This window comes from Halosimplex aquaticum (assembly GCF_028747785.1).
Taxonomy (GTDB): Archaea; Halobacteriota; Halobacteria; order Halobacteriales; family Haloarculaceae; genus Halosimplex; species Halosimplex aquaticum.
Genome location: NZ_CP118158.1, coordinates 1,293,467 through 1,348,310, shown reverse-complemented (window position 1 = coordinate 1,348,310; position 54,844 = coordinate 1,293,467). Strand labels below are relative to the sequence as shown.

The 54,844-nt window shown below is 68.2% G+C and carries 57 protein-coding genes, 1 tRNA gene and 2 pseudogenes (2 of these 60 cut by a window edge); 29 read left to right on the top strand and 31 right to left on the bottom strand.

All coding sequences use genetic code 11. The annotated features are described in order from the left end of the window. A protein-coding gene (locus PSC72_RS06720) for a hypothetical protein (protein WP_274325119.1) crosses the window boundary here: on the bottom strand, positions 1-478 show its 5' portion. The gene continues 89 nt to the left of window position 1, outside the view; 478 of the gene's 567 nt are visible here — the first part of the coding sequence; the start codon lies at positions 476-478; its stop codon lies off the left edge, out of view. 157 nt (positions 479-635) lie between these two features. On the opposite strand from PSC72_RS06720, the gene PSC72_RS06715 reads away from it, so the two are divergent. Beyond that, positions 636-1,565 carry a mechanosensitive ion channel family protein gene (locus PSC72_RS06715; RefSeq protein WP_274325118.1) on the top strand — a complete coding sequence of 310 codons (930 nt, stop codon included), beginning with the start codon at positions 636-638 and terminating at the stop codon, positions 1,563-1,565. A gap of 9 nt (positions 1,566-1,574) precedes the next feature. Here PSC72_RS06715 and PSC72_RS06710 read toward each other — a convergent pair whose 3' ends face one another. Continuing rightward, positions 1,575-2,669: a YihY/virulence factor BrkB family protein gene (locus PSC72_RS06710; RefSeq protein ID WP_274325117.1), complete on the bottom strand. Its 1,095-nt coding sequence runs from the start codon at positions 2,667-2,669 to the stop codon at positions 1,575-1,577. Positions 2,670-2,809: 140 nt separating this feature from the next. On the opposite strand from PSC72_RS06710, the gene PSC72_RS06705 reads away from it, so the two are divergent. Then, positions 2,810-4,315 carry a replication factor C large subunit gene (locus PSC72_RS06705; protein WP_274325116.1) on the top strand — a complete coding sequence of 502 codons (1,506 nt, stop codon included), beginning with the start codon at positions 2,810-2,812 and terminating at the stop codon, positions 4,313-4,315. Here PSC72_RS06705 and PSC72_RS06700 read toward each other — a convergent pair. Beyond that, positions 4,308-4,634, bottom strand: a complete 327-nt coding sequence (locus PSC72_RS06700; protein ID WP_274325115.1) for a hypothetical protein — start codon at positions 4,632-4,634, stop codon at positions 4,308-4,310. The two genes, PSC72_RS06705 and PSC72_RS06700, sit on opposite strands and share 8 nt — an antisense overlap. A 167-nt stretch (positions 4,635-4,801) precedes the next feature. On the opposite strand from PSC72_RS06700, the gene PSC72_RS06695 reads away from it, so the two are divergent. Continuing rightward, positions 4,802-6,166, top strand: a complete 1,365-nt coding sequence (locus PSC72_RS06695; protein WP_274325114.1) for a hypothetical protein — start codon at positions 4,802-4,804, stop codon at positions 6,164-6,166. 27 nt (positions 6,167-6,193) lie between these two features. Here PSC72_RS06695 and PSC72_RS06690 read toward each other — a convergent pair whose 3' ends face one another. Further along, complete coding sequence (locus tag PSC72_RS06690) at positions 6,194-7,060, bottom strand: COX15/CtaA family protein (RefSeq protein ID WP_274325113.1); 867 nt, start codon at positions 7,058-7,060, stop codon at positions 6,194-6,196. Between the two features lie 325 nt (positions 7,061-7,385). On the opposite strand from PSC72_RS06690, the gene PSC72_RS06685 reads away from it, so the two are divergent. Next, a complete protein-coding gene (locus PSC72_RS06685) occupies positions 7,386-9,653 on the top strand; it encodes an NADP-dependent malic enzyme (protein WP_274325112.1) in 2,268 nt (755 codons plus the stop codon). A gap of 132 nt (positions 9,654-9,785) precedes the next feature. Next, positions 9,786-10,139, top strand: a complete 354-nt coding sequence (locus PSC72_RS06680; RefSeq protein WP_274325111.1) for a hypothetical protein — start codon at positions 9,786-9,788, stop codon at positions 10,137-10,139. A gap of 45 nt (positions 10,140-10,184) precedes the next feature. Here PSC72_RS06680 and PSC72_RS06675 read toward each other — a convergent pair whose 3' ends face one another. Continuing rightward, complete coding sequence (locus tag PSC72_RS06675) at positions 10,185-11,165, bottom strand: winged helix-turn-helix domain-containing protein (protein ID WP_274325110.1); 981 nt, start codon at positions 11,163-11,165, stop codon at positions 10,185-10,187. A 59-nt stretch (positions 11,166-11,224) separates the two neighbouring features. After that, positions 11,225-11,887: a ribonuclease H family protein gene (locus PSC72_RS06670; RefSeq protein ID WP_274325109.1), complete on the bottom strand. Its 663-nt coding sequence runs from the start codon at positions 11,885-11,887 to the stop codon at positions 11,225-11,227. Positions 11,888-12,052: 165 nt separating this feature from the next. On the opposite strand from PSC72_RS06670, the gene PSC72_RS06665 reads away from it, so the two are divergent. Beyond that, a complete protein-coding gene (locus PSC72_RS06665) occupies positions 12,053-12,979 on the top strand; it encodes a DMT family transporter (protein WP_274325108.1) in 927 nt (308 codons plus the stop codon). 116 nt (positions 12,980-13,095) lie between these two features. On the opposite strand, the gene PSC72_RS06660 is transcribed toward PSC72_RS06665, so the two are convergent. After that, positions 13,096-13,347: a hypothetical protein gene (locus tag PSC72_RS06660; protein ID WP_274325107.1), complete on the bottom strand. Its 252-nt coding sequence runs from the start codon at positions 13,345-13,347 to the stop codon at positions 13,096-13,098. Positions 13,348-13,592: 245 nt separating this feature from the next. Then, positions 13,593-14,024 carry a hypothetical protein gene (locus tag PSC72_RS06655; protein ID WP_274325106.1) on the bottom strand — a complete coding sequence of 144 codons (432 nt, stop codon included), beginning with the start codon at positions 14,022-14,024 and terminating at the stop codon, positions 13,593-13,595. 188 nt (positions 14,025-14,212) lie between these two features. Here PSC72_RS06655 and PSC72_RS06650 point away from each other — a divergent pair, with 188 nt between their 5' ends. Then, positions 14,213-14,803, top strand: a complete 591-nt coding sequence (locus PSC72_RS06650) for a HalX domain-containing protein (protein ID WP_274325105.1) — start codon at positions 14,213-14,215, stop codon at positions 14,801-14,803. A gap of 222 nt (positions 14,804-15,025) precedes the next feature. Here the strand turns inward: PSC72_RS06650 and PSC72_RS06645 are convergent. The 4 genes from PSC72_RS06645 to PSC72_RS06630 all read right to left on the bottom strand — a co-directional run bounded on the left by PSC72_RS06645 (position 15,026) and on the right by PSC72_RS06630 (position 21,363). Beyond that, positions 15,026-15,160: transfer RNA gene (locus PSC72_RS06645), tRNA-Met, on the bottom strand. Between the two features lie 243 nt (positions 15,161-15,403). Beyond that, entirely contained in the window at positions 15,404-16,810 is a 1,407-nt protein-coding gene (locus tag PSC72_RS06640; RefSeq protein ID WP_274325104.1) for a dihydrolipoyl dehydrogenase family protein, read from the bottom strand. A gap of 136 nt (positions 16,811-16,946) precedes the next feature. Next, complete coding sequence (locus tag PSC72_RS06635; protein ID WP_274325103.1) at positions 16,947-19,394, bottom strand: efflux RND transporter permease subunit; 2,448 nt, start codon at positions 19,392-19,394, stop codon at positions 16,947-16,949. A 4-nt stretch (positions 19,395-19,398) separates the two neighbouring features. Next, positions 19,399-21,363 (bottom strand): COG1361 S-layer family protein, encoded by a 1,965-nt coding sequence (locus tag PSC72_RS06630; RefSeq protein WP_274325102.1) that lies wholly within the window; start codon positions 21,361-21,363, stop codon positions 19,399-19,401. 267 nt (positions 21,364-21,630) lie between these two features. Between PSC72_RS06630 and PSC72_RS06625 the strand changes: the two genes are divergently transcribed. Continuing rightward, complete coding sequence (locus tag PSC72_RS06625) at positions 21,631-21,774, top strand: DUF7331 family protein (protein WP_274325101.1); 144 nt, start codon at positions 21,631-21,633, stop codon at positions 21,772-21,774. Positions 21,775-21,869: 95 nt separating this feature from the next. Next, positions 21,870-22,322, top strand: coding sequence for a DUF302 domain-containing protein (locus PSC72_RS06620; RefSeq protein ID WP_274325100.1), 453 nt, complete (start codon positions 21,870-21,872; stop codon positions 22,320-22,322). Between the two features lie 69 nt (positions 22,323-22,391). Here the strand turns inward: PSC72_RS06620 and PSC72_RS06615 are convergent, their stop codons facing one another. The 4 genes from PSC72_RS06615 to PSC72_RS06600 form a co-directional block, all read right to left on the bottom strand. Further along, entirely contained in the window at positions 22,392-22,709 is a 318-nt protein-coding gene (locus PSC72_RS06615; protein WP_274325099.1) for a hypothetical protein, read from the bottom strand. A 47-nt stretch (positions 22,710-22,756) separates the two neighbouring features. Then, entirely contained in the window at positions 22,757-24,007 is a 1,251-nt protein-coding gene (gene nreA / locus PSC72_RS06610) for a DNA repair protein NreA (RefSeq protein WP_274326151.1), read from the bottom strand. A 105-nt stretch (positions 24,008-24,112) separates the two neighbouring features. Then, positions 24,113-25,045 carry a M48 family metallopeptidase gene (locus PSC72_RS06605; protein ID WP_274325098.1) on the bottom strand — a complete coding sequence of 311 codons (933 nt, stop codon included), beginning with the start codon at positions 25,043-25,045 and terminating at the stop codon, positions 24,113-24,115. A gap of 102 nt (positions 25,046-25,147) precedes the next feature. Then, positions 25,148-26,122, bottom strand: a complete 975-nt coding sequence (locus PSC72_RS06600; RefSeq protein ID WP_274325097.1) for a transcription initiation factor IIB — start codon at positions 26,120-26,122, stop codon at positions 25,148-25,150. A gap of 162 nt (positions 26,123-26,284) precedes the next feature. On the opposite strand from PSC72_RS06600, the gene rnhA reads away from it, so the two are divergent. Both rnhA and PSC72_RS06590 read left to right on the top strand, forming a co-directional pair. Beyond that, the gene (gene rnhA, locus PSC72_RS06595) at positions 26,285-26,878 is read left to right on the top strand and encodes a ribonuclease HI (RefSeq protein WP_274325096.1); all 594 of its coding nucleotides are present in this window, start codon (positions 26,285-26,287) and stop codon (positions 26,876-26,878) included. Positions 26,879-26,882: 4 nt separating this feature from the next. Beyond that, the gene (locus tag PSC72_RS06590) at positions 26,883-27,503 is read left to right on the top strand and encodes a DUF7108 family protein (RefSeq protein WP_274325095.1); all 621 of its coding nucleotides are present in this window, start codon (positions 26,883-26,885) and stop codon (positions 27,501-27,503) included. A gap of 4 nt (positions 27,504-27,507) precedes the next feature. Here PSC72_RS06590 and PSC72_RS06585 read toward each other — a convergent pair whose 3' ends face one another. Beyond that, positions 27,508-27,870 (bottom strand): PadR family transcriptional regulator, encoded by a 363-nt coding sequence (locus tag PSC72_RS06585; protein WP_274325094.1) that lies wholly within the window; start codon positions 27,868-27,870, stop codon positions 27,508-27,510. Positions 27,871-28,104: 234 nt separating this feature from the next. Here PSC72_RS06585 and PSC72_RS06580 point away from each other — a divergent pair, with 234 nt between their 5' ends. The 9 genes and pseudogenes from PSC72_RS06580 to PSC72_RS06540 all read left to right on the top strand — a co-directional run bounded on the left by PSC72_RS06580 (position 28,105) and on the right by PSC72_RS06540 (position 34,052). Beyond that, entirely contained in the window at positions 28,105-28,638 is a 534-nt protein-coding gene (locus PSC72_RS06580) for an inorganic diphosphatase (protein WP_274325093.1), read from the top strand. A gap of 278 nt (positions 28,639-28,916) precedes the next feature. Beyond that, positions 28,917-29,087, top strand: coding sequence for a DUF7331 family protein (locus tag PSC72_RS06575; protein WP_274325092.1), 171 nt, complete (start codon positions 28,917-28,919; stop codon positions 29,085-29,087). 241 nt (positions 29,088-29,328) lie between these two features. Next, complete coding sequence (locus tag PSC72_RS06570) at positions 29,329-29,502, top strand: hypothetical protein (RefSeq protein ID WP_274325091.1); 174 nt, start codon at positions 29,329-29,331, stop codon at positions 29,500-29,502. A gap of 93 nt (positions 29,503-29,595) precedes the next feature. Beyond that, positions 29,596-30,453 (top strand): annotated as a pseudogene (locus PSC72_RS06565) (alkaline phosphatase family protein); the annotation flags it as partial. Between the two features lie 552 nt (positions 30,454-31,005). Continuing rightward, a pseudogene (locus tag PSC72_RS06560) lies at positions 31,006-31,491 on the top strand (alkaline phosphatase family protein); the annotation flags it as partial. 259 nt (positions 31,492-31,750) lie between these two features. Continuing rightward, positions 31,751-32,275, top strand: a complete 525-nt coding sequence (locus tag PSC72_RS06555; RefSeq protein ID WP_274325090.1) for a DoxX family protein — start codon at positions 31,751-31,753, stop codon at positions 32,273-32,275. Between the two features lie 14 nt (positions 32,276-32,289). Next, on the top strand, positions 32,290-32,589 hold the full coding sequence (locus PSC72_RS06550) for a hypothetical protein (RefSeq protein WP_274325089.1): 300 nt from the start codon (positions 32,290-32,292) through the stop codon (positions 32,587-32,589). Between the two features lie 187 nt (positions 32,590-32,776). After that, positions 32,777-33,661: a DUF7139 domain-containing protein gene (locus tag PSC72_RS06545; RefSeq protein ID WP_274325088.1), complete on the top strand. Its 885-nt coding sequence runs from the start codon at positions 32,777-32,779 to the stop codon at positions 33,659-33,661. A 64-nt stretch (positions 33,662-33,725) separates the two neighbouring features. Next, positions 33,726-34,052, top strand: coding sequence for a transcription factor S (locus tag PSC72_RS06540; protein ID WP_274325087.1), 327 nt, complete (start codon positions 33,726-33,728; stop codon positions 34,050-34,052). A gap of 154 nt (positions 34,053-34,206) precedes the next feature. On the opposite strand, the gene PSC72_RS06535 is transcribed toward PSC72_RS06540, so the two are convergent. Together PSC72_RS06535 and PSC72_RS06530 are read right to left on the bottom strand one after the other, a co-directional pair. Next, positions 34,207-34,935, bottom strand: coding sequence for a methyltransferase domain-containing protein (locus PSC72_RS06535; RefSeq protein ID WP_274325086.1), 729 nt, complete (start codon positions 34,933-34,935; stop codon positions 34,207-34,209). Next, entirely contained in the window at positions 34,932-35,324 is a 393-nt protein-coding gene (locus PSC72_RS06530; protein WP_274325085.1) for a nascent polypeptide-associated complex protein, read from the bottom strand. Before PSC72_RS06530 ends, PSC72_RS06535 begins: the two co-directional genes overlap by 4 nt. 152 nt (positions 35,325-35,476) lie before the next feature. Here PSC72_RS06530 and PSC72_RS06525 point away from each other — a divergent pair, with 152 nt between their 5' ends. Beyond that, positions 35,477-35,848 carry a hypothetical protein gene (locus PSC72_RS06525; protein ID WP_274325084.1) on the top strand — a complete coding sequence of 124 codons (372 nt, stop codon included), beginning with the start codon at positions 35,477-35,479 and terminating at the stop codon, positions 35,846-35,848. Positions 35,849-35,942: 94 nt separating this feature from the next. On the opposite strand, the gene PSC72_RS06520 is transcribed toward PSC72_RS06525, so the two are convergent. Both PSC72_RS06520 and PSC72_RS06515 read right to left on the bottom strand, forming a co-directional pair. After that, positions 35,943-37,517 carry a right-handed parallel beta-helix repeat-containing protein gene (locus tag PSC72_RS06520; RefSeq protein ID WP_274325083.1) on the bottom strand — a complete coding sequence of 525 codons (1,575 nt, stop codon included), beginning with the start codon at positions 37,515-37,517 and terminating at the stop codon, positions 35,943-35,945. Between the two features lie 217 nt (positions 37,518-37,734). Further along, positions 37,735-38,208, bottom strand: a complete 474-nt coding sequence (locus PSC72_RS06515; RefSeq protein WP_274325082.1) for a PUA domain-containing protein — start codon at positions 38,206-38,208, stop codon at positions 37,735-37,737. Positions 38,209-38,399: 191 nt separating this feature from the next. On the opposite strand from PSC72_RS06515, the gene PSC72_RS06510 reads away from it, so the two are divergent. Both PSC72_RS06510 and PSC72_RS06505 read left to right on the top strand, forming a co-directional pair. Then, entirely contained in the window at positions 38,400-38,585 is a 186-nt protein-coding gene (locus tag PSC72_RS06510; protein ID WP_274325081.1) for a hypothetical protein, read from the top strand. Positions 38,586-38,728: 143 nt separating this feature from the next. After that, entirely contained in the window at positions 38,729-40,249 is a 1,521-nt protein-coding gene (locus PSC72_RS06505) for an HVO_2922 family protein (protein WP_274325080.1), read from the top strand. 73 nt (positions 40,250-40,322) lie between these two features. Here the strand turns inward: PSC72_RS06505 and PSC72_RS06500 are convergent, their stop codons facing one another. Beyond that, the gene (locus tag PSC72_RS06500; RefSeq protein ID WP_274325079.1) at positions 40,323-40,820 is read right to left on the bottom strand and encodes a LabA-like NYN domain-containing protein; all 498 of its coding nucleotides are present in this window, start codon (positions 40,818-40,820) and stop codon (positions 40,323-40,325) included. 43 nt (positions 40,821-40,863) lie between these two features. Continuing rightward, the gene (locus PSC72_RS06495; RefSeq protein ID WP_274325078.1) at positions 40,864-41,046 is read right to left on the bottom strand and encodes a hypothetical protein; all 183 of its coding nucleotides are present in this window, start codon (positions 41,044-41,046) and stop codon (positions 40,864-40,866) included. Between the two features lie 142 nt (positions 41,047-41,188). Here PSC72_RS06495 and PSC72_RS06490 point away from each other — a divergent pair, with 142 nt between their 5' ends. After that, complete coding sequence (locus tag PSC72_RS06490) at positions 41,189-42,178, top strand: NAD-dependent epimerase/dehydratase family protein (RefSeq protein ID WP_274325077.1); 990 nt, start codon at positions 41,189-41,191, stop codon at positions 42,176-42,178. A 73-nt stretch (positions 42,179-42,251) separates the two neighbouring features. After that, a complete protein-coding gene (locus PSC72_RS06485) occupies positions 42,252-43,310 on the top strand; it encodes an NAD(P)-dependent glycerol-1-phosphate dehydrogenase (RefSeq protein ID WP_274325076.1) in 1,059 nt (352 codons plus the stop codon). Positions 43,311-43,392: 82 nt separating this feature from the next. Here PSC72_RS06485 and PSC72_RS06480 read toward each other — a convergent pair whose 3' ends face one another. From PSC72_RS06480 to PSC72_RS06460, 5 genes are all read right to left on the bottom strand, one after another. Then, positions 43,393-44,988, bottom strand: coding sequence for a hypothetical protein (locus PSC72_RS06480; protein WP_274325075.1), 1,596 nt, complete (start codon positions 44,986-44,988; stop codon positions 43,393-43,395). After that, positions 44,985-45,734 (bottom strand): ABC transporter ATP-binding protein, encoded by a 750-nt coding sequence (locus PSC72_RS06475; RefSeq protein ID WP_274325074.1) that lies wholly within the window; start codon positions 45,732-45,734, stop codon positions 44,985-44,987. The genes PSC72_RS06480 and PSC72_RS06475 overlap by 4 nt, the downstream gene beginning before the upstream one ends. Positions 45,735-45,801: 67 nt before the next feature. Further along, positions 45,802-46,371, bottom strand: coding sequence for an NUDIX domain-containing protein (locus PSC72_RS06470; protein ID WP_274325073.1), 570 nt, complete (start codon positions 46,369-46,371; stop codon positions 45,802-45,804). Between the two features lie 72 nt (positions 46,372-46,443). Continuing rightward, positions 46,444-47,013, bottom strand: coding sequence for an NUDIX hydrolase (locus tag PSC72_RS06465; RefSeq protein ID WP_274325072.1), 570 nt, complete (start codon positions 47,011-47,013; stop codon positions 46,444-46,446). Continuing rightward, complete coding sequence (locus PSC72_RS06460; RefSeq protein WP_274325071.1) at positions 47,010-48,839, bottom strand: S9 family peptidase; 1,830 nt, start codon at positions 48,837-48,839, stop codon at positions 47,010-47,012. Before PSC72_RS06460 ends, PSC72_RS06465 begins: the two co-directional genes overlap by 4 nt. A 198-nt stretch (positions 48,840-49,037) precedes the next feature. On the opposite strand from PSC72_RS06460, the gene PSC72_RS06455 reads away from it, so the two are divergent. Beyond that, complete coding sequence (locus tag PSC72_RS06455; protein ID WP_274325070.1) at positions 49,038-49,406, top strand: hypothetical protein; 369 nt, start codon at positions 49,038-49,040, stop codon at positions 49,404-49,406. A gap of 23 nt (positions 49,407-49,429) precedes the next feature. On the opposite strand, the gene PSC72_RS06450 is transcribed toward PSC72_RS06455, so the two are convergent. Beyond that, positions 49,430-50,161, bottom strand: a complete 732-nt coding sequence (locus tag PSC72_RS06450; protein WP_274325069.1) for a hypothetical protein — start codon at positions 50,159-50,161, stop codon at positions 49,430-49,432. 155 nt (positions 50,162-50,316) lie between these two features. On the opposite strand from PSC72_RS06450, the gene PSC72_RS06445 reads away from it, so the two are divergent. From PSC72_RS06445 to PSC72_RS06435, 3 genes are all read left to right on the top strand, one after another. Further along, positions 50,317-51,375, top strand: a complete 1,059-nt coding sequence (locus tag PSC72_RS06445; protein ID WP_274325068.1) for a glycosyltransferase — start codon at positions 50,317-50,319, stop codon at positions 51,373-51,375. Between the two features lie 45 nt (positions 51,376-51,420). Next, complete coding sequence (locus PSC72_RS06440; RefSeq protein ID WP_274325067.1) at positions 51,421-51,606, top strand: hypothetical protein; 186 nt, start codon at positions 51,421-51,423, stop codon at positions 51,604-51,606. Positions 51,607-51,784: 178 nt separating this feature from the next. Next, a complete protein-coding gene (locus tag PSC72_RS06435) occupies positions 51,785-52,057 on the top strand; it encodes a hypothetical protein (protein WP_274325066.1) in 273 nt (90 codons plus the stop codon). A 13-nt stretch (positions 52,058-52,070) separates the two neighbouring features. Here PSC72_RS06435 and PSC72_RS06430 read toward each other — a convergent pair whose 3' ends face one another. Continuing rightward, positions 52,071-52,757 carry a class I SAM-dependent methyltransferase gene (locus tag PSC72_RS06430; RefSeq protein WP_274325065.1) on the bottom strand — a complete coding sequence of 229 codons (687 nt, stop codon included), beginning with the start codon at positions 52,755-52,757 and terminating at the stop codon, positions 52,071-52,073. 73 nt (positions 52,758-52,830) lie between these two features. Further along, a protein-coding gene (gene folP, locus PSC72_RS06425; protein ID WP_274325064.1) for a dihydropteroate synthase crosses the window boundary here: on the bottom strand, positions 52,831-54,844 show its 3' portion. It continues 563 nt past the right edge of the window; the window shows 2,014 of its 2,577 coding nt (coding positions 564-2,577); its start codon lies off the right edge, out of view; the stop codon is at positions 52,831-52,833.

Sequence of the window (54,844 nt, the reverse complement as noted above, 5' to 3'; positions counted from 1 at the left end):
CGAGGTTCGGACCGGCCGTCGCGTCGCCGACGGTGACGGCGAACACGACGGCGCCGGCGATCGACAGCGGCAGGTATCCCAGCGTGACGGCCGCACCGTTGCGGGCGGCGGTCGTCGGCTCCTCGGCGGTGTTCCAGACCGCCGCGATCCCCGCGGCGACGAGCAGGAGCGGCGGCACGACGAGGAACGCCGTCAGCGCCGTCTCCTCCGCGCCGGCGACGAAGTTCTGGGCGGTCTGGCCGCCCAGCAGCCCCGGGATCTTGACGGTCACGTTGTGCGCGTTGTAGAAGAGCCAGCCGACGAGCTTCCAGGTGACGTTCTCGTCGGTCAGCGCGTTCAGCACGCTCGAACTCAAGGAGTTCTCGATCTCGCTCGCGTGGACGAGATACACCGCGAGGTACCCGACGATCCACGCGGCGATTCCCCCTGCCAGCCCCCTGCCGACGACGCCCTTCGCGTCGGCTGTCGTGTCTACCATGGCCCGTCGGTCCCGGCCCGACGGAAAATGCTTTCTGGGTTCTCGGCGCCGGCGACGCCGGATCGAGCGGAGTGGCCGGGTAGCGGTCCCGGCGGAACGGCCTCGATCGAGCGGTACTCGCCCCATACCTTAGTCCGGTGCGGTCGGGCGTCTGGGCATGCTCGCGCGCGTCGCCCTCCCACCGGCACAGACCGAGACGGGGACTTCGACGCCCACGCCGGGCGTCGGCCCGGACGAACTGTTCGACTTCGCGCCGACGGTCGTCCGGATCGGGTGGTTCGTGCTCGGGGCGGCCCTCGTCCTGATCGTCGGCTGGTACCTCCTCGAACCGGCCGTCAGTCGCGTGGTCCGGCGCCGCAACCGCAACAACCCGACCATCCACGACGCGATCACCCGGTACGTGCGGGTCTTCGTCGTCCTGCTCGCGATCGTCGTCGGGGCCGGGATGGCCGGCCTCGCGAACGTCCTCACGAGTTCCGCCATCGTCGTCGCCGCGGGGACGCTCGCGGTCGGCGTCGCCGCCCAGACCGTCGTCGGGTCGCTCGTCAGCGGCCTCGTCCTCGTGTTCGACCCGGAGTTCAGCGTCGGCAACTACATCGAGTGGGACGACGGCCGGGGGACCGTCGAGGCGATCACGCTCCGGGTCACCCGCGTCGAGAGCCCCGACGGCGCGCTCGTGACCGTTCCCAACACGATCCTCACGGGCCAGCCGATCACCAGACCGTTCGGGAGAGGTCGCTACCGGGTCGTCGAACGGGTCGGCATCGACTACGCCGACGACGTCGACGAGGCGAAAGCGATCCTGGTCGCGACCGCCCGCGACATCGACGCGGTGTCGGCCGATCCCGAACCCGTCGCGTTCGTCGACGAGCTCGCCGACGACGCGGTCGTCCTCCGGACGCACTTCTGGCTCGCGGCCACCGGACAGCCCGAGGTGGCCGACGTGCGGTCGAGGTTCGCGCAAGCAGTCCGGGACCGCTTCGAGGAGGCCGGCATCACGATCAGCCCGGCGCCCCAACAGGAACTCCTGGGCCGGATCGCCGTCGACGAGCGGGCGGCGTCGAGCGAGACCGACGAGTCGGCCTGAGTCCGCGGTTCAGTCGTCCGCCGGCCTCGACGCCGACGCGGCCTCCCGGCTCTCGCGGGTCGCTCGCTCGTCGCTGACGCGCCAGCTGAGCTCGACCGTCCACCGCTGGCCGTCGGCCTCGTCCCGGACGGACTCCACGAGGTGGACCGGGCCGTCGGGCCGCGGAGGCCGGTCCGCGTCGGCCCCGTCGTCGGGGGCGTCGTACCGGGCGGTCAGTCGCTCGTCCAGCCCGCGGAGGTAGGCGTCGAGCTGGTCGCGGTCGAGCGACTGGTCGCGCTTCGTCCGGGCCTTCGCGGCGCCGCGGCCGACGCCGCCGGGCCGGCCGGAGGAGTGCTCGCCAGTCACGGCGTTTATCACCGCACCGACGAGGAGGACCAGCGCCGAGAAGTAGAGGTAGGTGACGACGACGATGACGCCGCCGAAGAAGCTGCTCGACCCGGGGTCGCTGAACGAGAGGTACACCTGGAAGAGCGCCTGGAAGGCGGCCCACCCGACCGCGGCGAAGACCGCGCCGGGCAACACGTCCCAGATCCCCGCGTCCACGTCGGGGAAGACGTAGTACATCGGGAAGAACGCCAGGACGAGACCGCCGAGGAGGACGAGCGGCGAGACGTAGCTGAGTACCGGGATCGCGTCCGCGAACAGCGCGACGGCCGCGCTGACGCCGACGGTCGCCAGCACGGCGACGACCAGCGCGCCGAGCACGACCAGACCGTCGCGGAGCTTGTCGACCAGGGAGTTCTCGGCGGTCGTCTCGTAGATCTCCGAGAAAGCGGTGTCGAGGCCCCGGAAGATCTTGAGCGCCCCCCAGACCAGCACGACGAGGCCGATGACGGACGCCCCGCCGGACCCCGCGTCGCCGGAGAACAGCCCGCTGACCACCTCGGCGATCGGGCCGGGCAGGTACTGCTGAGCCGCGTCGACCACGCGCGCTTCGAGTCCGCCGCCGACGACGTTGAGCACGACGAAGAGGATGAGCAGCAGCGGCGCCAGCGAGACGAAGGCGTTGTACGCCAGCCCGGCCGCCATGAACGTCACGTTCTTGTCGGAGACGTCGCCGTAGACTCGGGTCCCGAACTGCCGAGCGCCTGCGAGCGAGACCATGTCCGCCCGTTGGGGCTTCGACCGGAAAACGGGTCGGCCGGCGGGCGCGTGTCCGCCGCGCGGGCCACGTGCGCTGGGCCGGCGTCGCGGTCCGCGGCGCTCCGAAACCACTAACCCCCTCACACGCCTGGACTCTGCCAATGGACTGGACGGAGAAGTACCGGCCGTCGTCGCTCTCGGAGATCCGCGGGAACGACAAGGCCCGCGACGCCCTGAAGGAGTGGGCCGACACCTGGGAGGACCACCGGGAAGCGGTCGTGCTCCACGGGTCGCCGGGGATCGGCAAGACCTCCGCGGCGCACGCGCTCGCGAACGACATGGGCTGGCCGACCATCGAGCTCAACGCCTCGGACTCGCGCACGAAGGACGTCATCGAGCGGGTCGCCGGCGAGGCGGCGAAGTCGGGCACGCTCACGGCCGGCGAGGCGGGTCGTCGGGTCGTCATCCTCGACGAGGCCGACAACCTCCACGGAAACGTCGACCGCGGCGGCACGGCGGCGATCACCTCGCTGGTCAAGGAGGCCAGCCAGCCGATGATCCTCATCGCCAACGAGTTCTACGACATGTCCAACGGGCTGCGGAACGCCTGCCGGGAGATCGAGTTCCGCGACGTGTCCAAGCGCTCGATCGTCCCCGTCCTCCGGGACCTGTGCCGGAAGGAGGACATCGAGTACGACGACGCGGCGCTCGACCAGATCGCGGAGATGAACAGCGGCGACCTCCGCGGCGCCATCAAGGACCTCCAGGCGATGGCGGAGGGCCGGGACCGCATCGGCGCGGACGACGTGGTCACGGGCGAGCGCGACCGGACGAAGGGCGTCTTCGACTACCTCGACACCGTCATCAAGGAGGCCGGCGCCGAGGAGGCGCTGAAGGCCTCCTACGACGTCGACGAGACGCCGGACGACCTCATCAACTGGATCGAAGACAACATGCCCAAGGACTACGAGGGCGAGGAGCTCGCGGTCGCCTACGACTTCCTGTCGAACGCCGACCGGTGGCTCGGCCGCGTCCGCGCGACCCAGAACTACTCGTTCTGGCGCTACGCGGGCGACAACATGACCGCCGGGGTCGCCGCCGCCCGCCGGGAACCCAAGGGCGGGTGGACCCGCTACGGCCCGCCGAGTTACTGGTCGAAGCTCGGCCGCTCGCGGGGCACTCGCAACACGCGCGACTACATCGCCCAGCAGATCGCCGACGCCGGCGGCGTCAGCATGTCGACCGCTCGCCGGGAGATCCTCCCGCACCTCTCGGTGATGACCCACCACTGCAAGAACCGTGAGCTGACCGTCGCGATGGCCGCGAAGTACGAACTCGAAGCCAAGCACGTCTCCTTCATCACCGGGAGCGGCGAAGACACGAATAAGGTGCAGTCGATCGTCGAAGACGCCGAACGGCTCCGTGAGGAGCGGGCCGTCGAGAATGCCGGCGGCGCGTTCGAGAACGCTCACGCGGGTGACGGGGAGTCCCCGGACACGGGGAGCGAGGAAGCGGACGACGACGAGAGCGAGGCCGCGCAAGCGTCGCTCGGTGGGGGCGACGGTGCGGCCGAGGCGAGCGACGGGGACGCCGAGAACGGTGACACAGACGACGGGGCGGAGCCCGAGGACGACGACGGGCAGTCCGGCCTGACGGACTTCATGTAGCTCGGTCCGTCGACTCACCGTCGGAGACTCGCTTTTCCGTCCGGCCTCGCTCGCGCCACCAGCGATACATGAGGAACAACCCGGCGACCAGACAGACGAGTGCGAGACCGTCGAGCGCGTAGTTCAGCGGTGTCCCGGTCTCGACGATGCCCTCCTGTGTGATCTGGAGAAGGCCGTAGGCGAGCCACGTGAGACAGAGGCCGAGGTACATCGTCAGCCGGGTCCGGTCGATAGCCCCGCGCCGATACCGCACGGCAACGACGCCGAGGAGGAGGACGTACGCGACGACGAGGGCGAGGTTGACGATGTCGGGGACCATCGGTGTCGTGTTGGAACGCTGCCAGTATGTGTCTTGGGATGGGGTCGACGCGGCCGCGCGCCGGAGTCCGCGAAACTGTATCTGGACATCCCCGAGGTCGGGAGTCCGTCCCGAGGCGGACTGGACGGACAGAAGGGATTTACCGCGGCCCATCGACACCGCAGGTAGTGCCCTCCAAGAGAAAATTCACCGACACGATCACCGTCTGCGTCGTACTGACGCTCGTAGTCGGTCCCGTGGCCGCGACCGGCGGTCTGTCCTCGCCGTCAACCGACAAGTCCAGTGTCGGAACAGCATCGACGGACGTGACGGTGACGGACCTGCGGGTCTGGAGCAGCGACCCGTCGCCGTATCCGGATCTGAGTGACGAGCGGCCGCTGCACGAGGCGTTCTCCTCGCGTGCGGACGTCGAGCGGGCCATGGCCGACGGGAGGCTCCACCGGGACCGACGGGTGCCGGTGAACGGGACGCTCGTACTGGAGTTACGGATGCCGGGCATGGCCGACCGCCTCGCGAACGCCAGCGGAACCAACGAGACGATGCGCTTCTTCGACGTGGTCTACGGCGCGGACGACGCCTTCAGGCTGGAGTCCATGACTAGTTCTAGTCTGTCACTGCATACGCTCCCAAGGGTGTTCCGCTTCAATCGGACCAGTTCGACGACCGTCTACAGCGACCGGGACGCCGATACCTACTACGTCGTCGTGGACCCGACGAGCCTTCTTCACGGGTGGGTCAACTTCGAAGGCGGGAGGGAGATTGTCTGGGACACAGACGACGACCCGTGGGCGCCCTCGGGACGTTACAACTTCGCACTGAACGTGACCATCGACGGACGGTCCTCACGATTCATCGGTAACGCGAGTGTCTTCGACCTCGCAGTAGAGGGTGAAAGTTGGCAGACCAAACCCGTCATCGATCTCATCGACGACGACGAGAGGACGGTCTTCGAGTTGCCCAGCGGGTGGAACCGGACGGTGCAGGCACAGTCCGGCCAGCGACTCGTCGCACACACCTCCCTCGACGCGGGTGCGCCCGTGACCGTCAGGGTCGTGAACCGCTCCGACGGCGGTCCGCCGCTGTCGAACACGACCGCGGCGACCGATGAGTTCGGTCCCGGTCCCTTGGACGACGCCTACGGCGCCGAACTGTCTAACGACACCGTCTTCACTTCGGCGACGGCGACGCTCGACGCGAGCGGGGTCGAACCCGACACCGCTGCGACGCTGGAGGTCACTGCCGGCGACCGCGTCCTCCTGCGCGAGCGGTTCACCGTCCGTCCGGCGCTCTCCACGCCGACGCCGACGGAGACGGTCACGTCTACCCAGGCTGCGACGATGTCGCCGACGCCTGCTGAGACAACGACCGCGCCGACCCCGATGACTACAACGACATCGACACCGACGCCTGCAGCGACGGTCGCCACGCCCCCGTCGCCGACTGACACTGTCGCGGACACGGGCCCCGGATTCGGAGTCCTCGGGGCGCTCGCAGGACTCGTCGTGGCCTGCTGGCGTCGACGGCGAGCGTGAGATACGTCGGTCGTGACCAGTGTGGCGTCAGTCCGCGCGCTGGGCGCCGAAACCGCCGGTGTCGACGACGACGCGGTTCGCGAGGACGGCGAGTCCGGCGACGGCGACCGCGAGGAGGATCGTCGCCGTCTCCACGTACAGGTCGGGCAGCCCCCACTTCTGCCTGCTCAACACCATGGCGACGTAGAGCAGCGCAGCGGCGACGCCGGTGACGGCGCGGAACCGCAGGAGGTTCGCGGGTTCGACTGCGGTCTCGCTCCAGGTCAGGAGGGCGACGAGGACGGCCAGCAGGGCGAACGACGCGGCGTAGTAGGCGATCAGGTTCGTCGGCGGGTGGTCGAACACGGGGACGAACACGAAGACGGCGTTGAGCGCGACGAGTCCGCCGGCGAGCCCGACGACCGACCGGACGGCGTGCGAGCCGGGGGCGCCGAACATCCGGGCCACCGCGTAGACGAGCAGGGCGAAGATGACGGTCGCGGTGGTGAAGTGGGCGATCATGATGACGGGGTTGAATCCGTGGGGGAACATGCCGCCGGCGGTCGTGGTCACCCCGCCGAGGACGATCTGGAACGGGAGGATCGCGATGGCGGCGGTGACCGCGTAGCGGATGCGACGGTCGTCCTGCCAGCGCCAGACGCCGTAGAGCCAGCCCAGCAGGAGGAAGCCGACGATCATCGCGACGAAGCGGTGGAACCACTCGAAGAAGCTCGCCCAGTTGGCCGGGAACAGGCCCATCCAGCCGTTGCACAGCGGCCAGCGCGTTCCACACGAGAGTCCGCCACCGGTCGACCCGGTGTGCAGTCCGAGCAGGATGAGGACGAAGGTGAGCGCCGTCGTGACGCCCGCGAGGGTCCGGAAGCGGCGGGTCATGACCGCGGCTTCGTTCGCCACAGACTTTACTCCCCCTATCTCCGTCGCAGCCCGACCCGGACTGAGCCGAGCGCACCCGCGGGCGACTGCCGACCGGCTATCGACCGGCGACCGACGACTGTCGACTGACCGTTTACGGATTCCCGACCACAGACGCCCGGCCGAACGACGATCGAATCACGCCGAGAGATGTTCCCGTAGGACGAACGTATCTCCCCGATCCCAAACTCGTTGCGGCGCTCTCGGCGGCGATATCCGCGTCGTCAAGGATTCGACGAACGACGAACAATCAGTCGTCATTTGGCACAACGAGAAGGTTTTTGCCGGCCCCGTCCGGGGATATCGTATGGGACTCGACGAGGACGCACTGGAGTATCACCGGACGGAGCCGCCCGGCAAGCTGGAGATCGCGACGACGAAGCCGACGAACACGCAGCGGGATCTGCAGCTGGCGTACTCGCCGGGCGTCGCGGCGCCGTGCCTGGAGATCGACGAGAACCCGGGCGACGCCTACGAGTACACGGCGAAGGGCAACATGGTCGGCGTCGTCTCGAACGGGTCGGCCGTGCTCGGCCTCGGCGACATCGGGGCGCAGGCGTCGAAACCCGTCATGGAGGGCAAGGGCGTCCTGTTCAAGCGGTTCGCCGACATCGACGTCTTCGACATCGAACTCGACGAGCACGACACACAGGCCTTCATCGACGCCGTCGCCGCGATGGAGCCGACCTTCGGCGGGATCAACTTAGAGGACATCAGCGCGCCGGAGTGTTTCGTCATGGAAGCGGAGCTCCGCGAGCGGATGGACATCCCCGTCTTCCACGACGACCAGCACGGGACGGCCATCATCTCCGGCGCCGCGCTGATCAACGCAGCGGAGATCTCCGGGAAGAGCCTCGAAGACATGCGGATCGTCTTCTCCGGCGCCGGCGCGAGCGCCATCGCGACCGCCCGCTTCTACGTCTCGCTGGGCGCGAAGAAGGAGAACATCCTGATGTGTGACTCCTCGGGGATCATCACCGAGGAGCGCGCCGAGGCCGGCGACCTCAACGAGTACAAGCGGGAGTTCGCCCGCGACGTGCCCGAGGGCGACCTCGCCGACGCGATGGACGACGCCGACGTGTTCGTCGGCCTCTCCATCGGCGGCATCGTCGACCAGGAGATGGTCCGGTCGATGAACGAGAACCCGATTATCTTCGCGATGGCCAACCCGGACCCGGAGATCACCTACGAGGACGCCAAGAACGCCCGCGACGACACCGTCATCATGGGCACCGGCCGCTCGGACTACCCGAACCAGGTCAACAACGTCCTCGGATTCCCCTTCATCTTCCGCGGCGCGCTCGACGTGCGCGCGACGGACATCAACGAGGAGATGAAGACCGCCGCCGCGGAGGCGCTCGCGGAACTCGCCCGCAAGGACGTCCCGGACGAGGTCGTCAAGGCCTACGGCGACCAGCCGCTGCAGTTCGGCCCCGAGTACATCATCCCCAAGCCCGTCGACCCGCGCGTCCTCTTCGAGGTCGCGCCCGCGGTCGCCGAGGCCGCCATGGAGTCCGGCGCCGCCCGCGCGGAACTCGACACCGACGAGTACGTCGAGACGCTGGAGGCCCGCCTCGGCAAGTCTCGCGAGATGATGCGGGTCGTCCTCAACAAGGCCAAGAGCGACCCCAAGCGCCTCGCGCTCGCCGAGGGGACCGACGAGAAGATGATCCGCGCGGCCTTCCAGCTCCAGGAGCAGGAGATCGCCGAACCCGTGCTCATCGGTGACCGCGAGGAGATCGAGGCCACCACGGCCGACCTGGGGCTGGAGTTCCAGCCCGAGGTCGTCGACCCGGAGAACGGCGACTACGAGGAGTACGCCGATCGGCTCCACGAGCTCCGCCAGCGCAAGGGCATCACCCGCAGCGAGGCCTCCGAGCTCATCGAGAACGACACCAACTACCTCGCGAGCGTGATGGTCGAGCAGGGCGACGCCGACGCGATGCTGACGGGGCTGACCCACCACTACCCCTCGGCGCTGCGCCCGCCGCTGGAAGTCATCGGCACCGCGCCCGACGCCGACTACGCGGCCGGCGTCTACATGCTGACCTTCAAGAACAAGGTCGTCTTCTGCGCGGACACGACGGTCAACCTGGACCCCGACGAGGCGGTCCTCTCGGAGGTCACGAAACACACCGCCAGCCTCGCCCGGGACTTCAACGTCGAGCCCCGCGCCGCGCTGCTCTCGTACTCGAACTTCGGCAGCGTCGAGAACGAGGGGACGGCGAAGCTACGCGACGCCGTCAGCGACCTCCACGACGACCCCGAGGTCGACTTCCCGGTCGACGGGGAGATGCAGGCCGACACCGCCGTCGTCGAGGACATCCTCAACGGCACCTACGACTTCGCCGACCTCGAAGACCCAGCGAACGTCCTCGTGTTCCCGAACCTCGAAGCCGGCAACATCGGCTACAAGCTCCTCCAGCGCCTCGGCGGCGCAGACGCCATCGGCCCGATGCTGGTCGGCATGGACAAGCCCGTCCACGTCCTCCAGCGGGGCGACGAGGTCAAGGACATCGTGAATCTCGGTGCCGCGGCCGTGGTCGACGCCCAACAGCAGGAAGACGAAGAGTAACGCAGAGCGGCGCTATCGCACGGCTCACCGGACGGAGATCCGGCTTTCTGCCTTTTTTCGACGAGGACTTCTGTCCGCACGCCCGGCCCCAGAAGACGTATCTACGATGACAGGCAACTTCCGAACAGAGAGATGGCGAAGACGATCGACGTCTCCGGTTGGCCGATGCTGGCCTTCCAGTGCGTCCTGGGGAGCGTCTTCGTGTTCGGAGGGCTGTTCGTCGGCGCGGTGCTGGGATGGCAGGCGCTACAGGCTGTCGGCGTGACAGTCCCGTACACCGACGGGACGCTCTGGCTGGCCGTTTTCGGCGCCCCCTGGATTGCGTTGACCTGGCTGTGGGTGCGACACCTCCGCCGGGCCGACGGGGAGTGGTGGGGACCGATCCCCCGCGAGCAGTACCTCGGTCGCTTCGCGGGCGGGGGCGGGCTCGCCCGCCACAGCTGGGAGCGCGCGGTCGAACGGCTGCCGGACGACGGGGACGACTGACGAGTCGGACTCCCACCGCCGACCGGCACGGCGGCGCGCCGACGCTTACCGGGGATCGCTCACGTCGACGACCGACAGGTCCTCGGCCAGTTCGATATCCAGTTCGTCGCCGTCGAATCCGAGCGTGACTCGGACGCGGAGCGGGTCCTCGGAGACGACGTTCCAGTCCGTGTGTCCGGTTTCGAGCCGTTCGTTGATCGACGCGAGGTCGTTGAACCCGTACTGCAGCGGGAGGCCGCGCTCGTAGTGGAAGGCGACGGCCGCGGGATGGTACTTCGCGACGCCGCCGAGCGTCGTCACCGCCCATTCCTTGCAGACCGGGCACTCGAACTGGGCCGTGACCGCCGCGCCGCGGTCGCAGTCGTCGCAGATCCCCTCGTCGTCGTGGGTCTCACACCGTTCGAGCGAGCGTTCGACCGGTCCGGAACAGGACGGACAGATGCCCTCGATCATCGCGTAGAGTCGCTGGAACGCTCGCACCCAGGCCGCCGAGTAGATCTCCGCGGGGGACCGACCGGTGAATCCCGCGGGGTCGAGTTTGAACTTGCTGAGGTGGCCGCGGGGCGTGTCCTCGCCGGCGAAGAGGCCGTCGCACTCGGTACAGGCGTTGTACACCCACCCGTCCTCGTAGCCGACTTCGACGGCTCCCCCGCAGAGACTGCACTCCATGTCGATCTCCGTCGGCTCCAGGGTCGGTTCCTCGATGCCGGCGCCGGCGACGACGGCGCGGACGAACTTGCGCCCGGGCTCGCGGAGTTCGTACCCCTGGTCGGTCGACTCGACGAAGTGGCCCGTCAGCTTTTCGAGGTGGTAGTTGAACTGGCCGCTGTCTGTCACGCCGACGGCGTCGCGGAGGTCGGAGAACCGGACGGCGTTCTCGCCGTCGAAGGGATCGTACGCGTCCCAGAGCGCGACGAGGATCGCCAGTCGCGTCTCGTTGCTCAGTAGTTCGAAGGCCTCGCTCGCCGGCCCGGTCGCCCCCGGAGCCGCCGCCAGCGGCGACTCGGACGCGTCGCTCCGTTCCATAGTCGACCTACCGGACAGGTTCGCATAAAGTGACGGGGCGTCCCGTGGGGACGGCTCCGTCAGTCCGACGCGCTGCCGCGGTCGGCCCGCGAGGGCGGCGGATAGCGGTCGTCACCGGTCGACGGTGACTCGGGGAGGACGCAGCGGTCGGGTTCGCTGTTGACGTGCGCGTACTCTTCGGGGGCGTTGGCGAGCGGGTGGGCGGGGTTGTACCCGCTGCCGATGCGGGCGGCCCGGATCTCGGCGAAGTCCCGGAGCCGCGAGCGGATGCCCCGCCAGTGGAGGCCGATAGAGGGCGGGTGGGACACGGAGTGCGCCGGTTCGAGTTCGGGGCTCCGGTCCGTGAGGACCGCCGCGTTGAGGTTCTCCGCGAGGGCGTCGTGGTCGATGAGGACGCCGACGCTCGCGTCCGCGGGCGAGCGAGCCGCGAGGACGTCGAGGCCGAGGTGGAGCGCCCGATACTCGGCGACGTTGTTGTCGGGGGCACGGTTGGGGACCGACAGCCGCGCGACGCGCTCGCCGTCGCGGGTCTCGATGACGACGCCCAGCCCGCCCGTGAACTCCCGGGCGTCGTCGCCCGGCGCGGCGCCACCGCTCTCTCGGTACGAGCCGTCGGTGGCGAGGTAGAAATCCCGATGGTGTGTCCGAGGCGGGTGGGCGATGTGCGGCGTCGGTGCCTCGTCGAACAGGTCTCGCAGGGTCGGCCGGCCGTATGCGGCCATACGTTCTCTTGGAGATAGGATGATTTAAACGTACGGGCGATGCGTGGTCCCGCCCCACTGCAGTCGAGCGGTGTTCGGCTGACAGCCGGGCTCGCGGTTCCGACGACGCGCGGAAACGAGCGTGCGACCCGAAAGTTTCAGGCCGGTTCGGGCGAATGGCCGCCCGTGTCCACCTACCGGAACCTCGGGCTGTTCCTGGTGCTCTCGGCGCTCTGGGGGTCGGCGTTCATGGCGATCAAGGCGGGACTGTCGGCGTTCCCGCCCGTCCTCTTCGCCGCGCTTCGCTACGACGTCGCAGGCGCCGTGATGCTCGGCTACGCCGCTCTCCGGGCCGACCGCTGGTACCCGCGGGGCCGCGACGAGTGGGCGACGGTCACCGCGGGCGCCGCGCTCATGATCGCCGCGTATCACGCGTTCCTCTTCGTCGGCGAACAGGAGACCACCAGCGCCGCCGCCGCGGTCATCGTCAGCCTCTCCCCGGTGCTGACGACGGTCTTCGCCCGCGGGCTCCTCCCGGACGAACGACTCTCCGCGGTCGGCGTCGTCGGCATCGTGCTCGGTCTCGTCGGCGTCGTCGCGGTGGCCCAGCCCGACCCGAACGCGCTCCTGACCGACGACGTCCTGCCGCAGTTGCTCGTCTTCGCGGCCGCGCTCTCGTTCGCCCTCGGCAGCGTCGTGACGACCTACATCGACGCCGGCGTCGAGATCGAGACGATGGAGGCCTGGTCGATGCTCGGCGGCGCCGGACTGATGCACGCCGTCAGCGTCGGCCTCGGCGAGTCCCCGTCGGCGATCACCTGGTCCGGGACCGCGGTGTGGTCGCTCGCGTACCTCTCGCTGGGCGCCAGCGCCGCCGGCTTCCTCATCTACTTCGACCTGCTGGAACGACTCGGACCGGTCGAGATCAACCTCGTCTCCTACGTCGCTCCGCTGTTCGCCGCGATCACGGGATTTCTCTTCCTGGAGGAGGTCGTCGACGCGTCGACTGGACTGGGATTCTGCTGCATCTTCGTCGGGTTCGTCCTGATCAAACGGCAGGCGCTCCGGCGGGAACTTCCGCGGCTCCGCGCGGCGTTCCGCGAGGAGAACTGACCGCGAACCGCGGCGTCGGTGTGGGTGAAACCGACGGTGTGAGGAAAATCGAAGTGGAGGGCGCGGCCGGGCGGCGGGTCACGAACGCGGCGTGGAGGGCGACCGCGGCGTCTGCATCAGTCCCGGTAATGGGAGTGGCCGACGAGGAGGGCGATGACGTTGGCGACCAGCAGGGCGATGAACGCGTTGGTGTACGGTTCCGAGGACAGGCCGGTCGCCACCAGCAACGGCAGGTGGAGGAACGGGAGTGCGACGGCCGCCCAGAACGCGACGCCGGTGATCGGTGTGACGACACTCTGGCCGACGTTCGGCAGGGTGATGTCGAGGCGCTCGAGCGATGGGGCGAATTCTGACGTTCGACTTGACATACGGGGAACCTCGTACTTCTACAGTGACACGGTGATACCTTATAACCGTCCGAGTCTTCCACTGATTTCACAACGTTTCACGCGTTGGATGCGTCCCTAGATGCCGTTTTACTCGTCCCGGTTTCCTTTCAGTACCGCCCTAGAACTGCCGAGAAGTTTTATAACTCCCTCTCGGTCGGTTTCTCGAACTATCGCAAACGGCCGGATCGGAGGTGGACGAACGTCCAGTTTCGGGAGTGTCAGCGTCAACCGAGTACCGAAACCGAAACCTCGTGGGGTCCGTCGGCCGTCTCGATCGTCGCAGTGTCGCGGACGTGGTCGCGAACTCGCTCTCGCCACGCGGTCACGGCCTCCCGGTGGCGTTCGTGGTGTCGTTCGACGGTGTATTCGGCGTCGGGGTCCTCCCGGAGTCGGTCCTCGGTGTCCGCCGGTCGCGGATACGACGGCGCCGACTCCGCGAGCAGCGCCTCCGGCGAGACGTGAAGCGGCGCCGGTTCCTCGTCGTATTCGTCGGGTCCGGCGTGCAGGCGCGCTCGCATCCGGCCACTGAACGGCGGGGTCACACGCAACACAACCGCGCTGTCCCGTTGAATCCGCGCTTCCAGCGCCGCGACGATGTCCTCGGCCGTGACGGCCAGCGTCCGGATCCGGGTCGGGTCCGCGGACTCCCCGTCCATCGTTCGGATCCAGCGGCGTCGGAAATTTAGTCTCGTCGGTGCCTGAACGCCGATGTCAGCCGCCCGACTGATCCCGCTAGTGACCGCGAACATTCTTCTCAGTTTTCACTGGTGATAATCGATGGGGTGGATTTATGGGTTGGATTGTCCGATACTCGATAGTCCGTATCTCAATCACGGGACCCACGATGATATCGCCGAAGAGCAACTCAGAGGACGTGACTGTTCTCGTTGTCGACGACGAACGGGACATCGCCGACCTCTACTCGACCTGGTTGGACGAGGAGTACGATGTCCGGACCGCCTACGGCGCCGAGGGGGCGCTCGACCGGGCAGACGGGGCCGTCGACGTGGTCTTCCTCGACCGGCAGATGCCGGAGATGAACGGCGACGAGGTGCTGGAAGTCCTCCGGGAGCGTGAGTTGGACTGCCGAGTCGTCATGGTGACGGCAGTCGACCCCGACTTCGACATCGTCGACATGCCCTTCGACGACTACCTCACGAAGCCCGTGATGCTCGAGGACCTCTACGGGGCTGTCGACCGGATGCTGACCCGAGAGAACTACGACGAGCGCATGCAGGAGTTCTTCTCGCTGGCGTCGAAGAAGGCGACGCTCGAAGCCGAGAAGGAACACGCCGAACTCCAGGACAACGAGGAGTACGCGCGGCTCGAGGCGGAAGTCGAGGAGCTCCGGCGGGAAGCCGACCAGTCGGTCGCCGAGTTCAGCGACGCCGAGGACTTCGAGACGCTGTTCCAGGAGTTCCCCGGCGACGCCTGACAGCGGTCGCGTTTCTGTCAGTCACTCTCGTGTTCCGTCAGCGACTGCTCGGCGGCGGTCCGGTGAGAAGTGGCAGTTTCGGCGGTCTACCCCGGAGAGAATCGAACGACGGAGACCTCCCGCAGCCGTCGTTTCTGTTCTCTCCACGCTACGCTCGCCGGGGCCGACTGTTTCACTCAACCACCGATCTATCGCTGGGCGTCGCGAGTGACGGAGTAAGTATGCCCGGGGAGGGCTCCGAACCCTCGATCTCCGCATGTCCCAGGTCCGAGGCTGACGGGCCTCGTGGGGGCATGCCGGCTGCCGCGCAAGGAAACCCTATGAGTGCGGCGCTATGTCCAGCTAAGCCACCCGGGCGCACTTGCTGGTACTGTGGTATCGTTCTTTAACCTTCTCATCTCCGGCCGACGCTCGCCGTGATTCGCCCGCCGTCCCGTCGTTTCAGTGATCGGTTCGGCTGTCGCGAGGCGGCGTCATTCAGTCTCGTGTGTGGACCGAGTGGTAGTTACGCGGATCACATCGGATGATAGGCAGTTGGGAACCCCCAGGAGACAGCGGGCGATGAACGCCCTTGGCTGGCTCCGGGCGGCCGCACCACCCTCACTCGGGCAGTTGGGCGGTGACGTCGCGGAGGAGACCGTCGATGATCTCGGGGGTCGTCGGGTGGTAGGCGCGGTCGGGGACCTCCCGGACGTCGAGGCCCATCTCGACGACGATCTGCATCGTCTTGGCCATCACGTCGGCGTGGTAGTGCAGGCCCTGCCAGCCCAGCACCGTCGCGCTCTCGCGGTCGACGACCAGTTTGCTGAGGCCCTCCGGGGCGTCCTTGGCCTTGAACACCCCGTCGTCGCTTGCCTGGCGCTTGGCGACGACGACGTCGTACCCGGAGTCGCGGGCCTCGCGTTCGGTCATGCCGACGCGGGCGTACGGGTAGACGCCGAGCCCCGAGAAGATGACGTGATGGGTGACGTTGTGGTAGTCGTCGAGGGGGACGCCCCGTTCGCGGCGGAGGATGTTCTCGGCGGCGGTGGCGCCCTGTTCCTTCGCGACGTGGAGGATCTGCTCCTCGCCGTTGGCGTCGCCGGGCACGAACACGCGGTTGTCGTCGCGGGCCTGCATGGTGTCGAGCACCCAGTCGGGACCTGGCCGGAGATCGGTGTTCTTCAGACCCAGGCGGCCGAGACAGGGGCGGCGGCCGGTGAACAGGTACAGCTCGTCGGCCTCGACGACTTCTTCGTCGCCGTCGTCGTGTTCCAGGTAGAGGCGGACGCCGCCGTCGTCCGTGGGCTCGACGCGCTTCTCGTAGCACTCGGTCGGGATCGTCACGTCGAACTGCTCGCGGTAGAGTTCGAGGACGGCGTCGCCGAAGGCGGGGTCGGCCTCGTCGATGGGGCGCTCGTCGTGCTCGACGACGGTCACGTCGGTGCCGCCGACCTCGCTGAGGTAGGGGACCATCTCCAGACCGATGTAGCCCAGGCCCATGACGACCGCCGAGTCGGGGAGGTCCGTGTCGTCCAGCAGTTCGGCGCTCGTCTGGTGCTCGACGTCCTCGATGCCCGGGAGGTCGGGGATGTTGACGGCCGATCCGGTGGCGACGACGACGTAGTCGGCCTCGAACTTGCGACCCCCGGCGCGGACGGTGCAGTCGTCGACGAAGCGCGCGGTGTCGTGGACGAACCGCACGTCGTCGCGTTCGGCGAGGTCGTGGATTGCCTCCCGACGGTATTCCGCCCAGCCCAGCGTGTGAGCGTCCTTGCGTCTGATAGTGCGTTCGACGTCGACCTCGTGGGGCTTGCCGCGGAGGCGGTCGTCGTGACGCACCCGGAAGCGATGGGAACCGGCCGAGAGCACCTCCTTGGAGGGCATACAGCCGCGGAGGATGCAGAGGCCGCCACCGGGGTCGCCGTCGTCGATCAGCGTGAGTTCGACGTCCGGTTCGCCGGCGAGTTCCTCGGCGACGACCGAGCCGGCGCTCCCGTACGCGCCGATGATGACCACGTGAACCATACTTCAGATATGTGGACCAGTCGTAAATCGTTCGGGGCGTCCGTGTGCCCGGCCCGCCACCCCGAATCGGCGCGGTGATACGGGAACGCGGCGGTCGGTCCGGGAACGCGGCGACCGACCCGGGACCGCTGCGCTCTCAGTCCTCCAGCGGCGAGCGCGGCGCGGGCCCGCTGCGCCGTCGCGCGCGGATCCACTGAGCCGGTCGCGAGCGGTTGACGACGCGGTCCCAGATGACCAGCGTCGACGGCAGGACGAGCATCGACGCGATGTAGGCGTAGACGACCGACAGAGCGGTCAGGACGCCGAACGCGCCGATGGCCGGGTTCAGCGCGAACACGAGCATGCCCATCCCGGCGACGGTCGTCAGCATGCTCCCGGTGAGCGCGCCGCCGGTGCCGCGGACGGCGCGGTCCAGCGCCGTCTCGATGTCGGCGCGGTGGAACTCGTCGGCGAAGCGGTGGGTGACGTGGACCGAGTAGTCGATCCCCAGCCCGATCGTCAGCGAGAGGATCACGCCGTTGATCGCGTTGAAGTCGATGCCGAGGTAGCGCATCGAGGCGACGACGAACGTCACCGTCAGGGCGATGGGGACGACGTTCGCGACGCCGAGCGACGGGCGTCCCTCCAGCACGCCGTAGACGACGATCAGGAAGGCCGACGCGCCGACGAGCGTGATGATCAGGCTCGTGATCACCGTGTCGAGGATGAGGTTCGATGCCTCCTCGAAGATGACTGCGTTGCCGGTCGGCGTCGCCTCCAGCGGCGTCTCGGCGGCGACCACCCTGGCGTCCGCCGCGATCTCGGTGTTCGTGGCGTCGGCGTCGACCGAGTAGGTCACCAGCGTGCTCCGGCGGTCCTCGGCGAGGACACCTCCCACGCCGCTTCCCGGCGCCGATTCGAGGTACTCGTAGACCTCGCCGAGGTTCTGCTCTGGGATGCCGTCGGCGTCGGGGTCGTTGCGCGCCACGAGCCTCCGGAACTCGGGGTCGCGCTCCTGGTAGGACTGCACGACCGTCACGATGGACTGGCTCTCGGCGTGTCGGCCGTCGCGCTGGAAGGTCGGGGGCGGGTCCCGTCCGATCCGATGGACCTGGTCGAGCGCGGCGTCCCTGCCCATCCGCGTCTCGACGAACAGCATGACCGAACTGCTCGACGGGAAGTTGTCCTCGATGTAGTTGGTCTTCTCGACGTAGCTGTACTCGGGCGGACTGAACGGGTCGGGCAGGTCCTTCTGCCACTGGGGCAGTTCGTCGTACTCCGGCGGGAGGAAGTCGTCCTGGCTGAAGCCGGTGCCGACGCCCGTGGCGTAGACGCCCGCGGCGCCGCTCCCGACGAGGATCACGAGCATGAACAGCACCGGCGCGCGCTTGGCGATGACGACGCCGCCGCTGAGCAGGCGACCGAGCGCGGACCCCTCGGAGCCGAGCGGTCGTTCGCTCATGGTCGGGATCGGATAGCGGGCGCGCAGGCGGTCGGTCTTGACCTTCGCGGCCGGGAGGAAGATCCCGAAGATCAGGAAGGTGAAACAGATCCCGATGGCGGCGACGACGCCGAAGTCGCGGATGGGTTCGAGCGCGCTCGGCAGGTTCGAGAGGAAGCCGATGACGGTCGTCCCCATGACGATGAAGAAGGCGACGAGCAGCTGCTCGGTCGTCACCATCATCGACGTGCCGACGGGCTGGCCGCGCTCGCGCTCCTCGCGGTAGCGGTTGACCGCGTGGATGCCGAAGTCGATGCCGACCGCGATGAGCAGCGGCGGGACCGCGACCAGCAGCGGGTTGAACGGGATGTCCGCCAGTCCGAGGAAGCCGAAGGTCCACAGCAGCGTCATCACGATCGCGACGCCCCCGAGTATCAGGTCGACCAGGTCGCGGTAGGCCACGATCAGGAAGAAGATGATGAGGATGAACGCCGCGGGGAGGACGAGCGCGAGCGACGACCCGATGGTGTCGGGCGCGCTCCCGACGATCTGGATGTCCCCGCCCACGGTCGCCAGGACGCGCTCGACGCGTTCCTCGCGCGAGTTGACGTCGCGGTCGTGCGTGACCGTGGCCTGGGCCGCCGTGGCCGCCGCGCTCTGGCGGTCGAAGTTCTCGCTGATCTGCGAGGTGAACCCCTGGGTCTCCGCCGCGCGGCGGACCGCCTCGTCGATCTCCGTGGCCGTCGCCGACTCGACGGCGTCGATCTGCGCCTCGACCGTCGTCGCGTTCGGGTCGATCTGCTGTGCCACGGTCCCCGCGGGACTGGAGACGCTCGTCACCCGCAGGTCCTCGTGGTCCTGCAGCCGCTCCTGGGCCCGCAACATCCGCAACAGGCTCGGCCGCGAGAGGACGTTCTGCTCGCGCTGGAGCAGCTGCGTCGTGGTCGAGCTCTCGCCGAAGCTAGAGCCGAACTCCCGCTGGATGTCCTCGAAGGCCTCGAAGGAGTCCAGGTCCTCGACGAACTGGTTGCTGCCGGACTCGGTCTCGACGTTCCCGAGGCCGAGGAGGAACACCCCCGTCAGCAGGAGGAATGCGAGGCTGATCCGCCCCGGATAGGTGGATATCGCCTCGCCGATCTCGTCGGTGAACCACTGGAAGACCATCGAGTCACCTGCCGAAGCGCAGGTAGCCGACGACGACGATGACGGCGACTACCGCGACGGCGATCACCGAAAGCGGCAGGCCGCTGCCGCCGTCGTCCTCGGGCTCGGTCACGTCCACGGCGAAGGTGTAGCCGCTGGAGAGCTTCGTGTCGCCGTCGGCCTCGTCGTACTGGAAGTCCATCTCGACGGGGTAGGACTTCGTCAAGGCGTCCCCACCGGCGCTCACCTCGAACGTGAGCGTCCGGGACTCGCCGGGTTCGATCCGGTCGGCGTACGCGTCGCCGTCGTCGACGCTGATCGGATCGTCCGCGAACAGCGCCGCGTTGACGTTCTTCACGGCGCTGTCGCCGTCGTTCGTGACCGTGACTTCGAGCACCTGGCCGCCGCCGCGCTCGACGGTCGCGTTCGTCGCCGACACGGTGAAGATGTCGCGCTGCTGGCGGACGCGCTGGCGGACGTCGAAGCTCTCGGCCTCGCGCCGCTCGTCGTCCTCGTTGCGGTAGGTCGGTCGGAGCGTGAACTGGCGCGGGCCGGCCTCCGCGGCCTCGCTGATCTCCACGTCGAACGAGAACTCCTTGGACTGGTTGACCCGCAGGTTACCCACCGAGTACTCCCGTTCGAGCGGCGAGACGTTCGAGTTCTGGCTCTCGAAGACGACGACGACGCTGTCGGCGCGCGCGTCACCGGTGTTGGTGATCGTCCCCGAGAGCGTCCCCTCGGCGCCCACGCGTAGGGAGGAGGTCACGTTGCTCGCCGCGAACTCGTACTCGACCTCCGGTTCGGGGCGGACGCCGAACTGGAGCGTCCCGGACTCGCCGGGGTCGCCCTCGCTGTCCTCGTAGTTCACGGAGGCCTGCAGCGAGTAGCTCCGGGCCTCGGCCTCGGGCGTCGCCGTCGTCTCGACGGTTATCTCGCGGGTCTCGTTGGCGTCCCAGGCCCCGACGTACTGGCTGGCGCTGGCCGAGCCGCCGAAGACGAGCGCGCTGCTCCCGGAGGTGAACGTGACCGACGCGTCGCGGACCTGGGCGGGACCGTCGTTGCGGATCGTGACGGTGACCGGTCCGTCGTCCGCGACGGCCACGTCGCTCTCGGTCGAGACGATGCTGAACGACTGCTCCGGTTCGGGCGTGACGCCGAGCGAGAGCGACTGCGACTGCATCGGCGTGCTGTCCTCGTCCTCGTAGTTGATCGTCGCGTCGAACGCGTAGCGCTGCTGGCTCGCGGACTGGGCCGCGCTGACCCGGTAGGATATCGTTCGTTTCTCGCCGGGCTTCCAGACGCCGCCGACGTACCGGCTCGACGACGACGCCTGCCCGAACGTCATGTCGGCGTTCTGCGAGGCGAGCGCGACCGAGGCGTTGTGTGCCGCGGCAGTGCCGGTGTTCCTGAGCGTCACGTCGACCGTGCCGGTGGCGCCGATGCGGGCCGTCGACTCGACGTTCGTCACGCGGAACTGCGCGGCCTCCTCGATCGTCACGTCGACGGTGAAGTTCTTGATGGTGCTGTTGTGCTCGTACTCGCTCGTCTGCGGGTTGACAGACTCGGTGTAGTTGTAGCTGACGTTGATCGGGAGTTCGTACGTCCCGGGTTCGGCGTTGCGGTCGACGTTCATGCGGAACTCGACCGGCGCCGACGACCCGTCGGGGAGCTGCGCGATGGCGCGCTCGTTGGTCTTGACCGTCACCGGGGCGTCGTGGTCGTCGTCGACGCTCACGCGCACCGCGCGGGCGGTCGTCACCTGCTGTTCGAGTTGCGGGTTCGACAGCGACCCGCTGGTGACGTTCCCGTCGTTGAGGACGACGACGCTGAGCGACGTCTGCTCGCCCGGTTGGAAGTCCGTGTCCGGCACCGACACGTCGATGCCCGGATGACCCGTTACTTCGTGTTCGTCCACCGCGCCGGCGGCGATGCTCGGCGCGAGGACCAGCAGTACGACTGTCGCGGCTACCGTAACCTGTGACCGTTGCATACCTGAAATCACGTTCCTCACCCACCGTGCCGCGGGGACCAACAGGCGGCGCCGCAGGTGTCGTCCGCCGGTTTCGGCCCCAACTCCGTCAATCATTGTAAACGGGAGTGAACGATCTATAAGTTTGTACGTTCTCGAATAGTTCTCCGGCGACTGGAGCGTCTGCCCGCGATCGACGTTAGTACATTGATAACATTTAACACGGTTTAGGGCGTAGTTACCGCCAGCGTCGAACCGGTAGACAGCGACGGCACGTGGACACTACCAATGGCAACCAACGAGACCCGCTCCGAGACGAGCCGCTACGACGAACTCGAGATCGCAAACGGTGACGTCGTCATCTACGACGTCGACAACCACCGGGCGTGGATCCAGTCGGACCGGACGGTAACGGGCGAGGACATGGCCTGACGGACCGGCGCGCGCGCGATTCGTGTCCGACACCGACGGCCCCCAGCGACGCGCCGGGGTCACTGTTTTTGCGTCGGCGACCGTCTGGTGAGCGTATGACGCTCCCCTTCGACCCGGCGGACCTGACGAGCGGAGACATCGGCGAGAAGCGAGCGACGCTTGAGATGGACCACGAGGAGGCGATCGAACACGTCCGGGAGGCCTTCGAGGCCGCGGGCTTCGGGTTCCCGGCCGAGTTCGCCCCGTCGACGCTCCTGAACGAGAAAGTCGACGCGGACCGCGACCCCTACTACTTCCTCGGCGCGTGCAACCCCGCGATGGCCGACCGCGCGCTCGACGCCTCCGACGGACGGATCGGGGGCCTGTTCCCCTGCGGCGTCGTCGTCTGGGAAGAAGAGCCCGGGGTCCAGACCGTCTACCACGTCTCGATCATGCGTATCGCTCGCCTGAGCGGGATGGCGCCTGACTCCGAGGAGTGGGCCGACATCGTCGCCGAGACCGGCGAGATGGTCGACGAGGCGTGGGCGAACCTCGACGCCGGGGTCTGACCGGTTCTTCGTCCGGACGGCTCGGCGAGTGCTGTCGCCCCTGCGGACGCGACGGCTAACGAAGCGCGGTCACCGCGACGCGCCGTCGTCGCTGCCGCCGTCCGTCGCTGGGCCGGTCCCGGCGTCGTCTGTCTCCGAGCCGTCAGTTCCCGCGTCGGTTGCGTGGTCCGTCGCACCGCCGCCAGACGCGCCGTCGCCGACCTGTGCCTGCAACCGAGCGATCTCCGTCTCGAGTTCCCGGATGCGGTCGTCGTAGTCGTCGCGCGAGCGGAGCCAGGCCGTCCCGAGGACGAGGACGAGCAGGACGGGCAGGCCGAACATCACGAGCCCGATCACGAGGACGACGAGCAACTCGACGCCGCCGGGGATCCCGAGCTGGAGGAGCATACACGGTGATACGGTCGACCGGAGGAAAACAGTTCGGTCGCGCCGGCTCAGAAGTCGCTGATCGAGGTCTGCAGGCCGGCGACGAGGTTCGACTTCCGTCGCAGACGGCCCAGGCCGATCGGCAGTTGCTCGACCAGGCCGGCCAGCGCGGCGTGGAAGCTCTCGGCGACGCCGTGTTCGCCGTCGAAGGCGTGGCGGACTCCCTCGCGGACCTGCCAGACGCCGACCGGCGCCCAGTACTCGTCGGTCACCTCGCGGAGCACGAGCGCCTTGGCCTGCCGGTCGCGCTCGTGGAGGTGTTCGAGCACGGCGAGGCGGGAGGCGTAGAACGCCCCCGCGGTCTCCTCGACGTAACTCGTCCGGCCCTCCCAGCCCTCGTGGGCGCTCCCGACGTAGTAGTCGTCCGCCGTCGGGTTCCACACGCTCTCGGGCGCTTTCATCTCGACGAGTTCGTACTCCCAGTTGCCGGGCGCGAGGATCACCCAGTAGCGGTTGCCCATGTACTCGTTCGTCCAGACCGACACCTCGTCGACGGTGTCGCTGTGCTGGAGGCCCCCGCGCAGGTACTTCCCCACCGTGTCGTCGACGGCCGTGATCGACCACCGCGTCGGGACGAGCTTTCGATTGCGCCCCTGCCCGAGCGCGCCCGCCGAGAGGATGGTGTTGATGTCGTAGACGTCGAAGCCGCGGCGGTAGAGGTAGGTCATCGCCCCCTCGGCGGCCCAGTCGTCGTCCTCCAGGGTCTTCTCGACCGGGCGGGGGACGTGCGGGTTCTCCGCGAGGTCCGCGTTCGTCGCGCGAGCGCGCGGTCCCGTCGGCGTGGAGATGTCGTCGAGGCTCAGGTCGATGTCGGGGGTGCCGTCGAGGCCGACCTCCACGTCGACGGGGTGGTCGGCGATGGCCACCTCGCGCTGGGTGCCGACGAAGCCGTCCCACACGTCGTTGACGTCGACCTTCGCCGAGCGCGTCGAGTTGAGCATGCCCGTCCGCCGCTGGAGCACGTCGTCGATCTGGTAGCCCTGCTGGTACCAGTCGCCGCTGGTGGCGAAGTCGGCGGCGTCGGCGTCGCCGCCCATCGGGGAGAGGACGCCGGTCGAGACGTCGGGGTAGCCCGACCGGCCGACGAACACCTCCGGCGCCGTGGAGCCGAACATCGAGTCGCCCTGGACGGCCTGCTGGAACTCCCGCTCGACGTCGTCGAGGTACTCGGTGATCTCGTAGGACTTCTCCTCGGCCAGGCGGCGCTTCTCGGCCGCCTCGTCGCGCTGGAAGTCCTCGATGAAATCGTCGAGGCGCATGCCCGCCATTGGCCATCCGTACTGCACCCACGGGCTTGAATCAGTCGGTGGGACCGCGTGACTGCGCTGCGCCGACGGCCTGAGCCTCGCCCGCCGGCCACGCGTTCAATCGTCGGCCACGCGCTCATCCGCAATCCCGTCGGCGACGTCGTCGGGGACTACCCCGTGACGCGCCAGTCGGTGTTCGATCGAGGGGTGGACGGCGGTGAGCCGGTCCAGGCGGGTGCGTCGGGCCGCGAACGGTGCGGCGCCCGCGACGGCGTCGTCGACAGCGCCCACCGAGCCGACGGCGTACAGCCCGGTACAGAACTCCGTCTCGCCGGCGTGTTCGACGGCGACGTCGTCGGCGTGGCACTCTTCGAGGCGGCTCGCGCGCGCCGCCAGCGCGCGCATGAGCACGACGACGCCGGCGCTCGCGGCGACGTAGACGACGGCGTTGATGCCGTTCGATCGGGCGACGCCGGTCACGAGGAAGACGCCGGCCCCGAGCATCGCGATCTGGGGCGGCAGGTGCCGGAGCGCGAGGACCCAGAAGGCCGCGAGGCCGACCACGTGGGTGATCGCGACGCGGACGGGCATCTGTCTGAGGTGGCCCAGCGCGACGTGGGCGAGTTCGTGAGCGACCACGGCCCGGACCGTTCGCTCGTCGAGCGTCTCGACGAGCGCGCCGGAAACCACGAGGACCGTCCGCTCCCCGTCGCCGATGACGTTCACCCCGCTCGGGCTCTCGGGATCGACGACGACCGTCGGGACGGCGACGCCGAAGTCCGCGGCCACCTCGGCGACGACCCGCCGGAGGTGCGGCGGCGCCTCGTCCGCCCACTCGACCCCGCGGAAGATCCCGTCGGTGACGACGCCGCTGACGGCGTACTCCAGGCCGAAGCCCGCGAGGACGACGGCCGCGACGCCGGCCAGCGACATCCCCGTCGCGTAACAGGCCGCGAGCGCGACGACGAGCGCGGCGAGGAACGCGGCGTCGATCAGGCGGTAGGCCGCCGGGAGTCCCGCGGCGCGGTCGAGTCTGTGCGTGAGCGACACGAGAGACGATCCGGAGTTGGACCCCAGCGGACAAAAACAGTCGCCCTCGGTCCGCCGGTCGGCCGTTCGTCGGTGATTCGCCGGCTCCTCGCGGGTCGCCGTTCACCCGAGACCGACGACTTCGATCTGTTCCTGGTAGCGGTTCCGGATGGTGACCTCGGTCACCTGCGCGACGTCCGCCACTTCCCGCTGGGTCTTCTTCTCGTTACAGAGCAGGGAGGCGGCGTAGATGGCCGCGGCGGCGAAGCCGGTGGGCGACTTGCCCGAGAGCAGTCCGCGTTCGGTGGTCTGGTCGATGATCTCGTTGGCTCTCGTCTGGACCTCCTCGGCGAGGTCGAGCTCCGAACAGAACCGCGGGACGTACTGCTTCGGGTCGACGGGCTCCATCTCCAGTTCGAGCTCTTTCGAGACGTACCTGTACGTGCGGCCGATCTCCGTCCGGTCGACGCGGGACACGTCCGCGATCTCCTCGAGGCTCCGCGGGATGCCCTGTTGCCGGCAGGCGGCGTACAGGCAAGCGGTGGCGACGCCCTCGATGGAGCGGCCGCGGATGAGGTCCTCGTCGAGCGCGCGGCGGTAGACGACGGAGGCGACCTCCCTGACGGATCGCGGGACGCCGAGCGCGGAGGCCATGCGGTCGACCTCCGAGAGCGCGAACTGGAGGTTGCGCTCGCCGGCGTCTTTCGTCCGGATCCGCTCCTGCCACTTCCGCAGGCGGTGCATCTGGCTCCGCTTGCGCGAGGAGATGGTGCGTCCGTAGGCGTCTTCGTCCCGCCAGTCGATAGTCGTCGTCAGCCCCTTGTCGTGCATCGTCCGCGTGGTCGGCGCGCCCACCCGCGATTTCTCCTGTCGCTCGGTGTGGTTGAAGGCCCGCCACTCCGGTCCCGGATCGATTGTTCCCTCCTCCACGACCAGTCCGCACTCGTCGCAGACCAGTTCCCCCCGGTCCGCGCTCGTGACCAGCTCCTCGGACCCGCAGTCCGGACACGCTCGCTCCGTGCGCTCGTCCTCGCACTCGCTCGTGCGGTCGCTCGTACGCTCGGGAATCCGCTCCCGCTGACGGCTGGACCGTGTCATCGCACCCCTGTGCTAATGGATGACACCGTTTAAACCCTTGGTGATATATCTTGTGGCCACACAGTAATTTGCCGATACGTGTGTCGCGTCCGTCAGGTCGTCGGACCGGCGTGGCGGTCGCGATCCGAACGCATTTGGCCGGGCGCGGGCGACTTCCGGACGATGCCGACAGTCGAGTGCGACGTCGACGCGGCCCGCTCGCGCCTCGAAGACGCGGGCGTGGCGATCGAGGAGGGCAACACCGACCACGAGCGATGGCGCGCCGAGCGCGGCGACGCCACCGCGGTCGCCTACGACGACAAGGTCGTGATCCAGGGTACCAACCCCGCCGAACTGGAGGGGTTGATCCGCGAGGGCGGCGGCCGCGCGCACGTGTACTTCGACGGCGCCTGCCGCGGCAACCCCGGTCCCTCGGCCGTGGGCTGGGTGATCGTCAGCGGCGACGGGATCGTCGCCGAAGGCGGCCACACCATCGGCCGCGCGACGAACAACCAGGCCGAGTACGAGGCGCTCATCAAGGGGGTCCGCGTCGCCCGCGACTACGGGTTCGACGAGATCGACGTGCGCGGCGACTCCGAGCTCATCGTCAAGCAGGTCCGCGGCGAGTGGGACACCAACGACCCCGACCTGCGCGAGTACCGGGTCACCGTCCGCGAGCTCCTGACGGCGTTCGACGAGTGGTCCCTGAAACACGTCCCGCGCGAGATAAACGACCGCGCCGACGAACTCGCGAACGAAGCGCTCGACGACGCCTGAACACATGCCCGACGAATCACCCGACCCGAGCGAGGCACCGGACGTGCTGGCCGACGACGACGGCGACCCCGACGACCTCCCGCCAGAGTCCGTCGTCGAGGAGGCCGAGCGACTCACGAAACTCGCCCGCGAGGCCATCGTCGACGAGGAGGCCGACGCCTACCGCACCGACCGCGACGAGCGCCTCGCGGCCAACGACTACACCGCACGGGTCCGCGAGGACGAGACCCGCGACGTGCTCGTCCTCCACCCCGAGGAGTGGACAGAGGACGGCGAGATCCGGACCGACCGGATCGAGGACGTCGACCGCGGGATCGAGGTCCCGCTCTCGGGCCCCGGCGAAGGCGACGACTGGGAAGCGATCGAGGAGTACAACCGCGAGGTCGTCGCCGACGTGCGCGAGGAACACGGCGACGACCACGCCGCGAACGTCTCGGCCCTGGCCGACTTCATGGGCAACCACTACGCGAAGCCGATCCACGACGCGACGGCCGACGAACTGGAGGAGTTTCTGGACGAGTACTATCGGCGCAACGCGTGGCCGACGCCGGAGCAGCGTGAGGTCGTCGAAAAATCGGTGGTCGCGGCGTTCGAGGTCGCGGACGAGCGGTGTCCGCTGGAGTAGCGAGTTACTCCTGGACGGCGTCGACGATCTCGCGCAGGTCGTCGGCGCGGTCTTCGCTGGTGACGAGCTTCGAGAACTCCCAGGAGAGCTGGTCGAGCACCGTCTCGTAGCCCTCGTCGGTCAGGGCGTACTGGTTCGTCCGCTTGTCGAGTTCGCTCTTCTCGACCAGGCCCATCTCGACGAGGTCGTCGAGGTTGGGGTAGAGCCGACCGTGGTTGACTTCGTCGTCGTAGTACTCTTCGAGTTCACGTTTGATAGCGAGGCCGTAGCGGGGCTCTTCGCCGAGGATAACGAGAATGTTCTGCTGGAACGCGGTGAGCTCACGTGCGATTCCGGGTGTGTCAGTTACCGATTGTGCCTCTGACATGGTTAGTGGAATGTCATCTGGCTATTTAACACTTGTTAACTTTCTTCCGTTATTGCCCGGATTTATAAGCGGCTGGCGAGCCTTTCGCGACCGATATCACGCAATGATAATTCCACTGCCGATCGACGTTCGATCGGGTAATCGACCGCGGGGGCGGCCAGGTGCGCACGCGGTCGGGGCGTCCGGAACCCGAGGTCGAAAGGCCTTTGCCGCCGCCCAGAGCACCTGCGAGTGATGTCCAACCTCTGGGAAGACCTCGAGACGGGGCCGAACCCGCCCGAGGAGATCTACGCGGTAGTCGAGTGCCTGAAAGGCGAGCGCAACAAGTACGAGTACGACAAGGATATCCCCGGTGTCGTCCTCGATCGCGTGCTCCACTCGAACGTCCACTACCCCTCCGACTACGGCTTCATCCCGCAGTCGTACTACGACGACGAGGACCCCTTTGACGTGCTCGTCCTCGTCGAGGACCAGACGTTCCCCGGCTGCGTCATCGAGGCCCGCCCGGTCGCCCTCATGAAGATGGACGACGACGGCGAGCAGGACGACAAGGTCATCGCCGTCCCCAGCGAGGACCCGCGCTACGACCACATCGAGGACCTCGAAGACATCCCCCAGCAGCAACTCGACGAGATCGACGAGTTCTTCGCGACCTACAAGAACCTCGAAGAGGGCAAGGAAGTCGAGACCCTGGGCTGGGAGGACAAACAGTCCGCCCAAGACGCGATCGAACACGCCCAGGACCTCTACGAGGAAGAGTTCCAGTAAGCACGCCCGCGCGTAGCGGTTTTCTTTCCACCGGACCGAACAGCCGCCACTGGACCGAACAGCCCTGGTTCAAAGCGACGAGCGAAGCGCCCCGACGTCGGCGTCGAACGCCGTAAATCGTTCACGCGATTTCACGAGCAGCCTGAACCGTTTAATCGCCGGACAGCGCGGCGATATGAACGGTCCTGAACTCGACTGAAGCGGAGCGAAACGACGTACGACGTCGGCGTACTATATGGCCTACTCGTCCGTAGGCTCGCCCGTCCGAGGTGACACAGATGCAGAACAGCGACAGACCCTCCGCCGCCGAACTGCGCGAAGAGCTATCCGCCGTCTCCGAGCGGTTCGTCGCCGTCGACGTCGACGGCCAGACAGTCCTCTTCGACACGAGCGAACCCGACAGCTGGATCGTATCCGACAACGCCGTCGACCCCGAGACGATGCGCTGAGGTCGACCCACGTTTGGATTACCGCGCAACCGTCCCGCTCGGACTGTCGCGCAACGGTCCCCGCTCGGACCGCCGTGTCGCTGGTCCCCGCCCAGCGTCGCGCGACCGCGTGGCGCCCCTGACAGACCGGTCGGCAGACCGCCCGATATCCCGGTATTCCCCACACGCATCAGTCGGGCGCCGACCCATGAATTATGAGCATGGGTAATTACTTGAGGGACACAGCCGTACAGAATCACGTATGGCAACCAGGAACCCGTCCACAGGGATGGCCCACCTGACGGTCGTCCCCGAGAACTTCGAGCCGGCCGCAGACGACGATGGCACGCGCGACGACGGTGACGAGGGAGCGGGCGAGCGGGTGGGCGGCGACGGAACGGCGACCGGCGACGAGGACCTGACCGACGGGGAGTGAGTCAGGCGAGCGGCGCCGCGAGCGCGTCACCGACGCCCCGCGAGCCTGTCCGGGAGAAGAAAGTTCTTGTGCCCCACCGCGGTAATCCGGAGTATGGGACTGTTCGACCGTATCCGCGGCGGCGACGACGACCCGCGGGTCGCTTTCTTCGGTATCGACGGCGTGCCGTATAGCCTCATCGACGAGCACAGGGAGGAGTTCCCGAACCTGGCTCGGCTCATCGACGAGGGGTCCGCGGGCGCCATCGACAGCATCGTCCCCCCCGAGTCCTCCGCCTGCTGGCCGGCGCTCACGTCGGGCAAGAACCCCGGCGAGACCGGCGTCTACGGCTTCCAGGACCGCGAGGTCGGCTCCTACGACACGTACGTCCCGATGCGCCGCGACGTCCAGACGAAGCGCGTCTGGGACCGCGTCCACGAGGCCGGCCGGAACGCCACGGTGATGAACGTCGTCACCACCTTCCCGCCCCAGCGCGACGTCCAGCGGATGGTCTCGGGCTTCCTCTCGCCGCAGGTCGACAAGGCGGCCTACCCCGACGAGTTCCGCGATTACCTCAAGGACATCGACTACCGCATCGACACGAACGCCAGTCTCGGCCACTCCGACAAGGGCGAGTTCATGGGGGACGCCCACGAGACGATCGACGCCCGCCACGAGGCGTTCAAACACTACATCGAGGAAGACGACTGGGACCTCTTTTTCGGCGTCTACATGACGACCGACCGGGTCAACCACTTCCTCTTCCGCGACTACGAGGAGAACGGCGAGTACCGCGAGGAGTTCATCGAGTTCTACCGCAAGGTCGACGAGTACCTCGGCGAACTCCGCGAGTTGCTCCCCGACGACGTGACGATGATGGTCGCCTCCGACCACGGGTTCACGTCGCTGGACTACGAGGTCAACTGCAACGCCTGGCTCCGCGAGAACGGCTGGCTCTCCTTCGAGGACGAGACCGACTACGTCTTCCAGGTCGGCGCCTGGCTGCGCGAGGGCGACCGCGTCGAGTACGACCCGACCTTCGCCGGCGACCTCGACGAACTGGTCGACCCCGACACCCTCGCGGCCGCCTTCGAGGACGGCCGACTCGTCGCCCACACCGAAGACGAGCGCGACGAGGCCGTCGCCGCTCTCGAGGACGCGGCCCCCGCCGTCGTCGACGAGGGTGACGACAGCGCCGCCGTCGTCGGCGTCGGCGAGATCGAAGTCGACGAGAGTGGCGACGAGTACCACGTCGACGCCGACCTCGTGCGCGCCGAGGGCGACGCCTACGTGCAGGGCGACGGCGTCGTCGCGCTCACCGAGGAGGCTCGCGACCACATCGTCGAGGGCCTCGACGGCGCGACGCCGAAGTCGCTCGGCCTCGACAAGGCCGACACCACGGAACTGCTCGACGACGTGAGCGTCGAAGACACCGACGACGGCTTCCGCATCACGCTCACGGCCGCCGAGGGCGTCGAACTGGGCACCAGTCTCGACCCCGACGGCGACGTGCTGGAGTACACCCACGACGAACTGCCCGACATCGCCGACGACGCGCAGGCCTACTCGCTCATCCCCGGGCGCTTCTACCTCAACCTCGAAGGCCGCGAACCCCGGGGAAGCGTCCCCGAGGAGGACTACGAGGAGGTCCGCGCCGAGCTGAAGGCCGAACTGGAGGAGATGGAAGGCCCGAACGGCGAGCCCGTCGCCGAGCGCGTCGTCACCAAGGAAGACGCCTTCCGCGGCGACCACGACGACATCGCCCCCGACCTGACTATCGTCCCCAACCACGGCTTCGACCTGAAGGCCGGGTTCAAGGGCCGCAAGGACCCGTTCGTGGAGTTCGCGGCCCGAAACGGCATGCACAGCTTCGACAACGCCACGCTGCTGATCGACGACGAGGAGGCCCGCGTCTCCGACGTCGACCTGTTCGACATCGCGCCGACCATCCTCGACCTGATGGACATCGACTACGAACGCGGCGAGTTCGACGGCACCTCGCTCGTCTGAGGGGCCGCCCGTTCGCCCGCTCGATTCGGCTACGACCCCGTTTTCTCGCTGTCGGACGTGACTCCTCGTATTTTCCGGCGAGCCGCAGGGCCGCGCTGCTCCCCGGGGTCAGCAGCGACGGTCACTGACCCCCGTTCGAAGGGTTCTTTATACGATCCAGCGACGCGTCCCGCCGCAGTCCGGGGATTATCAGAAGCCGGGAACTCGCTCTCCTTTATATGTCCTCTCGGCCGCAAGCAACACATGTGAGGTGACGACTATGGCAACCAACACGGCGAACCCCCTCGGCGAGGAGTTCGCGTTCGACATCGGCGGGCCGGTCGCAACGTACTGGGTCGCGATCCTGCGAGTGCTCACCGGCTGGTGGTTCTTCCACGCCGGTGTGACGAAACTCGCCGAGGACGGGCTGGCGTACACGTACGGGCCGGTCTACCTGCGGGGCATGGAGGGGACGGTCCTCGGTCCGCTCCCGGTCTGGATGGGCGAGAACCTGGCGTGGCTCATCGAACCGGGCGTCCCGCTGTTCGAGACGCTGATCGGGCTCGGCATCATGTTCGGGGTCCTGACCCGGCTGGCCGCCTTCGGCGGGGCGTTCTTCATGACCCTGTTCTGGGTCGGGAACGCCGGCTACGGCCACGGGCTCGTGACGGGCGACTTCATGGGCCTGCTGCTGATGATCACGATGGCCGCGCTGGCCGCCGGTCGGTACTACGGCGGCGACGCCATCATCGAGCGGACCGACCTCGTGGAACAGCACCCGAAGCTCAGGTACATACTCGGCTAACGAGGTGACCACAGATGGAATACACCACCACGAACGTGATCGACAGAGCGGCGATGGCGCTCGGCGGCGGCCTCGTCCTGCTCGGGGTCGTCGGTCTGGGCATCGTCGAGATGCTCGACGGCGCGCCCTACGGCGCGGCGCCGACGACCAACGACGCCGGCGAGGTGAGCGCCACTCCGCTGGTCGACCCGAACCTCCGGACCGGACTGGTCATCGCCGGACTCGTCGTGCTGCTGGCCTGGCAGTGCTACCGCATGGCCGCGATGCCACACGGCGAAACCGACGACCAGCGAGTCGAAGTGACCGCCGACTGACCGCCCACGGTCGCGTTCGACCCGCGACCGCCCGCCGACCGGCTACCGCCACTGACTGCCCCGTTTGGCACTCCCCCACGATATTTCGCCCGGTTCCCGACCAGCCTCGACCCAGGAGCCCCGCGGCTCGTCGGGGTCAGACGCGCGTCTGACGGGTTGTTTTGGTCTCTCACAGTGAAGGACTCGTATGGCAAGCCTGACGGAAGTGTACGAGGGGCACCTGCGGACGGTGACGACCTCTCGTCGGTTCTACGCGGGGGCGAGTCTCTTCGCGGTCGGCGCGGCGATGGTCGTGGGAAGCATCGCCGTCTCGACGACGACGGCCGGGGCATCGCTCGGACTCGACCAGATCGCCGCACGCACCCTCGCCGGGACGCTCGCCGGGCTCGGGCTGCCGGCGACGTTCCTCGGTGTCTTCGCCGTCCTCCCGTCGGGGCGGACGACTCGCGCCGTCTCCGTCATCGGCGCGAGCGTCAGCGTCCTCGGCGTCGCCCTGTTCCGCGTCGCCTACCCCGACCAGTGGTTCGGCGCCGGCGACCCCCTCGCCATCGCGACCGTCGTCGTCTACTTCTTCGGCGCGATGACGACCCTGTCGTGCCTGTTCGCCGGCCTCGCCACGTTCAAGACTCGCAACGACCCCGGCGGCACCGCGCGCATGGAGATCACCGAGTCCGGCAACGTCCGACTCGTCGAGGACGCCGAGCCCTCCGGAGGCCTCGGCAGCGTCGGCTTCCTCGGCAACGACCCGCAGGGCGAGGTCCGGACCCAGACCAACCGCGAAGACCAGCCCAGCACCGAGGATACCCCCAGCGGGCACGACGCCGAGATCCTCTCGGGTCCGGGCGAGGGCCCCGCGCCGACCGCCGACGGCGGCTCCGCCACCGTCGACGACCGCACCGACGCCGAGTTCATCGAGACCGCGAACCAGCGCGGCCGCCCCGACGCCTACTGCGGCAACTGCGCGCACTTCGAGTACGTCAAAGTCGACGAGAAGATCACTCCCTACTGCGGCCTCCACGACGAACTCATGGAGGACATGGACGCCTGCGACCAGTGGGTCGAAGCCGAGTGAGCGTCCGGCCCCACCCACACCGCGAATCCGGACACTTTTCAATGAGCGGTCGTGTACGGCGGGTATGAAGTTCTGCGACGAATGCGGTTCGATGATGAAGACCGAGGGGGACGCCTGGGTCTGCGGGAGCTGCGGTTACGAGGAGTCCCGCGACGCCGAAGAGGAAGCCAAGACCGCCGTCACGACCCAGGGCCAGGAGGAGACGGAGGTCATCGACACCTCCGACGTGAGCGCCGAGGACATGGGTCCGACGACCGACGCCCTCTGCCCGGAGTGCGGCAACGACCGCGCCTTCTGGGAGATGAAACAGATCCGCGCGGCCGACGAGAGCGAGACGCGCTTTTTCACCTGCACCGAGTGCGAGCACAAGTGGCGCGAAGACGACCACTGACCTGATCGGCCGCCTCCGGTACCGCGCCGCCGCCCGGCGTTCGGCACTCAGTTCACCGCTCTGGAGCGGTCAGCCCGCCGTCCGACGTTTCGACGGCAGCGAGCGCCGCGGGGGTGAGGGAACTCGGCCAAGCGTAGCGAGAGAAGAGCGCGCGTCAGACCCGCCGCGCGAACGTCAGGTAGCCGGTGTGGCCGACGCCGGCGGTCGACGGCCGCGACCCGCGGTCGTCGAAATCCATCTCGCGCTGGATGGTCTCCAGCGTCTCGACCTCGGACAGCCCCACGTCGTGGGCCGCCGAGACGGCCTCGCGCGTCTGCTCGACGAACGGCGAGTAGACGGCGACGTAGCCGCCGTCGCGGAGCAGGTTCGGCGTCCGCTCGACCATCGTCGCCGCGTCTTCTGTGTCGAGCGTCACCACGTCGTAGCGGTCGAGGTCGCCCAGCTGCGCGGTCACGTCGCCCGTGCGCACGTCCACGCGGTCGGCGACGCCCGCCAGTTCCATGTTCTCGCGCGCCACTTCGGCGAACTCGGGGTCGCGCTCGTAGGTCGTCACGGTCGCGCCACAGCGGCCGAGATACGCCGCCAGCACGCCGGTCCCCGTCCCCGCGTCGAGGACGCGGTCGGCCGACGAGACGCCGGTGTGACCGACGATCAGTCCGATATCGCGCGGCATCATCGGCGCGCCCGTCCGCTCGAAGTGGTTGAACAGATCCGGTCCGCGGAGCTTCCGAACTTTGAACGGTTCGCCGATGTGCGTCTCGACGATCTCGCCCGGCTCGACGTCCCCGGGCACTTCCAGCACGCCCAGGTCGCACTCGAGCGTCTCGCCCGGCGCGAGCAGGTACTCGCGGCCCTCCGCCTCGTGGACGAACAGCAGGCTCACTCTAACCGCTCGATGGCCGCCGCCAGGTCGCCGTTCGTCTCTTCCAGCGCCTCGCGCGCCTCGTCCTCGCCGACGCCCGCGCGGGTCGCCACCAGTTCGACGTCGTCGTCAGGGATCTCCGCGGCGCCGCCGTCGTCCTCGCTCTCCTCGATAGCGGGCTCGTCGCTCCCGCCCTCGCCTCGCGCACGGGAGTCGGGCTCGCCGACGATGGTGTAGGTCTGCTGGCCCTGGGCGTCCATGCGCTGGACGTCCGGTTTGGTGAAGACGAGTTCCTCGTCGGGCGTCCGAATGATGACCTCCTCCGCGTCGAGGTCCTGCATGTCGATGCCCATCTGCTTCATCATCTGCTGCATCTTGCGGTCGTTCATGCCGCCGCCTCCTGGGAACATACCCCCACGTCGGGTTCCCTCAGCAAAAAGCCTGGCCAACCATCTTTTTCGTCGGGGTCGCGCGTCGCGCGACCCCCCAGCCAAAAACATGGGTGAAAAAGGCCGAACTCGCGCGGTGCGCGAATTCGGTGAACCGGCGCCTTCGGCGCCGGATGCTCAGTACAGATAGTGAAGAGTTAGATTGGACAAGTGGTGTCGAAACCAAGTCGGTTTATAAAGATCACGGGGAAGACAAATCTGGCGATTCCGTGGTTCTCTCGGATGATGAGAAGATCGTCATCCGGTCTATCGTAACTTTTGGAGCTAATTCACTACTTCAGGTAAGAAATGGGGACAACGGTAGTGAAGCAATTGCTGCTCACGCGGGCTCTAAGGTGAATCTGCTATCGTCCCAGGGGCCGTGGTCAGCGTCAGATACAGATGGAGACAATTGCATATTTGTTGACGGCAACAAAGATTTGGTATTTAAAAACAGGACTGGTATCTCAAAGAAGTACAATATCCTTGTGAGGCTGGTGTTTTAGGCGTTGGCCTTGTTGAGGCCTCGTAATAGGTTCGTATCCCGAATTTGTGGCTACAGGTACGGTTAGTTCCAGTTGACCACCCTCTCAGCATCTTTTATGAGTCCAGATCTACCCATGAAGTTGGTACGTCCCCACCAGTCACCCACTCGCCATCTCGGCGGTAAAGGATCGTGTTCAGGTATGGTTTGTCGATTCGCAACGTCCCCTTTCCAGTATTATCGTGGGTTGGAAGCGGTCCAATTATTGTCGATCCGGTAACCCCAGCCAGTCTTATCGCGTGGGTTTTGTTTGATGTCACTTTGCCATAAATTGAGTGAACAAAACAGTCATCCACTCCACCAATCCGGATAAGTTCACGTCCAGAGTCACCATAGATATGATGGAATTGTCCGTTTATTGATCTATGGGTCGTCTGTTCTGCATCTGGGTTACCGCTCTTAAAGATGTCAACGAGTTCTCCACTAACGTTATCGCCAACTGAGTGGGTAACCGAGACATTCTTGACCGGAAAGGCGTGTTCGTAACAGTCCTCAGGTGCGCCATCTACCCAATTGTGGTGGAAGTGGATATCGCTCCCATAAAAACTTTCAAGCATCTCGTTGGAAGGTTCGTCGGTTCCATCTGACCGAGCTAATTTACAGTGGTGGACATTCCAGCCAATCGGCCGGTTATCGTAGTTATCAACGTTCAAAACTACAGTTCGAGCCTTTCCGCCCTGACCGGCGTCTTCGAAGGTCGAGTATGCGATTTCATAGTTGCCAGCGTTTGCGCCAGTAACCCGAATTGCGTTCCGCCCGGTGTCGGCTATGTACAGGTGCCTGAATGTCGACCCCTTACCGAAGGATCCCGCATTATTTGGCTCGTCCCGAATCCCCCAGCCGATACCGTATATCCCCACGTTCTTTACAATAACTTGAACATCGTCTTGTGACCGAAGTTCGATCCCAGCGATGCGAGGGCCTTCAATACGCGAATATCGGATGTCGATTGATGATAAAGAAATAATATCGATAGCCCGTGTGCTGCGTGGTCCGAGACGCGCTGAAAACAGGCAGTCACGAATCTGGATGTCTTCCCCTCCATCTATTCGAATGCTATTATTGGCAGACCCTGCAAATTCAGTGTTCGAGGCTGTACAGGAGCCGTTTTCGTGAATCAGAGCAGTCCCAAGTGATGAGAGGACGCATTGACGTAGCTTCAGGCAACCCGAGCCATTATGCCGTATTTCTCCACCTGAATGGTTCCGAAAGAGAGCGTTTTCCAGTTGGATGTGGTAGTCGTCGTCAGCAGATGGGTCGTCCCACAAAAATGCGAAGGACTCGTTGGAATCAACATTTCTTATGTTCTTGATGAGATATGGATTCTTTCTAGAGCCATCACCTGCGACCGCTAATGATTTAGCATCTGCTTCGCTCTCTATGCTGAGCGAACCTCGATCTGCCAACGTTGCATCTGATTCAATCCCTGGATTGTGTCCATACCGCGGTCCGTCTGGCTCGGAGCTTGGAAATCCTGCATTCTCGCGTATCTTAATGGCATTATAGACGGGGCGAATAGAGGCCGGCTGCCCTGAGTCGGCCTGGGCTCTCGGAGCATTGGCCGCTCCGTAAGCTCCAAATGCTCCGACCATCTGCAAAAAGTCCCTGCGCAGCCATGATCCGGCGGTCACAGATATTATGATCGCCGGTGCCGGGTTAAAAAGATTGCTACAGAGGTCTATGGTGTCTTTTACTCGTTACCCCAGCAAACGATTACTTGGAGCCATGATTCGGCGGTACTTGGGTTAAGATGACATGATTTTTCACAAGGTCTGGAGGAGTACCAAGTAAGCGTGCCCACCGAACGGAGAACTCCGGCCGAACGAAATAAGCTTGCCGCACCCGCCTTCACGTCTCTTCTTTCTCGGCGCTGTCGCGGACGAACACGGCCACGCCGGTCTCGAAGTCGAGCATCCCCCGGCCGCTCAGCTCGGCGCGACCGACGGCGAGTACCTCGCCGCGCTCGTGCGTGAGGACGACTTCGTCACCCGGGCGGATAGCGGGGTCGGCGGCGCTGACGAACTTCGCGAACGCGTTACGCCCCTCGCGGACGAACGGTTCGCTCTCGTCGCCGACGACGACCCGATAGCTGCCGTCGGTGAGCGCGTCGTCGAGCCGCCTCCCCCCGGCGACGCCGAGGGTGAACCGCCCGTCCGTGGCGTAGGTGACGAGGCGGCCGTCGTCGCCGATCACCTGCCGCGGCCGGCCGGAACTCGTGTGGGTCACTTCCGGGTCGCCGTGGGCGAACAGCGCCTCGCCGGCGCCCGCGCCCCACTGGTAGTCGGCCACCCGCGTCAGCATGGCTCTGTCGCGCTCGTCCATCGCTCTCCCGTTTGCCACGCCCCGCCTTGTATCTGTCTCACTCCGCCATCCACCGGGCACGCCACCCAGCGGACGGGCCGTGATACACGATAACGTCCGGCATAATATCCGACGTATTTCACGATCGATCGTGCCCGTGTGACGGGGTTTCAGGAGAATTTATACGGATCGATTACCAAACTGAGCTTGTTATGTCAGAGACGGATACACGGAAAGTCGCGTTCGGGCTCGTGTTGCTGGCGGTCAGTTCGGTTCTCATCTTCGGTCCCGGGACGCTCGGCGTCGCCATCCCCCTCGCCGCCATCGCCGCGGGTACGCTCGGCCTCGCCGCCGGCGCGCTCCTCGTCGGCACCTCCTCGGACGGCCGCCCGGTCTGAACGGCGCCCAGTCTCCAGAGACGGCGCGACATCTCTCCGCTCTCGGTTTCTCTCTCCAGATTTCGAGATGCGATAGCGGCGGAACCGCCGGTGAATGGTCGTACATCTTTAACTGGTTATAATTCAGTGAGTAGTGACGACACATGTCAGGCAACCAGTCGAGTCCCGACGTGATGGTGCAGTGGTACCGCGACCGGATCGCGGAGCCGACCACCGACGACGAAGTGTACGGCTACTGGGTGTTCGTCTTCGGAGTCCTGCTCGGGGTGCTCGGCATCCTGCTCTTCCTGACGAGCGACGTGGGGACCGCGACGACCGTCGGGAAAGCCGGGATCGGGCTGGCGGCGATCTCGCTCGTCCTCCTGATGATCGGGCCGGTGATCCGCCTGCCGCTCCGGCGGACGGCGACGCTCGTCTCGTACGCCGGAGGTGCGGTCGCGCTCATCGGCGTCGCCGGCTTCCTGTCGGCCTACCCCGGCTGGCGCCAGTCCGGGCTGGCCGTCCCGGTCATCTCGCTGTACGCCTTCGGCCTCGTGCTGGTCGCCGTCGGGGCGGCGCTGGTCCCGATCGTCAGCGGGACGCGACGGGTCCCCGAGGCTGCGGCCACTGGTGGCGCCACGGAGCCGGAGACCGACGCTGTCGCGGCCGCGGAGCCCGAACCCGACGCGGACCCCGAAGCCGTCGACGAACCCGCGGAGAGCAAAGCCCGTTTCGAGGTCTTCGAGGACCGCGGCGGCAAGTGGCGCTGGCGGCTCCGTCACCGGAACGGGAACGTCATCGCCGACGGCGGCCAGGGGTACAGCTCCCGCCAGAAGGCCGAGCAGGGCCTCGAAAGCGTCCGCGCGAACGCCGGCGGCGCCCCCGCCGTCCGGGAGGAAGTCGAGGTCGAGACCGGCGGCGACCCCGCCATCGAGCCCTATCCCGAGGGCGAGAGCCGGGGGACGTTCGAGGTCTACGAGGACGACGCCGGCGAGTACCGCTGGCGACTCATCCACGCCAACGGCAACATCGTCGCCGACGGCGGCGAGGGCTACACCGACCGGAGCGCGGTCGAGGACGCCGTCGAACGCGTCCGCGACTACGTCGGCGACGCCGACTACCTCACAGCGGATCCGACCGCGTTCGACGTGTACCGCGACGCGGCCGACGAGTGGCGCTGGCGGCTCGTCCACCGGAACGGCGAGATACTCGCCGACGGCGGCGAGGGCTACGCCGAGCGGACGAACGCACAGGACGGTATCGAGCGCGTCCGGGAGAGAGTCGGTGACGAGGACGCCTTCGAGGTCTTCGAGGACGACGCCGGCGAGTACCGCTGGCGGCTCGTCGCCGACAACGAGGAGATCATCGCCGACGGCGGCCAGGGCTTCGCGTCCGAGCGCGGCGCTCGTGACGCAGTCAAGCGCGTCCGGGAGCACGCGCCCGAGGCGGACGCGCTGGATTACGCCGACGCCGCCTTCGAGGTCTACGAGGACGGCGCCGGCGAGTTCCGCTGGCGGCTCCTCCACGAGAACGGCCAGATCCTGGGCGACAGCGGCCAGGGCTACGCCTCCCGGACGGGCGCCGTCAACGGACTCCAGAGCGTCAAGCGCAACGCGCCCAACGCCGACATCGACGACCTGGACGCGGCCGACGACGACGCCGAGGACGCCGACGGCCAGCACTGACGAATAGCTTTTTCCGGTTTCACCGTCGGGAGAGGGTTTCGACGGCGAGAACTGCGCTAGCCGTGAGACCGGTTCAGAGGAGGAACAGCTCGGTGTCTTCGCTCATGTCCGTGAAGTGGTCGGCCGCGGCGATCAGTTCCTCGGCCGTCGACTCCTGGAAGGCCATGACCTCGGTCCGGACGCCCTCGTGGCGCAGGTGCGAACACAGCCGCGAGAAGTCGCCGTCGCCGGTGGCGAGCACGACGGTGTCGACGTGGTTGGCGAGCGTCACGGCGTCGAGGCTCATCCCCACGTCCCAGTCGGCCTTCTTGGAGCCGTCGCCGAACGTCTTGATGTCCTTGATCCTGGTCTCGAAGCCGATGTCGACCAGGGCGTCGAAAAACGACTCCTCTTCGGGGGAGTCGGCGCGGATGACGTAGGCGACGGCGCGGGTCAGCTGGCGACCGGCGACCGCTTCGTCGAGCAGCGACGAGTAATCGATGTTGCGAGTGTAGAGACTGCGAGCCGTGTGATAGAGGTTCTGCGCGTCGGCGAGCACCGCCACGCGCTGTCCCGGATGGACGTTTTCCATGCCTGTGGGTGGACGGGCCGCCCGGATAGCTCTTTGGCTCCCGTCAGGTCCACGTCCTGAGACACTCCAGCGAGCAGAACGGCAGATCTACCGTCGCCGCCTCGCCGCCGTCCGTCCGGGCTCTCGCGTCGCCCTCGTCCTGGTCGCCCGCGTCGACGCCGCCGTCGACGTGCGCGCGAAGCGTGTACGCCGGTGCCCCATCTTCCCGACAGTTTGCGCACTGCATATTCGACTCGACGTCAGGGGTATCCATTGTTATACGCCGTATAAACTCGGTCACGACGGGGATCTGGTTTATCTCCGGACTCGTCGAACCCGGTCGGTCGCGGGTCACCCGACTTTAAGCGCGGGAGGCCCCAATCGCCGGTATGACTCGACACGCGCTGTTCGTCGGCGGGACCCGTTTCATCGGGCGCCACGCCGTCCGCGAGTTCCGCGAGGCCGGCTACGACGTGACAGTCTTCCACCGCGGCGAACACGAGAGCCCGTTCACCGACGACGAGGGCGTCGACCACGTGCGGGGCGACCGCACCGACGACGGCGACCTCGCCGACGCCGCGGCCACGGACCCCGACGTCGTCGTCGATCTGGTGGCGTACAAACCACGCGACGTGCGCACGGCGACGCGCGTGTTCGACGATGTCGACGCCTACGTCTACGTCTCCAGCGGCGCCGCCTACGGCGCCGAGGAGGTCCCCAAGCGCGAGGACGAGACGCCGCTCGAACCCTGCTCCGACGAGCAGGCGACCGACGACTCCCACGCGACCTACGGCGCCCGGAAGGCCGAGGGCGACCGCGCCGTCTTCGCCGCCGCAGAGGAGGGGGTCGACGCCCTGAGCCTCCGTCCTCCCGTCGTCTACGGCCCGCACGACTACACCCGCCGGTTCGACTACTGGATCCAGCGGGTCGCCAACTACGATCGGGTGCTCGTCCCCGGTGACGGCACGAACCTCTGGCACCGCGTCGGCGTCGAGAACGTCGCCCGCGCCCTCCGGGTCGTCGCCGAGGAGGGCCGGCCGGGCGAGGCGTACAACGTCGGCGACTGGCACGTCCAGACGCTCCGCGAGACGATCGAGACCGTCGCCGACGCCGCCGAGGCCGACGTGGAAGTCGTCACCGCGGGCCACCGCGAACTCGCCGCCGGCGGGCTGGCGCCCGACGACTTCCCGCTCTATCGTGACCCGCCGCACCTCCTCGACACGAACAAGCTCCGGTCGCTGGGCTGGGAGCCCGTCGCGCCGGAGGATTCCATCGCCGAGACCGTCGAGGCTTCTCCCGAACGTGAGGCCGACGAGGCGCAGGAAGGGCCGGACCGCGAGGCCGAGGAGCGAGTGCTGGGCGTGCTGGACACGCTGTGAAGGAGTATCGGGCCTGACGACGGGAGGCCGCGGGGACGAAACCATTTTTCAGCCCTCCCGCGAGAGGTAGGGTATGTTCGAGAAGTCGACGTGGATTCGGTTGCCGCGGAACGTGGTGGTGGGCCACGGCGTCCTCGACGACACCGTGGCGGCCGTCGAGGAACTCCACCTCGCCGGCGACCCGCTGGTGGTCACTAGCCCGACGCCGGCGGAGGTCGCGGGCGACCGTGTCGTCGAAGCGTTCGCCGACGCCGGGCTGGACCCGCAGGTCGTCCGCATCGAGGAGGCGACGTTCGGCGCCGTCGAGGACGTCATCGAAGTGGCCGCGGACGGCGACGTGGGCTACCTCGTCGGCGTCGGCGGCGGGAAGGTCATCGACGTGACGAAGATGGCCGCCGAGGACGTCGACAAGGGGTTCGTCTCGGTCCCGACCGCCGCCAGCCACGACGGCATCGTCTCCGCGCGCGCGTCCATCCCCGAGGGCGACACCCGCCACAGCGTCGCCGCCGAGCCGCCCCTGGCCGTCGTCGCCGACACCGAGATCCTGGCCGACGCGCCCTGGGAACTCACCACCGCGGGCTGCGCCGACATCATCTCCAACTTCACCGCCGTGCGCGACTGGGAGCTCGCCCACCGCCTGAAGAACGTCGAGTACCACGAGTACGCCGGCGCGCTCTCGCGGATGACCGCCGAGATGCTCGTCGAGAACGCCGACTCGATCCGGCCGGAACTGGAGGAGTCGGCGTGGATCGTCACGAAGGCGCTCGTCTCCTCCGGCGTCGCGATGTCCATCGCCGGGTCGTCGCGGCCGGCCTCCGGCGCCGAACACCTCTTCTCTCACCAGCTGGACCGCATCGCGCCGAACCCGACCTACCACGGTCACCAGGTCGGCGTCGGCTCCATCATGACCGAGTACCTCCACTCGGGGCCGAAGGGCCAGTGGCGGGACATCCGCGACGCGCTCGCGAGCATCGACGCGCCGACGACCGCGGACGAACTGGGGCTCGATAGCGAGACCGTCATCGAGGCGCTGACGACCGCCCACGAGATCCGCGACCGCTACACCATCCTCGGCGACGGCATGAGTGAGGAGGCCGCCCGCGAAGCCGCCCGCGTGACCGGCGTGATCTGACGACCGCGGCGACGGGATCGCCCTCGAAAACCGATATCACCGTCAACAGCCGATATCGACGGCGGGAACGACGTTCCAGCGCTCACTCCACCGAGTACCCGTCGAGTTCGGCGACGGCGTGGCGGTAGGCCCACCGGCCGACAGCGGACGCCGCGAGGACGGTCACGCCGACGCCGCCGACCAGCGCCGCGGGATCGAACCGTCCGGACATGGCGAACGCGCCGACGGCGCCGAACCCCGGCGCGGCAACGACGACCATCCCGAGGGTGTAGATCGCCGACGCGGACTTGTTGGGGATCTTGACGCTCCCGCCGATCAGGCCCTCGGCGTCCGGCGGGTAGTGCATCCCGAGCGCGAGCGAGAGCACCGGTGCGAGGAAGACGAGAGCGAGTGCGAACGCGCCCACGGCGGCGACGAACAGCGGGACGGGCGGACCGGCGCCGAGAGCGACCCCCAGCGTCGCGCCGAGGACGAGCGGCATCGCCGGGAGGACGACCGCGAGCGCCTTCGCGCGGACGACGGTCTCGCCGGAGAGCCCGGAGGTGAGCAGGCCGGAGAGCGCGTCGCCCTCGGTCCCGAGCGGGTTGAGCGTGAACCCGCTGCCGGCGGCGAGCGAGCCGGCGAACGCGACGATCGGCGGGTACATCGCGGCCGAGAAGGGGCCGTGGTAGACCAGTTGCTCGCCCATGACGAGGCCGACGAAGATCCCGGGGTAGACGTACCAGAGCATCTTGGGCGTGCGCTTGGTGCGGCGCCAGGTCACGTCGACGAGCGTCGCCGTCGGACGCGGGACGACCGACGCGAGCGCGTCGCGGACCGGCGTTTCGATCCCGACATCGGTCGTGTCGGCATCGTCGTTCGATCCGACGGTGTGGTCGCCGTACCAGACGGCCTCGGCGAGGGCGACCGACGCGGCGGTCGCGAGGACGACCAGCGAGAGCGAGACGGCGAGGAATCCGCCGGCGAGCGCCGGCGACGCGCCGGCGCCCGGGACGGTCACGAGCAGGAGGTCGCCGGCCCACGAGAGCGGGGTCACCGAGAGGGCGTCGCTCACGTACTCGCGGGTGAACAGGACGAGGTAGAAGACGCCGAGCATGGCCACGCCGAGGCCGAAGCGGGCGTTCTTCGAGAGGTCGTAGCCGTCGAGGACCCACCGGGCGGCGAAGCCGACGGGCGAGGTCAACACGCCGGCGACGACGAACAGCCAGAGGCTCCCGCCGACGAGCGAGACGGCCGCGACGGGTTCGCCGGCGCCGACGGCGAAGGCGACGCCCGCGGTCAGCGCGGCCGGCCAGAACAGCGCCGTCCAGACCGCGGTCTGGCGGGCGACGCTCCCGAGGACGACCGCGCGCGTGCTCGTCGCGGTCAGGAAGGCGACGTAGCGGTCCTTGAACTCGCTGTTGCCGCCGGCGGCGCCGAGCACGCCCATCAGCGAGAGGAGGACCAGCCCCGACAGCGCGACGGCCCGGACTCGCGCGACCGGTTCCGCGGGGTCGCCGCGGGCGAACTGCCGGCCCAGGTCGTACGCGCCCGGGCCGACCGCGCCCGACAGCTGGAGCGCGAAGAACGCGGGGATGAGGAGGAAGAAGGCCGTCATCCGCGGCGACTCGCGCACCTTCCGGTAAGTCTGTCTAAGCGCCGTCAGGGTGACGACGACGGCCGGCCGCGCGGTCCTCATGGTCGCTCTCGCGGGCGCGTCGCCGGGTCGTCCTCGGTCGTCAGTTCGACGAAGGCGTCCTCCAGGGTCTCGCCGTCGAGGTCGGCCTTCAGCCGCTCGGGGTCGTCCTCGGCGAGCAACTCACCGTCGTAGAGGAGGCCGACGACGTCGGCGAGTTCGTCGACGACCGGGAGGACGTGCGTGGAGAGGAAGACGGCCGTGCCCGCGTCGCGCAGTTCGGTGAGAACCGCCTTGAGCGTCCGCGCGGCGTTGGGGTCCAGGCCGCTGGTCGGCTCGTCGAGGAAGACCACGTCCGGTTCGTGGACGATGGCCTGGACGACGCTGGTCTTCTGTTTCATCCCCTTGGAGTAGGTCTCGATGCGGTCGTCGGCCGCGTCGAGGCCGAACCGGTCGAGCAGCGCCGGGACGCGCTCGCGGACCGTCTCGCGGTCGAGGCCGCGCACGTCGGCGACGGCCGAGAGCTGCTCGCGCGCGGTGAGCTTCTCGTAGAGCGGCGGCGTGTCGGGGACGTAGCCGATGTGTTCGCCGAGGCGGTCGCGCTCGCGGACGTCGACCCCGGCGACGGTCGCGGTCCCCTCGCTCGGTCTGGTCAGCCCGGTCAACAGGCGCATCGTCGTCGTCTTGCCGGCGCCGTTGGGGCCGAGGAAGCCGTAGACCGTCCCGCGCTCGACGGTCAGGTCCAGGCCCTCGACGGCGGCGACCGACCCGTAGCGCTTCGTGAGCCCGTCGGTCTCGATGGCTGCCACTGCCGGTCTGTAGGGGCCAGCGCAGTGCTAAGTGTTCCGGTGCCGCGAGTCCGCCGGGAGGCGCCGGTCAGTGCGGCGGGACGGCCGAGTCGGGGAGCGTCGGGTGCCAGCGGACGCCGTCGGCGACGACCGTCTCGCGCTCGACGGCCGCGTCGCCGCCCCCGTCGGCGGCCGCCATCTCGCCGGCGGCCGGTGCTTCCTCCGCAGCGGGGGATCCCTCGTCGAGGGTCTCCGCCGTGAAGACCGCTATTAGCCGGTAGATAGGCGGTCGCTCGGGGTCCGATTCGTCGCGGACGCCGAGGATGGTCACCCGCGAGAGGTCGGTGAGCGCGCAGTCGATCCCGGTCCGTTCACTGATCGCCCGTTCGGTGCCCGCGACGACGCGTTCGTCCGTCCGCGGTTCGCCGTGGGGGACGACCCACTCGCCGTCGTTCTCGACCAGAAGCACGTCGTCGCGCTCGTTGTACAGTTGCACGTACGCGTCGACGATACCCCGCTGGCAGCGCTCGCCGGCGCGCTCGTACGCCTCGCGTGGAACCGCGAGCGTCGTCTGGTTCACCGGGAAACCGCTGTAGTCCTCCTCCAGCGCCACCAGACGCGCTTCCACCCGGTCCCGGGAACCCTCTGCCACGGACATCGTCCGCATCTGCGCGTACTCCCCAATAAACCCGTCTGTTCGTTCAGGCCGCGCGGACCCCTCGTCACTGGCTCACTCGCTCGCCGGAAACGGCCGCGCGGCCACCTCGGGGTACAGCACCGCGTCCGGGCAGGTGTCGAACCACGCGACTTCGGCGATCTCGCCCTCGCGGGGACGCGGCTCTCCGCCCTCGTACGCCCCGTCGAAGATCACGATGAGGCTCGCGAGCGCCGATCGGGCCGGATCGGTCCCGTCGACGAGTTCGAGGGCGTGGACCTCGCGGACGCCGGTGATCGCACACCGGACGTTCGTCTCCTCGCGCACCTCGCGGCGGGCCGCCGCTTCGAAGGACTCGCCGGCCTCGCGCTTGCCGCCCGGGTCGGCCCACCCCTCGTCGCCCGCGTTGCGGACGAGCAACACGCGCCCCTCGTCGTCGGTGATCCACACGCCCGCGCCGCCGTTCGCGCCCGCCGCGATCCGGTCGCGGTCGCGCTCGTAGGCCGCGGGAGCCTGCTCCCAGCGCTTCTCGACCCGCTCGAAGTCGCCGTATCGCTCGCGCAGGTCGGCCAGCCAGTCGCCGACCCGCTCGCGTGAACGGGCCGCGAGGTCGGAGCCCGCCGCACTCTCAGGCCCCTCGCTCATACGTGTTCGTCGAGGAAGTCCACGACGGCGGTGTAGGCCTCGATCTTGTTCTCGCGCTTGGTGATGCCGTGGCCCTCGTCGTCGAAGACGAGCTTCTCGACCGGCACGCCCTGCTCTGCGGCCTTCTCGGCGATCTGTTCGGCCTCGCCCAGCGGGACGCGGGGGTCGTTCGCGCCGTGGAGGACGAACAGCGGCGCCTCGATGGCCTCGACGTTGTTGATCGGCGAGACCGATTCGAGGAACTCCCGGTCCTCGTCGAGCGACCCGTACTCTGCCTCGCGCAGTTCGCGCCGCCACGGCCCGGTGTTCTCCAGGAACGTGACGAAGTTGGCGATGCCGACGACGTCGACGCCCGCCGCCCACAGGTCGGGGTACTCGGTCAGCGCCGCGAGCACCATGAAACCGCCGTAGGAGCCGCCCATCGCGACCACGCGCTCGGGATCGACGGCCTCGTGGTCGGTGAGCCACTCGACGGCCGCCTCGATATCGGCCACCGAGTCCATCCGCTTTCGCACGTCGTCCAGGTGGGTGTACTCGCGGCCGTAGCCAGTCGACCCGCGGACGTTCGGTTCGAAGACGGCGTACCCGCGCGAGAGGAAGTACTGGGTCAGCCCGCCGAAGGAGGGGCGGCGCTGGCTCTCGGGGCCGCCGTGGATGTCGACGATCACGGGCGTCTCGCCGGCCTCCCACTCGTCCGGCAGCGAGAAGTAGCCCGGGATCGTCCGGTCGTCGAAGGTGGGGTAGCGGACGAGTTCCGGTTCGGTGAACGTGGACTTGGGGATGCCCGCGGTGGAGGCGTCGGTCCAGCGCTCGAACTCGGCGGTCTCCATCTCGACGACGTAGACGTTCGTGTTCTCCCTGCGACCGGTCGCCGACAGCGCGAACCGCTCGGCGTCGTCGTCGAAGGCGACGCCGCCGGCGAGGTTGCCCGGTAGCTCCGGCGTCGGGAACTCGTCGATTTCGGTCGGCCCGGCGAGTTCGCCGACGGTCAGGTCCGTGTAGCCGTCGACGTTGCGCGAGTAGACCAGCCGGCCCGTCTCGTCGTCGAGCGCGACGCCGCCGACGTTCCACTCGCCGCCGTCGGCCACCGTGTCGAGCGCCGCTGCCAGGTCGGACTCTTCGGGGTCGTCCCCGACCGCGTCGAGGTCGAGTCGGGCGAGGTACTTCGTGTTCGATTCGTAGTCCGTCGTCAGGTACAGCGCGTCGCCGTCGGGGCTCCACTGGGCGCTCGTGAACCGCACGTCGCCCTCGTGGGGCGTGACGTGTCGCATCTCGCCGGTGTCCAGGTCGAGGACGAACAGGTCCTGATCGAAGTTCCAGTGGGCCTGCGAGACGAGCAACCGGTCGTCGTCGGGCGCCCAGCCGCCGACCGAGAGCCAGCCGTCGCCCTCCCGGACGAGCGTCGCGTCCGCGCCGGTCTCCTCGCAGCCCTGGACGTACACGTCGAAGACGGACTCGTCGCGGCGATTGGAGGCGAACGCGAAGCGCTCGCCGTCGTGGGACCAGCCGCCCCAGCGGTGTTTCGCCTCCGGGTGGGCGGTCAGGTCGGTGACGGTCCCGTCGTCGGCGTCCAGCCGGTAGAGCTGGGCGCGCTCGTTGCCGCCCTCGTCCATCCCGAACGCGAGTTCGCGCCGCTCGGGCGACCACGAGGCGAAGGTGACCCGCTCCTCGTAGAAGGTGCGCTGGACCGGCCACGCCTCCGGGGCGTCCAGCGTCCAGACCTGCGGCGTCCCCGTCGCGTCCAGCATGAACGAGAGCGTGCCGTCGGGCGCGAACGACGCGCCGTACGCGCTCCGGACGTTCAGATAGCGGTCGAGATCGTACATGTTCCGGGAAAACGGCGGCTCGGAGAAAGTCCTTCCGGGCGTTCAGTCCCCGTCGACGAGCGCCGGAAGTAGGCATGAGACAGCGACACGGTAAGTGTCGGTTTTGATGTACGAAACGGTCACAACTCGAACAACGTTGCGTCCCTTCCCCGATGGGCTCTCAATAACGAAACGGCCCACTCTCTTACGCGAAAACGCATGTATCGTGCACTCGCGATAGTCTGCACAGTCGCCCTGGTCGCCCTCGCTGGCTGCGGCGGACCAGGCCCAGGAGCGGAGACAGGAACACCCGAAGTCGGCGAAGACGGCGGCGTCGGCGAATCCCCCGAGGGCGGTGACGGGGGGATCGGCGACGAGACCGAAACCGAAGGCGGGCTGATGGAGACCGAAACCGAGACCGAAGCGGGAGCCATCGGTGAAACCGAGACGGAGACCGAAGGCGACATCATCGGCGAGACAGAGACGGAGACCGAAGGCGACATCATCGGCGAGACGGAGACCGAGACCGAAACCGACGGTGGCATCATGGGTAACGAGACGGTCACCGAGACCACAGTCGCGGGCTGACGCAGGCAGTTTTCACCACCGGTTCACTTCAGCGCCTGCACGGCACACTCGGCGTAGCGCAGGCGGAGCCGCCGTTCCGACGCCGTCGTCCGGCTCGGAACCCGGCGGCCGCAGGCGTTTCGGTCGGAGACGTGTTTCTCCCTGAGTTCCCTCGACGCCCAGAGGTAGCTCCCGACCATCGGGCTCGCGACGACGGCGTCGCCGTCGCGTTCGGCCGAACCGTGCTCGTGTCCGATCCCGAGCGCGTGGCCGACTTCGTGGAGCAACAGTTGCGTCGCCGCGCTCTGGATCGAGTAGGGCACCACCGACGGCGTCTCCGCGACCGGCGACATCTTCGCGATGAACTCCGCGCCCGTCACCGCGGCGACGTGCGGCCGGGCGTACCCCGCCGGTTGCTCCCTCGGGTCGCCGTCGGTGACGAGGAGGTTCACGTCCGCGACGGGGTCGACCCGACCCACGCCGACGGCGCCCTCGACGACCTTCGCCGGCCAGTGCACCGCGAGGACGTGGCGGCCGTCCTCGGCCGGGAGCGACACGGGCGACGGCGCGAAGTCGATCTCTGCGGCGCCGACGGCGGCTTCGAGCGCGGCGGTGAGGTATCCGTCGACGCGGGCTTCGAGACCCTCGCGCTCGGCGGCCGCGTCGCTGAACCAGACGCGGACGACAACCGGGTCCGGCGGCCGCTCGGTCCGTCGCCCGGCGACGCCGAGCGACAGGACCGCACCGGCACTCGCAAGGAACCCCCGTCTGTTCACACCCCCACCGATGCCGGTAATCTCCAATAAGCGTTCCGGCCAGGTAGGTTGCACCTACGTCAGCCGACCGGCGGCGCGCCGCCGCGGTACCGGGGTCTTACCGGGCGTCGGAGGGATGATGGGGATTTTTGACACCCGGTACCCTCCTCGGTCGTATGCGCGTCGCGTTCGTCTCGATGGAGACGACTCACTACCGCGACACCGAAGGGGCACGCCGGTTCGAACGCGTCGCACGCCACCTGGCCGCCCGCGGCCACGACGTGACCGTCTTCTGCACGCAGTGGTGGGACGGCACCGACGAGACCGTCGAACGCGACGGCGTCACCTACCGCGGCGTGACCATCTCGCCGGCGCTCACCTCCTTCGCCGTCAGGATCCCCGCCCTACTCGCCCTCTACGACCCCGACGTCGTCCACGCCCGCCCCGACCCGCCGGTCACGGTCCTCGCCGCCAGCCTCGGCGGGACGCTGGCCCGCGCGCCGCTCGTCGTCGAGTGGTTCGGCGACGCCTCCATCGAGGCGTCGCGCTTCCACGAGCGCGCCGCGACGCTCCCCGGGATGGTCGTCACCCCCTCGGAGATGGTCCGCACGCGCGTCCGCGAACTCGGTGCGACCGCCGACACCTCGCAGGTGATCCCCGAGAGCATCGACATGTCGCTCGTCCGCGAGACCGAGCCGGCCGCGGAGACCGACGTGGTCTACGCCCACCCGCTCGACGAGAGCGCCAACGTCGAGAGCTTCCTGCTCGGGCTGGCCGAGCTGCGCGACCGGGAGTGGACGGCGACGATCGTCGGCGACGGCCCCCAGCGCGAGGACTACGAGCGACAGGTCCGCGACCTGCGGATCGACGACCGGGTCACCTTCGCCGGGGCCTGCGACCGCGAGGAGCGCGTCGCGCTCTACAAGGGCGCCCACGCGTTCGTCCAGACCGCCTACCGGGAGTACTTCGCCACCGAACTGCTGTGGGCGATGGCCTGCGGCTGCGTCGGCATCGTCGAGTACCAGGCCGAGTCCAGCGCCCACGAACTCATCGAGGAGGCCGAGCGGAGCTTCCGCGCAACCGACCCCGAGCAGATCGCCGACGCCGTCGTCGACGCCGGCGAGTTCGACCGCCTGACCGTCGACGAGGACTGGGCTGCCTACGACGACGACGCCGTCCTCGAACGGTACCTCCAGACCTACCGCGACCTGCAGGCCGACTACGGACTGTTCTGACGGCAGCGATCGGTCCGCGGATCGCTCCCGTCCGCCGACGGACCCTTGCCGCTCGAACCCCTACGTGAGCCGACGCCGATGATCCCACCGCTCGTCCGCCGCTGCCCCGAATGCGGCAAGATCGGGCTGGCGAAGTCGTTCGCTGCCGTCGACGGCGACGGCGACCGCCGCGTCGAGTGCCCCCGCTGCGGCCACCGCTTCGGGACGGTCGCGGATCCGGTCCTGAACTGACGACGGGGCGCTCGGGTGGCCGCGGACGAACTGCCACTCACGCGGCCGCGGGACGTGCACTGTCTCGCCGCACCGCCGTATCGAAACCCGCATCGTCGGCCGCCGTGTCGAGTGAATTTCAACGCCAATAATTCGGCCGGGCGAGTTATATCGGACGAATCTGTTCTGATCGGTGTGTATGGACGTCCCCCTCGACCTCGTCTGGTATCACTTCTGGTCGTCGGCGCTTGTGGGGTTGCTGGGGCTGGCGTCGATGCGTTTGATTTCCTGGCGTTACTCGTCGACGGCCCCCGATGGCTCTACCAGCTGGATCTCTTCACGGCGTGTCTGCTTACTGCTCTTGTTGTCGGTGTGGACGCACATCTTCGCAGACGTGATCGAACACGGCTTCCTGCCGAAGATCGGGAGCGGCCTCGGCGGACTGATCGATGCGCTCGGTAGCGTCGTCTGAGCGGTCGGCCGCGCTATCGCCCGTCGAACGTCGCCCGGACGAACAGCCACTCGCCGCCGCCGAGGTCGTCGTCGAGCACCGTGTCGTCGTCGACCGAGAACCCGGCCTCCTCCAGCAGTTCTAGACTTCGCTCGCGGCCGTGGAAGCTCCACTGCATCGCCGCGCCGCTGTCGAGCCAGTCGTCGTTCTCGCCCTCCCACTCGCCGACGCCGGTGGTCAGGAGCAACCGGCCGCCGGGTCGGAGCACGCGGGCGAACTCCCGGAAGACGGCCCCGTGGTGCTCGCGCGGGACGTGGATCACCGAGTGGAGCGCGGTGAGCGCGTCGACGGCGCCGGCGGCGACTGGAAGTCGCGTCAGGTCGCCGCGGACCAGCCGCGCGGCCGGCGCGCGCTCGCTCGCCAGTCGCAGTTGCTCCGTCGAGAGGTCGACGCCGACGGTCTCGTAGTCGTCGGCCAGCGTTTCGAGGACGGCGCGGCCGCCGCCGCAGCCGGCGTCGAGGACGCGGGCGCCACGGGGGAGGTCGGCCACGACGGACTCGACGAACGCCACCTCGTCGGCGCCGTCGCGGTCGGCGTCGTAGGCCTCGGCCACGCCGTCGTACCCCTGCATGACGACGCGGGCCCACTCGTCGTGGTCGCGCGTGTCGTCGGCCGGCGTCTCGCCAGGTGGGTCCTCGTCGGACGGCGTCTCGTCGGTCACGCCTCCGAGTGCCGACAGACAGCGAGAAAAGTCTGTCGGGCGCCCGTCGGTCGGTCACACGTCGACGGGCCGCTCAGTCGTCGAATCGGTCTGGGTCGGCCGCGGCCCGGGCGACGCGGACGGCCGCGACGTTCTCGTGTGCGTCGTGCACGCGGATCACGTCGGCGCCGCGCTCGGCGGCCAGCGCCGTGCCCGCGACCGTCTCGTCGAGCGCGCCCTCGCGGCCACCTTCGGTGAGTTCGAACATCGACTTCCGGGAGTGACCGACGAGGATCGGACAGCCCAGCGCCGCGAGTTCGTCCAGTCGACCGAGCAGTTCGAAGCTCTCCACGGCGGACTTGCCGAACCCGAGCCCGGGGTCGACGAGGATCTGCGAGCGGTCCAGCCCCGCCTTCTCGGCGAGCAGGACGCGCTCGGCGAGGTAGTCGATCACGTCGTCGACGACGTCGTCGTACTCGACGGTCGTGGTCGGGTCGACCGGCGCCTCGATGCTGTGCATGACGACGACCGGCGCGTCGTACTCGGCCGCGACCAGCCGCATCTCCGGGTCCTCCAGTCCCGAGACGTCGTTGAGCAGGTCCGCGCCCGCGTCGAGCGCCGCCCGGGCGACCGCGGCCTTGCGCGTGTCGATGGAGATCATCGCGTCGAGGTCGGCTATCGCCTCGATGACCGGGACGACGCGGTCGATCTCTTCGCCCTCGGGGACGGGCTCGCCGCCGGGTCGCGTCGACTCGCCGCCGATGTCGAGGATCTCGACGCCCGCCTCGACCATCCGCTCGGCGCGCTCGCGCGCGTCGGCGACCGAGTTGTACTCGCCGCCGTCGTGGAAGCTGTCCGGCGTGATGTTCAGGATGCCCATGACCGCGGTGCCGTCCTCCCAGGGGTAGCCGCGGTCGGCGGATCCGTCGTCGCCGGCTCCGAAGGCACCGCCGCGGGTCGCGACCGCGGTCGGCTCGTTCGGGCCGGGAGTCCCGTCCAGCGCCCCGCGGATCTCGTCGGCGAGCGGTTCGAGGCCGTCCTCGCGGTCCGCCAGCCCGGCGACGAGGCGGTCGAACTGCGATCGAGTCGCCATCAGCACCGCGTCGACGGACTCCTCGTCCTGGTCGGCCAGCGCCGAGAGGGCGCACTCGCCGCCGAGCGCGCGCAGTTCGGACTGCAGTCGGCGCGCCTGTCGGGGACGGAGTCGCGTCCGCAGGACCCGGTGGACGGCGTCGCCGCTCGCGTCTGCCGCGTCGACCTCGGCCACGTGCGCGCGGTCCAGCGTCTCTCGGGCGTCGGCGACCGAGTCCACTCGGGTAGAAACCGTCGGCCGTACCCAGCGAGTCCGGGCCTCGGCGACGGCGTACAGCGAGCCCACGACGACCACGGCGTCGTCCGGACCCGCCGCGTCGAGCGCGCGGTCGAGCGCGCCGGCGACCGCTTCGTGAGTGTCGACGGCGGCCTCGGTCTCCTCCGCGAAGACCCGGGCGATGACGTCCACCGACTCGGCGCGGTCGTGGTCCGGTCGGCAGGCGACGACGCGCGCCAGGTCGGCGTCGCCGAACGCCGCCGCGATCCCGCGGTGGTCCTTGTCGGTCATCGCGCCGGCGACGAGATAGAGGTCGTCGTAGTCGAACGACTCCAGCACGTCGACCGTCGCCTCGCAGCCGCCGGGGTTGTGCGCGCCGTCGAGGACGACCAGCGGATCCCTGCCCATGACCTCGAAGCGGCCCGGCCAGTGGGCGTTGCGGAAGCCGCGCGCGACGGCCTCGGTCGACAGGTCCGCGTCGAGCCTGTCTGCGACCTGCCGGACGAGCACCGCGGCGACGCCCGCGTTTCGGGCCTGGTGAGCGCCAAGCAGCGGCAGGTGCGTCGCGACGGACCACGCACCGTCGCTCCCGCTCGCGCCGTCGCTGTCCCCGCCGGTCCCGTCGCTCTCGATCTCGACCGCGGCCTCCAGTCCCTCGCGGCCGCCGTAGCGGACCGTCACGTCGGGGTCTTCGCTCTCGGTCCAGTCCTCGTCGGCGACGGTCACCACGTCGTCGACCTCGTCGCGGATGGCCGCGAGCGCATCGCCCGTCGCGGCGGTCACGAGCGGGGCGTCCGCG

Coding starts and splice junctions, on each gene's coding strand:
- PSC72_RS06580 (WP_274325093.1), top strand. CDS start 28,105: ATGTCCAACCTCTGGGAAGACCTCGAGACGGGGCCGAACCCGCCCGAG.
- PSC72_RS06655 (WP_274325106.1), bottom strand. CDS start 14,024: ATGGACGGGGAGTCCGCGGACCCGACCCGGATCCGGACGCTGGCCGTC.
- PSC72_RS06635 (WP_274325103.1), bottom strand. CDS start 19,394: ATGGTCTTCCAGTGGTTCACCGACGAGATCGGCGAGGCGATATCCACC.
- PSC72_RS06435 (WP_274325066.1), top strand. CDS start 51,785: ATGGACGTCCCCCTCGACCTCGTCTGGTATCACTTCTGGTCGTCGGCG.
- PSC72_RS06465 (WP_274325072.1), bottom strand. CDS start 47,013: ATGAGCGAGGGGCCTGAGAGTGCGGCGGGCTCCGACCTCGCGGCCCGT.
- PSC72_RS06490 (WP_274325077.1), top strand. CDS start 41,189: ATGACTCGACACGCGCTGTTCGTCGGCGGGACCCGTTTCATCGGGCGC.
- PSC72_RS06590 (WP_274325095.1), top strand. CDS start 26,883: ATGCCCGACGAATCACCCGACCCGAGCGAGGCACCGGACGTGCTGGCC.
- rnhA (WP_274325096.1), top strand. CDS start 26,285: ATGCCGACAGTCGAGTGCGACGTCGACGCGGCCCGCTCGCGCCTCGAA.
- PSC72_RS06625 (WP_274325101.1), top strand. CDS start 21,631: ATGGCAACCAACGAGACCCGCTCCGAGACGAGCCGCTACGACGAACTC.
- PSC72_RS06530 (WP_274325085.1), bottom strand. CDS start 35,324: ATGTTCCCAGGAGGCGGCGGCATGAACGACCGCAAGATGCAGCAGATG.
- PSC72_RS06670 (WP_274325109.1), bottom strand. CDS start 11,887: ATGGCCGCATACGGCCGGCCGACCCTGCGAGACCTGTTCGACGAGGCA.
- PSC72_RS06545 (WP_274325088.1), top strand. CDS start 32,777: ATGGCAAGCCTGACGGAAGTGTACGAGGGGCACCTGCGGACGGTGACG.
- PSC72_RS06555 (WP_274325090.1), top strand. CDS start 31,751: ATGGCAACCAACACGGCGAACCCCCTCGGCGAGGAGTTCGCGTTCGAC.
- PSC72_RS06470 (WP_274325073.1), bottom strand. CDS start 46,371: ATGTCCGTGGCAGAGGGTTCCCGGGACCGGGTGGAAGCGCGTCTGGTG.
- PSC72_RS06700 (WP_274325115.1), bottom strand. CDS start 4,634: ATGGTCCCCGACATCGTCAACCTCGCCCTCGTCGTCGCGTACGTCCTC.
- PSC72_RS06620 (WP_274325100.1), top strand. CDS start 21,870: ATGACGCTCCCCTTCGACCCGGCGGACCTGACGAGCGGAGACATCGGC.
- PSC72_RS06680 (WP_274325111.1), top strand. CDS start 9,786: ATGGCGAAGACGATCGACGTCTCCGGTTGGCCGATGCTGGCCTTCCAG.
- PSC72_RS06705 (WP_274325116.1), top strand. CDS start 2,810: ATGGACTGGACGGAGAAGTACCGGCCGTCGTCGCTCTCGGAGATCCGC.
- PSC72_RS06600 (WP_274325097.1), bottom strand. CDS start 26,122: ATGACACGGTCCAGCCGTCAGCGGGAGCGGATTCCCGAGCGTACGAGC.
- PSC72_RS06615 (WP_274325099.1), bottom strand. CDS start 22,709: ATGCTCCTCCAGCTCGGGATCCCCGGCGGCGTCGAGTTGCTCGTCGTC.
- PSC72_RS06445 (WP_274325068.1), top strand. CDS start 50,317: ATGCGCGTCGCGTTCGTCTCGATGGAGACGACTCACTACCGCGACACC.
- PSC72_RS06480 (WP_274325075.1), bottom strand. CDS start 44,988: ATGAGGACCGCGCGGCCGGCCGTCGTCGTCACCCTGACGGCGCTTAGA.
- PSC72_RS06485 (WP_274325076.1), top strand. CDS start 42,252: ATGTTCGAGAAGTCGACGTGGATTCGGTTGCCGCGGAACGTGGTGGTG.
- PSC72_RS06660 (WP_274325107.1), bottom strand. CDS start 13,347: ATGTCAAGTCGAACGTCAGAATTCGCCCCATCGCTCGAGCGCCTCGAC.
- PSC72_RS06510 (WP_274325081.1), top strand. CDS start 38,400: ATGTCAGAGACGGATACACGGAAAGTCGCGTTCGGGCTCGTGTTGCTG.
- PSC72_RS06540 (WP_274325087.1), top strand. CDS start 33,726: ATGAAGTTCTGCGACGAATGCGGTTCGATGATGAAGACCGAGGGGGAC.
- PSC72_RS06685 (WP_274325112.1), top strand. CDS start 7,386: ATGGGACTCGACGAGGACGCACTGGAGTATCACCGGACGGAGCCGCCC.
- PSC72_RS06650 (WP_274325105.1), top strand. CDS start 14,213: ATGATATCGCCGAAGAGCAACTCAGAGGACGTGACTGTTCTCGTTGTC.
- PSC72_RS06585 (WP_274325094.1), bottom strand. CDS start 27,870: ATGTCAGAGGCACAATCGGTAACTGACACACCCGGAATCGCACGTGAG.
- PSC72_RS06515 (WP_274325082.1), bottom strand. CDS start 38,208: ATGGACGAGCGCGACAGAGCCATGCTGACGCGGGTGGCCGACTACCAG.
- PSC72_RS06455 (WP_274325070.1), top strand. CDS start 49,038: ATGTATCGTGCACTCGCGATAGTCTGCACAGTCGCCCTGGTCGCCCTC.
- PSC72_RS06570 (WP_274325091.1), top strand. CDS start 29,329: ATGGCAACCAGGAACCCGTCCACAGGGATGGCCCACCTGACGGTCGTC.
- PSC72_RS06495 (WP_274325078.1), bottom strand. CDS start 41,046: ATGCAGTGCGCAAACTGTCGGGAAGATGGGGCACCGGCGTACACGCTT.
- PSC72_RS06675 (WP_274325110.1), bottom strand. CDS start 11,165: ATGGAACGGAGCGACGCGTCCGAGTCGCCGCTGGCGGCGGCTCCGGGG.
- PSC72_RS06500 (WP_274325079.1), bottom strand. CDS start 40,820: ATGGAAAACGTCCATCCGGGACAGCGCGTGGCGGTGCTCGCCGACGCG.
- PSC72_RS06640 (WP_274325104.1), bottom strand. CDS start 16,810: ATGGTTCACGTGGTCATCATCGGCGCGTACGGGAGCGCCGGCTCGGTC.
- PSC72_RS06630 (WP_274325102.1), bottom strand. CDS start 21,363: ATGCAACGGTCACAGGTTACGGTAGCCGCGACAGTCGTACTGCTGGTC.
- PSC72_RS06575 (WP_274325092.1), top strand. CDS start 28,917: ATGCAGAACAGCGACAGACCCTCCGCCGCCGAACTGCGCGAAGAGCTA.
- PSC72_RS06710 (WP_274325117.1), bottom strand. CDS start 2,669: ATGGTCTCGCTCGCAGGCGCTCGGCAGTTCGGGACCCGAGTCTACGGC.
- PSC72_RS06505 (WP_274325080.1), top strand. CDS start 38,729: ATGTCAGGCAACCAGTCGAGTCCCGACGTGATGGTGCAGTGGTACCGC.
- PSC72_RS06460 (WP_274325071.1), bottom strand. CDS start 48,839: ATGTACGATCTCGACCGCTATCTGAACGTCCGGAGCGCGTACGGCGCG.
- nreA (WP_274326151.1), bottom strand. CDS start 24,007: ATGCGCCTCGACGATTTCATCGAGGACTTCCAGCGCGACGAGGCGGCC.
- PSC72_RS06525 (WP_274325084.1), top strand. CDS start 35,477: ATGCTCAGTACAGATAGTGAAGAGTTAGATTGGACAAGTGGTGTCGAA.
- PSC72_RS06550 (WP_274325089.1), top strand. CDS start 32,290: ATGGAATACACCACCACGAACGTGATCGACAGAGCGGCGATGGCGCTC.
- PSC72_RS06715 (WP_274325118.1), top strand. CDS start 636: ATGCTCGCGCGCGTCGCCCTCCCACCGGCACAGACCGAGACGGGGACT.